This window comes from Tahibacter harae, assembly GCF_024437735.1.
Lineage (GTDB): Bacteria > Pseudomonadota > Gammaproteobacteria > Xanthomonadales > Rhodanobacteraceae > Tahibacter > Tahibacter harae.
On record NZ_JANFQO010000005.1, the window covers coordinates 170,689 to 226,957 of the forward strand.

Sequence of the window (56,269 nt, forward strand, 5' to 3'; positions counted from 1 at the left end):
TCGAGCTGTGCTCGCTGGCCGTCTCGGCCATCAACGGCTGCGGCATGTGCATGGACTCCCACGAGAAGACCCTGCGCAAGCACGAACTCACTGCCCAGGCCGTGCAGAGCGCGGTACGCATCGCCGCGGTGGTGCACGCGGCCGCGGTGACGCTGGAACAGCGCGGCTGAGGCCGCGGCGCGGCCGGTAGCGGCTGCGTTGCTTGTATGGTGCGGACGGGCGGCTTTAGGGCCGCCCGTCTTGCTGTGTGGAATCTGTCGTGTGGGTTTGCGCGGCATGCTGGCTTCGCACGGGTGCGCAGCCGCCGGCTGCGGTGCCGGATCCCGGCGGCGCGCCGGCGCGTGAACGCTAGCGCCGTTTCGGCCTTGCCGTCCCATCGGTGCGCGAACTGCCGGGCTTGCTCGTCAGGACGCCGGGTTGCGTCGTACCGGCGCGACGCACGGGACTGCTTCCGCCCACCGGTTTGCGGCGGGGAGCAATGCCGCCACCGCGTGGATCGCTGGCTTCGCCCGCCGGCTTCCCGCGCGGCACGATGCCGCCCCTGCGTGGATCGTTGGCCCCGCTCGCCGGTTTTCTGCGCGCCGCGGCGATTCCACTGTGCAGATCGCCGCTTTTGTCCGCCGGCTTGCCGTGCACGGCGATACCGCCACGATCGCCGCTCCCGCTCGCGGCTTTCCTGAGCGACCCAGCCGCGCCGCTGCGCGGCTTGCCGGCTCCGCCCGCGGCCTCGCGCCGCGCTGCGCCGACGCCCGTCCGCGAATCCCCAATCCCGGCTCCCGCATCCCAGCCTTTCTGCGCCACCCACACCCTGTGCCGCGCCCCCTTGTTGCCATGCGCGCGCACGGTCACTTCCTCGACCGCGTAGCCGTGGCTGCGCAGCCGTACGGAGAACTGCCGGTCCGGCCCGGCCGACCACACCGTGAGCACGCCGCCGGGGCGCAGCGCCGTGTGGATCGCGCGCAGGCCGGCGGGCGAGTACAGCCATTCGTTGCCGGCATGGGTGAGACCGTCGGGGCCGTTGTCCACGTCCAGCATCACTGCGTCATAGGCGGCGCGGGCGCCGCGCAGCAGCTGGGCCACATCGACCGCCTGCACCACGGCGCGCGGGTCGCGCAGCGGATGGCCGGCGTGGGCGCCGAGCACGTCGCGGTTCCAGGCGACCACGCCGGGCACGAGTTCGGCCACCACCACTTCGGCGTGCGGTCCCAGGTGGCGCAGCGCCGCGGCCAGGGTGAAGCCCAGGCCCAGGCCGCCGATCAGCACGCGCGGCGCCGGCCGCGCGGCGATACGGCGGCAGGCCAGCTCGGCCAGGGCGTCCTCGGAGCCGTGCATGCGCGTGGACATAAGATCGCCGCTGCCGGCGATCTTGATGGAAAAATGCGCACCCTCCTGGAACAGGCGCAGTTCGCCGCCGCCGGGAATCGCGGCCGTGTCGAGCAGGGTCAGGCGCTTGGCATTCATGGGCGTGCGGCGGCGGGGCGGGCGGCGGATGATACGCGCAGCGGCGCGCGCTGGCCCGGCCGGGCCGCGCTGCGCCGTTGCGCGATCCGCTTAAACCCTGTGCGGCCGGGCTGCATCCGATTCCCCGCACGCCGTATCTGTGCGTAGTCCCTGACCCTGCGAGCCCACCATGACCCGTACCCTGTTGGCATCCCTGTTCCTTCTCGCCGCCGGCGGCGCCCTGGCCGAAGACTGCAGCCACACCGCCCAGCGCAACCTGGACCTGCCCGCCGACGGCCTCAGCGAACTCAAGCTGCAGACCCGTGCCGGCGACCTGCGCATCACCGGCGTCGCCGGCCTCAAGCAGCTGGAATTCCGCGGCCGCGCCTGCGCCAGCACGGCCGAGGCGCTGGAAAAGCTGACCCTGCAGCAATCCCGCAGCGGCAGCACCCAAAGCGTGCTGACCACCGCGCCGGAGCAGATCGACGGCTCCCTGTTCGGTTCCAGCTACGCCTATATCGACCTGGAGGTGCGCGTGCCCCAGGGGCTGGCGCTGGATCTGGACGATTCCTCCGGCGATATCGAAATCGACGACGCCGGCGCAGTGCAACTGCGCGACAGCTCCGGCGACATCCGCATCAGCCGCGCCCGCGGCGACCTGCGCATCGCCGACAGTTCCGGCGACATCGAGGTCGACCAGGCCGAGGGTGCAGTCACCGTGAGCAGCGACAGCTCCGGCGATATCGAGATCGACGGCGCCCGCCGCGACGTGCTGATCGACGACGACAGCTCGGGCGACATCCGCATCTCCAATGTCAGCGGCAATGCGCGCGTGGACCGCGACAGCTCCGGCGATATCCGCTTCCGCCGCATTACCGGCAATGCCGAAGTCGGCTCCGACAGCAGCGGCACCATCCGCGCCGAGGGCATCACGGGCGACTTCACCGTGAAGCAGAAATCCGGCGGCGCCAGCACCATCCAGCACTCCGACGTGGGCGGCAAGGTCAGCCTGCCCGAGAACGACTGAGGGCGGCGCTTTCTCTCCACCGCCGCCGGTGCTGCGCCCGTGCGCAGCGCCGGCGCGGCCTTTTGAGCCGGACGGCCTGATGCTAGCCTCGGGCGGTTTGCCGCCGGAGGGGAAGCCATGGCCATGCTGCGTTGCCTGTGGTGTCTGCTGCTGGGCTGGGCCTGCGCCGTCCAGGCCGGGCCGGTTCCGCTGGGCCGCTTGCCGGATACGGCCAGGCCGCTGCAGTACACGCTGAATTTCCGCCTGGATCCGGCCGCGGCCGGGTTCAGCGCCAGCGCAGCGATCCGCGTGGAATTGCGCGAACCCGCCGATCACCTGTGGCTGCACGCGCTGGAGCTGGAGGTGACCAAGGTCGAGCTGCGCGACGCGGCCGGCAAGCGCCATCCGGCCCGTTTCAGCGCCCAGGGCGACAGCGGCGTCGCGCGTGTCGATCTCGGCGCCATCTTGCCGGCGCAGACGCTGACGCTGAGCTTCGATTACCGCGCGCGCTACAACTCGCAGCTGGAAGGCATCTACCGCACCGTGCGCGCGGGCAAGCCCTACGTGGTCACGCAGATGGAGCCGATCAGTGCGCGGCGCGCCTTCCCCGGCTTCGACGAGCCGCGCTTCAAGGCGGTCTTCGACGTGAGCCTCGACATTCCGGCCGGCCAGCAGGCGGTGACCAATACCGCCCAGAGCGGCGAGGAAAAGCTTGCCGACGGCTGGCGCCGGCTGCGCTTCCGCAGCACGCCGAAACTGCCGACGTACCTGATCGCACTGGCCGTGGGGCCGTGGGATATCGTCGAAGGCGAAACCATCGCCGCGACCCGCTGGCGCAGCGAGCCCGTACCGCTGCGCGCGCTGGCGCCGCAGGGCGAAGGACCGCGACTGAAGGAAGCGCTGGCCGCCACGCCGGCGATCGTGCGCGCGCTGGAGGACTACTTCGGCTATCCCTACGCCTTCGGCAAGCTGGATCTGCTGGCGGCGCCGGATTTCAGCGCCGGCGCGATGGAAAACCCGGGGTTGGTCGTCTTCCGCGAAGCGCTGTTGCTGCTGGATGCGAATTCGCCCACCGACCTGCGCCACAGTTCCTTCGAGGTCAATGCGCACGAACTCGCCCACCAGTGGTTCGGCGATACCGTGACCATGCCTTGGTGGGACGATCTGTGGCTCAACGAGGCCTTCGCCACTTGGATGGAAGGTCGCATCACCGGCCAGCTGCGCCCGGCCCAGCGCGCCGACCTGCAGCGTATCGCCGCGGCCCAGCACGCCATGGCCGCTGACAGCCTGGCCAGCGCGCGCCGCGTGCGCCAGCCCATCGGCGACAACGGCGATATCGAAGGCGCCTTCGACAGCCTGACCTATGGCAAGGGCGCCGCGGTGCTGGGCATGTTCGAGGCCTGGCTGGGCGAGAACGTGTTCCGCGACGGCATGCGCGCCTACATGAAGAAACACGCCTTCGCCAATGCGACCTCGGACGATTTGATCGACGCGCTGGCTGAAGCCGGCGACAAGGACGCCCGCTTCGGCAAGGCCATGCGCAGTTTCCTCGACCAGCCCGGCGTGCCGCTGGTCAGCAGCCGGCTGCAGTGCAGCGGCGGCAAGGCGGTGCTGCAGCTGCACCAGCAGCGCTATTTCCCGGCCGGCTCGCAGGGGTCCGGCGAGCAGCGCTGGGGCATCCCGTTCTGCGTGCGCACGGGCAAGGACGGCAGGCAGGCTACGCAATGCCAGCTGCTGGATCAGGCTTCCGCCACGATGGCGCTAGACGGCGGCTGTCCCGACTGGTACCTGCCCAATGCCCAGGGCCGCGGCTACTACCGCGTCGCGCTGCTGCCGGAGGAACTGCAGCACCTGACCGCGGCTGCCGCCACGCTGGACGACCGCGACCAGCTCGCCTTCGCCGACGCGATCAAGGCCGGTTTCGGGCGCGGCGATGTCGATGCCGCGGCCGTGCTGGCCGCGGCCGGCCGCCTGGCGGACGCCAGGCCGCGCGAAGTCGCGCTGGCCCTGCAGAACGAGCTGGTCTGGCTGCGCCGCAACCTGGCCGACGCGCAGACCCGGCCGCCGCTCGATGCCTACGTGAGCCAGCTCTACCTGCCGCGCCTGCGCGCGCTGGGCTATGTGCGCCGCGCCGGCGAAAATCCCGACGACGCCCTGCTGCGCGCCGACCTGGCCGAGCTGCTGGGGCGCAAAGTGGAAAATGCCGAAGTGCGCGCGGCCCTACTGCAGCAGGGCAAGGCCGTGCTGCAGCCTGACGCCGCCGGCCGCCTGCGCTTCGGCGCGGCCAATTACGATCTGCTGGGCACCGTGCTGGCGGTGACGGTGCAGGAACTGGGCGCGCCGGCGGTGGAAGCGCTGATCGTCGAGCTGGCGCAGAACAACGACGCCAGCCTGCGCCTGAGCATGGCCATGGCCCTGGGCACGACCACGGATCCCGCCCTGGGCGAGCGCGTGCGCGAGTTCGCCGTCAGCGACGCGGCCAAGATCAGCGAGACCGCGCGCATTCTGGCCACGCACCAGTACGAGCCGCGCAACCGCACCGCGCTGTGGCAATGGCTGCAGCGGCGCTACGCCCAGGTGGTTGCGCGTACGCCGGTATTCGTCCACGGCAATCTGCCGGAACTGCTCAGCGAGGGCTGGTGCGAAACCCGCCAGGCGGCGGCAGTGGCGGAGTTCTTCGGCAAGAACCCGCTCCAGGTCAGCGGCGTTGCCCAGGGCCTGCGCCGCGCGCAGGAGGCGATCACGCTCTGCGCCGCCCGGCGCGAGCGCCAGGGCACGGCCAGCCTGGCTGCCTGGGCCCGGGGCCAGGCCGGAAAATAGTCCGCACGGTGGTGTGCCGGCGCGCGCTTCCGCCGCGCCGGCCAGCGATTATGATGCGCCAAACCGCCGGAGGAGGGCTGCGGCATGAGCGACAGCGAGACCAGGCGCAGCGTCTTCGCCCAGGTGCCCGAGCGCAATACCTCGGACAATATCCTGCGCACGGCGCAGCAGCATCATGTGCAGCTGTCGGCCATGGCCGACACCAAGGCCAATATCATCATCACGGTGTCGTCCATCGTGCTGACCTTGTCGCTGGGCCGGCTGGCCGAGCCCGACCTGCGCGTGGCCGTGCTGATCCTGATTGGCTTCACCCTGCTTGCGCTGCTGCTGGCCATACTGGCTGTGCTGCCCAAGTACCGGCCGCTGCGCCTGCAGAGTGAAGAACTGCCGCCGTTTTTCAATCTGCTGTTCTTCGGCCATTTCTCCGAACTGAGCCGCGAGCGCTTCCTGGCCGAGATGGCGCGCACCATGCAGGCCGACGGCAGCGTCTACGAGGCCCAGGCCAAGGATCTGTATTCGCTGGGCCTGTACCTGGCGCGGCACAAATACCGCTATCTGCGCCTGAGCTATCTGTTCTTTCTGGCCGGCTTCGTATTCGCCTGCGGCGAGCAGGCGTTGCGGATGCTGTTCGGCAGGTGAGTCCGGAGCGGGCCGGGCCTGGGGCGTATGTGGTTCAGTCGCCCGCGGCCTGGGCGCGCCGGGCCGGCGAAACCCACATCGTGATATCCGCGTCGAATACCACGTCGCCGGCGCTGTCGCGCACTTCGACCTTGGCGTGCAGGTCCTGGCCGCTGGCCGGATCGGCGACCGGCGGCACCAGCGCGGTCGCCGTCATCGGCCCGTTGGCCTTTTTCAGATAGCGCACGCTCATGCCCTTGGGAATCCAGCGCATGCCGGCGGGAATGGTCGCATCGGTGGCCAGGCCGCCGGCCATCTCGGCCATGTTGCACAGGGCGATCGCATGCACCGTGCCGATATGGTTCTGCACCCGGCGCCGGTGCGCGATGCGCACCACGCAGCGGCCGCTCTCCAGCACGTCCACTCGCGGCGCGATGCTGCCGAAGTAGGGCGCGCGCCAGCAGATCAGGCGCGAATACAGCCAGCGGCCAGGAGCGGAGCTGCCGAGTTTGCGGAACAGGCTGAGGGCTGCGGATGCCATGGGATTCTCCGGGTGATGGGCGTGCTACGGTTGGCGGGGTGTGCCGCAATCGTGAACATGCTGCCGATGGATGTGTTGCCGATGGCTGTGCCAGGTCGGCTTGCGCTGCCTCGGCCGGCTGCTTCTGCTCCTCTCCACAGCTTGCTCGGGGGAGAGGCTGGGAGAGGGGGCAACGTCAAATGCGCGGCAACGCGGAGGTTTTCGCGAAGACCCTGAGTGCAGCTACGGCGCGGCGAAAGCTGCTGCGTCGGTGCAGATCTGATGTCGCCCCCTCACCCCGGTCCTCTCCCCCGAGCGGGCTCGGGGGAGAGGGAGCAAGAGGATCCTGGGCTTGTCTGATACCGCGTGTGCTTCACGCAGACCGCTGGCACCTTGCGGTGCCGCATGAAATCCGATCGCAGCTCCAGCCTCGGTTGCGCCAAGCCTCCACTACTGCCTTGAAATCCAGTAGCGGATTCCAACACAGCGGCGCAAGGCTCCGCACCGGCCTCACGCCACCGACCGCAGCACCGTCTTGCCGTGCTTCACTGCCGCCTCCAGCTCGCGCGGATCGAAGTCGTCCACGCTGATGAATTCAAAGGTCGCGGTGCGCACGCGCTCCAGCAGCTTGCGTTCCTCGCTGGTGATGCCGCCGGCGGCTTCGACTTCGGCCAGCTGGCCGTTGTAGTCATAGGCCTTGGCGCCCAGGGTCTTGGCTGCCTTGAGGAACTTGCGTTCCACCGGCTCGGCCGCGATCACGTCGGCGAGCAGCGCATTCATGCGGCCGATGGGGTTGTTCGCGTTCGGCGTGAGGTAGACATCGCCGGCCAGGCGGTCGCGGGTTTCATTCGGCGCGCACAGGATCGCGGCGACGCGGCGGCCCAGGCGGTCCGACGGCGGCACTTCGCGCCGACCCAGCGGGAAGATCAGCGCGCGCAGCAGCCACGCGACCGGGCGCAGCGGGAAATTGCGCAGCACACCGTCCAGCGCCATCTGCATGCGCCAGACGCAGTCGTGGAAGGCCCAGGCCAGCATGGGCTGGTCGGCCACCGGGCGGCCCTGGTCCTCGTAGCGCTTGAGCATGGCCGAGGCGATGTACAGGTTGGACAGCACGTCGCCGAGGCGGGCGGAGATCTTTTCCTTGAACTTGAGCTTGCCGCCCAGCACCAGCATCGAGGTATCCGCGGTCAGCGCCAGCGCGGCGGCGTAGCGATTGAGCTTGCGGTAGAAGCGGCGTGTGTACTTGTCGCCGGGGGCCGAACCGATCTTGGCGTGGGTCAGGCCCAGCACGAAGCTGCGTGCAGCGTTGGAGATGGCGAAGCCGATATGGCCGAACAGGGCCTTGTCGAACGCGGCGACGCGCTCGGAATAGTCGCTGAGCCGGGCCGCCTGCATTTCCTTGAGCACGAACGGATGGCAGCGGATCGCGCCCTGGCCGAAGATCATCATGCTGCGGGTGAGGATGTTGGCGCCTTCCACCGTGATCGCGATGGGCGCGCCCTGCCAGGCGCGGCCGGCGTAGTTGCGCGGGCCTAGGATCACGCCCTTGCCGCCGTGGATGTCCATGACGTCCTTGGCGATCTCGCGGCCGAGTTCGGTCGCGTGGTATTTGCCGATGGCCGAGGGCACCGACGGCTTTTCGCCGCGGTCCACGGCAGCGGCCGTCGCGCGCGACAGCGCGCTGATCGCATAGGTGTAGCCGCCGATGCGCGCCAGCGCTTCCTCGACGCCTTCGAAGCGGCCGATGGCCATGCCGAACTGCTTGCGGATGCGGGCATAGGCGCCGGTGGCGATGGAGCCGATGCGCGCGGCGCCCGTGGCATTGGACGGCAGCGAGATGGCGCGGCCCACCGACAGGCATTCCACCAGCATGCGCCAGCCTTCGCCGGCCATCTCCGGGCCGCCGATCAGCTGCGACAGCGGCACGAATACATCCTTGCCGCGCACCGGGCCGTTCTGGAACGGAATGTTCAGCGGCATGTGGCGGCGGCCGATTTCCAGTCCCTTGGTCTCGCGCGGGACCAGGGCCAGGGTGATGCCCAGGTCTTCCGTGTCGCCCAGCAGTTTCTCCGGGTCGTACATGCGGAAGGCCAGGCCGACCACGGTCGCGACCGGGGCCAGGGTGATGTAGCGCTTATCGAAGGTCAGGCGCACGCCGAGCACATTGGCGCCGTTCCATTCGCCCTTGCAGACGATGCCGTAGTCCGGGATCGAGGTGGCGTCGGAGCCGGCGTAGGGGCCGGTCAGGGCGAAGCAGGGAATTTCGCGGCCGTCGGCGAGGCGCGGCAGGTAGAAGTCCTTCTGTTCCTTGGTGCCGTAATGCAGCAGCAGTTCGGCCGGACCCAGCGAATTGGGCACCGCGACCGTGGAGCCCACCGTGGTGGAGATGCTGGCCAGCTTCTGCAGCACCACCGAATGGGCCAGGGCGGAGAACTGCAGGCCGCCGTACTCGCGCGGGATGATCATGCCGAAGAATTTGTTCTTCTTCAGGAACTCCCATACCGGCGGCGGCAGGTCGGCCAGTTCGTGGGTGATTTCCCAGTCGTTGACCATGCGGCAGAGTTCTTCCACCGGGCCGTCGAGGAAGGCGCGCTCGTCGGCGGAAAGCGTGGGCACGGGTTCGCGCAGCAGGCGGTTCCAGTTCGGCTTGCCGCTGAACAGCTCGCCTTCAAAGCCGACCGTGCCGGCCTCCAGCGCGATCTTTTCCGTCGGCGACAGCTGCGGCGTGATCTTCTGGTAGATGGCCAGCAGCGGCGCGCTCAGGCGGCTGCGGCGGAAGCCGGCCAGGTTCAGCGGCACGGCGATCAGGCCGAACGCGAGCAGGGTACCCGCGGTCGCGGCCCAGTGCGCGCCAGCCAGGTAGCCGGCGACGAGGATGGCCAGGCCGGTGGCGATGCTCCAGGTGCGCAGGCCGACCCGGCGGTAGGAGCAGGCCAGCGATACCAGGAGCGCAGCCAGCAAGGGGATCCAGTGTTGCATGGGGAACTCCTCGTAGATCAAACCCGGCCCGGAGGCAGGGTACGGACAAAGGAAAGCACAGCGTCGGTGAACAGGTCATTGCGGTCCCCTGCGACCATGTGGGTCGCACGCGGCACCACGACATGGCGGGCCTGGGGTACCAGCTGCAGGAATTCGGCGATGGTCGACTGCGAAACCACATCGCTGTCGCTGCCTGAAAGCAGCAGCACCGGCACGCGGATCTGCCGCGCGGCCTCGATCAGGACGGCCTGGTGGCGCTCGCTGTTCTCGGCCACGCGGTCGAGCAGGGCCGGATCCCAATGCCAGCGGTAGCGGCCGTCTTCGCGCTGCACCAGCAGGGATTGCAGGCGCTGCGGCGAGCGGGTCTCGCGCCGGTGCGGCAGGTAGGAGGCAATGCTCGCGGCCGCCTGCTCCAGCGATGCGAAGCCGTCCGGATGCGCGCGCATGAAGCTGAGGATGCGTTCGACTCCGGCCGTCTCCCAGCGCGGGGTGATGTCGACCAGTACCAGGGCGCGGAACAGTTGGGGCTGGCTGGCCTGGGCCAGCAGACCGATCAGCCCGCCGAAGGAGGCGCCGACCAGCACGGCTGAGGGACCGGCGTAGCGGGCCAGGCTTGCCTGGTCGGCGATGAAGTGATCGAGGGCGTAGTCGCCGCGGGGTTGCCAGCCGCTGCCGCCGTGGCCGCGGGCGTCGAAACAAAGACTGAGGAAACCTTGCGCGGCGAGCCGGGCCGCGCTGCCCTGCCAGGCCAGGCGGGTCTGCCCGAAGCCATGGGCGAACACCAGGGCCGGGTCGCCGGCATTGCCGTGCATATCGCAGGAAAGGACCAGTCCGTCATCGCTGAGCAGCGTGACGGGGACCTTTGGCGTCAAGGTGTTGGCAGGCATCTGGCGGGCTTCAAACATACGTTTGAGTATCAGGTCCGAAGTAGAGTAATCAATCCGGGGTTTTCTCGTTTTCAGATAAAAATTTTCTGAATAGAGGTATCCATACGCTCCGACCACCTAGGTTCGCAGGCGTACCGCCGTGGCGGCGGTCTTGCCGGAACCACAGTCATGGAACAAACCGTTGCTCAATTTGAAACACGCGGGCGCCTGTCGGCGGCCGACTGGGAACAGGCCGCCCTGGACGCGATCGCCGACCACGGCGTCAGCGGCGCAGCGGTGGAGCCGCTGGCGCGCCGCCTGGGCGTGACCAAGGGCAGCTTCTACTGGCATTTCCCCACCCGCGAGGCCCTGCTCAAGGCGGCGCTGGAACGCTGGGAGCGGGCCGACGAGGACGAATTCACCGGCGTGGAACCCATCCGCGACCCGCGTGAACGCCTGCGCGCCCTGTTCCGGCGCACCAGCCGGGAGATGCAGTCCCACGTGATTTACTCCGCCCTGCTGCGCGCACTGGACCATCCGGTGGTGCAGCCGGTCATGTCGCGGGTGTCGCAGCGGCGCATCGATTTCCTCACCCTGGCCTACCGCCAGCTCGGCCTGGAAAAGGTCGCCGCCTCCTACCGCGCGCGCCTGGCCTATGCGGCCTATGCGGGTTTCCTGCAGCTGTCGATGCAGCTGGGCCTGCCGCGGCTCTCGCACGCGGAGTTCGACGAGTACGTCGAGCACACCATCAATACGCTGATTCCGGCGTGATCCCGCGGTAACGACGCAAGCCATTGATCCAACTGAGGGCCGCCAGCGGATTTGTTGCAATGCTGGCGGCCCGCCGCTAACGTGGCCTGCCTTACTTTCAGGCAGGGCCCCGGTAGGCCCAGGATCTAGCAAATGGCCAGCAAGCTCGATGCGTTGAACCGGTGGGTGGATGAAGTCGCCCGTCTGACCCAGCCCGACCGCATCCACTGGTGCGACGGCTCAGAGGCGGAATACCAGGCCCTGGTCGAACTCATGCTCGATACCGGCGACCTGACCGAGCTGAATCCGTCCACGCATCCGAACTGCTACCTGCACCGCTCCAACCCCAGTGACGTGGCCCGGGTGGAGCACCTGACCTTCGTCTGCTCGCGCAATGCCGAGGACGCCGGCCCCAACAACCACTGGATGGCACCGGAAGAGGCCCACCAGAAGATCGACGCCCTGTTCGCCGGCTGCATGAAGGGCCGCACCCTGTACGTGATCCCGTACTGCATGGGGCCGATCGATTCGCCGCTGGCACGCTGCGGCGTGGAAATCACCGACAGCCCCTACGTCGTCGCCAACATGCGCATCATGACCCGCATGGGCGCGCCGGCGCTGAGCCGGATCGAGCGCGAGGGCAGCTTCGTCAAGGGCCTGCACTCCACCGGCGACCTGGATCCGGCCAAGCGTTTCATCATGCATTTCCCCGAGGAACTGACCATCAAGTCGATCGGTTCCGGCTACGGCGGCAATGCCCTGCTGGGCAAGAAATGCCATGCCCTGCGCATCGCCTCCTGGCAGGCGCGGCAGGAAGGCTGGCTGGCCGAGCACATGCTTATCCTGGGGCTGGAAAGCCCGCAGGGCGAGACCTTCTACGTGGCTGCGGCCTTCCCGTCGGCCTGCGGCAAGACCAACCTGGCCATGCTGATCCCGCCCGCGGCCTATCCCGGCTGGAAGGTGTGGACCATCGGCGACGACATCTGCTGGATGCAGCCGGGCGCCGACGGCCGCCTGTGGGCGATCAACCCGGAAGCCGGCTTCTTCGGCGTGGCGCCGGGCACCAGCCGCAACACCAACCCCAACGCGCTGGCCATGCTCGACCACGACGCGATTTTCACCAACGTGGCCGAGACCGCCGACCAGCAGCCCTGGTGGGAAGGCCTGCCCGAAGGCAAGCCGGCCAAGGACTGGCAGGGCCGCGACTACGATCCCGCCAACGGCCCGGCGGCGCATCCGAATTCGCGCTTCACCGTGAGCGCGCGCCAGTGTCCGAGCTGGTCGCCGCGGGCGGAAGATCCGCAGGGCGTGCCCATCTCCGCCATCATCTTCGGCGGCCGCCGCGAATCGCTGGTGCCGCTGGTGTTCGAATCGCGCGACTGGCGCCACGGCGTGCTGGTCGGCGCATCCATGGGTTCGGAGACCACCGCCGCGGCCACCGGCGCGGTCGGCGTGCTGCGCCGCGATTCCATGGCCATGAAGCCGTTCTGCGGCTACAACTTCGCCGATTACTTCGCCCACTGGCTGAGCCTGGACAAGGGCAACGCCAAGCTGCCGCGCATCTTCCACGTCAACTGGTTCCGCAAGGGCGCCAACGGCAAGTTCGTCTGGCCGGGCTTCGGCGACAACATGCGCGTGCTGGAGTGGATCGTGAACCGCTGCAAGGGCACGGCCGAGGCGGTGCAGACGCCGATCGGCAACCTGCCGCGGCGCGAGGACCTGAACCTGGCCGGCCTGAACCTGGCAGATGCGGACCTGGATCTGCTGCTCAGCGTCGACCGCGAAGGCTGGGCGCGCGAATACGCCGGCATCGGCGAGTACCTGGCTTCCTTCGGCGACCGCACTCCGGCCGCGCTGCAGCAGGAACACGCCCGCGTCAGCGCCGAGCTGGCCGCGGCCGCGCAGCCGCAGGCCAAGGTCGCCGTAGGCTGAGCGGGACCGGACAGCGCCGGCCCGGTTTGCCGGGACGGCGCGTTCCGCCCGCGCCATGCCCGCCGTGAAGGCGTTCTACTGCCACCACTTCGTACTGCCGCTGCCGCCGGAACACCGTTTCCCCATGGCCAAGTACGCGCTGCTGTACGAGCGCGTGCGCGCCGCTGCGGCGGAACTGGGCGTGGAACTGCGCGAACCGCAGCCGGCCGACGACACCGCCCTGTGCCGCGCGCATGAGCGCGGTTACGTCGAACGCGCCAGCCGCGGCGGGCTGGACGCGGCCGAGCAGCGCAAGATCGGGTTCCCCTGGTCGGCATTGATGATCGAGCGTTCGCGCCGTTCCGCCGGCGGCACCATGGCGGCGCTGCAGGCCGCGCTGGAAGGCGACGGCGTGGCCGTGAATCTCGCCGGCGGCACCCACCACGCCTTCGCCGGTCACGGCGCCGGCTATTGTGTGTTCAACGATTCCGTCGTTGCCGCGCGCCATGTGCAGGCGCTGGGGCTGGCGCGGCGCCTGCTCGTGGTCGATCTGGACGTGCACCAGGGCAACGGCACCGCGGCCATCGTGCGCGACGATCCCAGCATCTTCGCCTTCTCCATGCACGGGGCGCGCAACTACCCGGCGCTGAAGGAAGCCGGCGACCTCGACGTGGAATTGCCCGACGGCTGCGGCGATGCCGATTACCTGGATGCGCTGGCGCACCATCTGCCTGTGGCGCTGGAGCGGGCCGAGCCGGATGCGGTGATCTACCTCGCCGGCGCCGACCCGTATGCCCAGGACCGCCTCGGCCGCCTGGCCCTGAGCAAGCCCGGCCTGGCCGAACGCGACCGGATGGTGCTGGATGCCTGCCTGCGGCATGATCTGCCGCTCTCCATCAGCATGGCGGGCGGCTATGCGGCGGACGTCGCCGACATCGTGGACATCCACTTCGCCACCGTCCGCGCCGCCGCGGAACTGGCGCGCCGGCGCCATGCCCTCGCGCTTTAAACCCGCGGCTGGTTCGCCGCATCCAAGCTGGCACCATGAATACTGCCAGCCTGACCATGAGTTACGCGATGCCTGAGTCGGCTGCCGCCGGCAGCGACGACGGCGCCCTGGTGCAGCGCTCCATCGCCGGCGACCTGCGCGCCTTCGAACTGCTGTACCGCAAGCACGTCGGCCGCGTGCACGGCGCCATACTGCGCATCGTCGGCATGAACCACGCCCGCGCCGAGGAGCTGACCCAGGATGCCTTCGTGCGCGCCTGGCAGAAGCTCGGCGGCTTCCGCTTCGAAAGCGCCTTCTCCACCTGGCTGTACCGCCTGGGCGTCAACGTCGCCCTGATGGACCTGCGCGGCGCCGGCAACGAGCAGACGGTCGAGGACGACGTGCTTGAGTTCGCCGCCGGCGGCGATGTGCCATTCTGTGCCGGCGAGCGCGCCGACCTGGAACAGGCCGTCGCCAAGCTGCCGCCGCGCGCCCGCGCCGTGCTGGTGCTGCACGATGTGGAAGGGTGGAAACATGAAGAAATTGCAAAAGAGCTGGGTATGGCGGTGGGTTCGTCCAAGGCGCAGCTGCACCGGGCCCGCGGCCTGGTGCGCAAACTACTCGGAGCAGCGGCATGAACGAGCATGATTTCCAGTGGCGGCGCCAGATGCGCGACCTTTCCGGCCCGGTGCAGCCGCAGCGCGACCTGTGGCTGGACATCGCCGCGCGCATTCAGACCGAAGCCGCCGCTGCTCCCGCGCCGCGGCCCGCGTTCCGGCGCTGGGCGCTGCCCTTCGCCGCCGCCGCCAGCGTCGCGCTGGCCGTGCTGGTTGCCGCGCTTTCCCACAACCCGGCCGTGCCGCCGGCGCCGCAGCAGGCTTCGGTGAAGACCGATCCCGCCGCCGCGCTGGCGCAGCTGGACCAGCAGTTCAAGCAGGTGCGCACGCAGGATCCGCGCCTGGCCGCAGCGGCGGTGGAACTCGACGCCGCGGCGGATGAAATACGTCAGATGCTGCAACAACAGCCCGACGCAGTGTTCCTCGTCGGCCTGCTCAACCGCACCAACGAACGACGGCTGAAGCTTGCGCGCATGGGGCTCGCCTCAAGCTGATCTGTCCCGGAGATTACATGAACACCAAATTGCTGTTCCTCGGCATGCTGCTAGCCCCCGGCCTCGCACTGGCCGGTACGCCGATCAATGAAACCCGCAGCGTCGACGCCGGTGCGCGCATCGACATCAGCAACGTCAAAGGCTCGGTCACCGTCAGCGCCTGGGACAAGAACGAAGTCGGCATCACCGGCAGCCTGGGCGAAGGCGCCAAGCGCCTGGCCATCGAAGGCGGCGGCGGCTCCCTCAGCGTGCGGGTGGAAGGCCCGGACCGCAAAGGCATGTTGAGCTGGGGTTCGGATTCCTCCATGCAGGAAACCATACTCAATCTGAAAGTGCCGCGCGGCGCCTCGCTGGAAGTGGGCGTGGTCAGCGCCGAGGTCGCGGTGAGCGAGCTTTCCGGCGGCCAGGTGCAGGTCGATTCGGTATCCGGCCGCATCCGCGTCTCCGCCGTGAACAGCCCGCGCCTGCGCCTGGAAAGCGTCAGCGGCGACGTGGAGTTCGACGGCAAGGCCGAAGACAGCTCGATCGAGACCGTCAGCGGCGATGTCACCGCCCGCGGCGTCAGCGGCCGTACCCGCCTGGAAACCGTCTCCGGCAAGCTGCAGATCGTCGCCTCCGCGCCGCTGAAGCAGACCGAGGCCAGCTCGGTTTCCGGCGACATCGAGATCAGCGGCGGCCTGGACAAGGGCGGCCGCATCGAGATCGAAACCATGAGCGGCGACGTGCGCCTGGGGCTGCCGGGCAACCTGTCCGCCAGCATAGAAGCCGAAAGCTTCAGCGGAACCTTGCGTTCGGACTTCGGCACCGTGCAGAAGCCGGAGCACGGGCCGGGTTCCAGTCTGCGGGTGAAGGTGGGCGACGGGGACGGCGAGATTTCGCTGGACAGCTTCAGCGGGGATGTGACGATTCGGCGGGAGTGAATCGGGGTTGGGTTCGGGATTCGGGACTCGGACCTGCGCTGAGTGCACGGCGGGATCGGATTTTCCAGGCAACGGAATTGCCGGATTCCGCCAGCAAAAGCGAAAACCGCCCTCCCGCCCAAGCTTCGCTTGGAGGAGAGGGCTGGGTGGGGGAGACGATCAACGCGCCTCTTCTCCCTGGATTTCCGCCGGATTTTTCACCGCGCAAAGAGCTGGCGGAAACCGGAATTTTCACGAACTGACGCGCTGCCCCCTCACCACTCGTACCCCCACCGCTCCACCCAAGGCCCCAACACTTCCCGCACAGGTTCGAACCACTCCCGATACATCCGCCAGCGCTGCACCGCGCGGCTGTTCACCGGTTCGGCGACCTGGGCATAACTTGGCGTGGAGATGAAGCCGCGCGCGGCGGCATGGGTATGCGGCGCGAGCACGGCGTCATGCCAGGGCAGCTGCAGGAAATCGAGGATCTTGCGTGCCTGGCCGGGCAGGTCGCCGACCAGGTCTTCGTAGCGGGATTCCAGCACATGGCCGCCGAGTACGCCGTGCTGGTCGCGCCAGAAGTCCATCGCTTCGGCATAGCCGCGTGCGGTGGATTGCAGCGTGGCGCAGAGGGCGACGAAAACCGGCGAGCCGAAGTTCTGCATGTAATTGCTCAGCACCACGTCGGCCGGATGGCGCAGTGCGAGCAGGATGGGCGCCTGCGGATACAATCGCCGCAGCAGCGGCAGCTTGAGCAGGTTGAGCGGATTCTTGTCCACCAGGCGCACGCCGCCGCTCCAGTCCACATGGCGTGCGACGCGGTCGCGGTAGATCGCGCGCAGTGTGGCGCACTGCGCCGGCGACAGGCGGCCCAGGTCTTCCGGATAGCGCAGGCCGCGGGACTGCATGTGCTCGATCAGGTCCTGCAGATAGGCGCGTTCGTCCATGCAGGCCAGGCCCGGATGGGCGTCCAGCACGGTTTCCAGAAGCGTGGTGCCCGAGCGCGGGAAGCCGACGATGAATACCGGGCTGTCCTGCATGGCCGGAGCGTTTTCGTCCGGCGTCCAGGCGGCGTAGCCGGCCGCGTCCAGGCGGTAGCGCGTGATGGTGAACGGTGTCGCCGCGGCGAACAGCTGCGGCGAGCGGGGTTGCAGTCTGGCGACCTTGAGCGCATGCGCCGTTTCCAGCGCCTGCATCGCCGCCGGTGCATCGCCTTCGCGGTCGCACAGGCGCGCCAGGGAAAAATACAGACTGGGATTTTGCGCATTGTTGCCGCCGGCTTCGATCAGCCGCTGGTGCAGCCGGCGCGCTGCTGCGCCGTCCTTGCCGCGGCCGGCCAGGGCGGCGCGCAACAAGTCCAGGTCTTCGGCCAGGCCGCGCTGCAGCGGGCCCTGCGCTTCCAGTTGCGCCACCCGCCGCGCGGCGGCATCCAGGCGGTTGCAGCGTTCGTCGATGGCTGCGGCGCGCAGCAGCACGCGCGGCTGGGCGGGATCGGCCTGCAAGGCGCGGGCGAGCAGTGTCCCGGCTTCGGCCACTGCATCCAGGCGGAACAGCAGCCAGGCCGCTTCGGCCAGCAGCCCGGCCTCAGCCTGGGGCCAGTGCAGCGCGGGCTGCAGCAGTTCGCGCGCCTTGCCGGTGTCGCCGGCATCGAAGGCGGCCGCGGCGGCGTAGGTGCGGATTTCCTCGTCCTGGGGTTGCAATTGCAGGGCGCGGTCCAGCCAGCGCATGGCGGTGTCCGCATCGGCCTGGTCCAGCGCGTTCAGGCCCAGGTTGAGCAGGACGCCGGGCTGCTCGCCGCCCAGGGCCAGTGCACGCTGCAGGGCTTCCGCGGCGGCTGTGTGGCGGCCGCCTTCGCGCAGGCAGTTGCCCAGGTTGTTGGCCTGGGCCGCGCCGGCGCCGGGCGCGGCGGCCAGGCGCTGGAACAGGGCGATGGCTTCGTCGAAGCGCTGCTGCGCCTGCAGACTGACGGCGAGCAGGGTCGCGGCGCCGGCATCGTCGGCGTCCTGCAGCAGGAGCTGCAGGCAAGCTTGTTCGGCATCGCGGTAGCGGCCGCTTTCGATATGGGCGAGGGCGGTTCGGAGCATGGACAGGACGGATACGGGAACGCGGCCAGTATCCGTGCCGGCTTCCGCGCCTGGCAACGCGGCGCGCGGCCGCCGGCGCAACTGCGCAGTTACGGCAACGCGGCTTTCAGCCGCCGCGCGGGTCCGTTTCCTGGCCGAACGGCAGCGGCCGCGGTTTGCTGCGCCAGAACGCGACGCCGCCGGCAAGCAGGGCGGCCGCGATCAGGCTGGCGACTTCCAGCCGGTCCAGCCGTGCCCAGGCCACGGCCAGGGCCATGTCCGCGCCGATGCGGCCCAGCGTGTCGCTCAGGCGCATGCCCATCAGCATGGCGACGCGGGCGCTGGCGATCAGGCCCAGCGCATAGGCCGAGCCGGCCAGGCTGAAGACGACGGCGAAGACCGCGCCGACGCCGCGCCAGGCGCCGCAGTGGCGTTGCAGTACGCGGCCTATCAGTACGCCCAGGGGCAGGGCCAGCAGGCACAGGTCGCCGTTGCGCCACAGCGCGGCCAGCGCCCACACGGCTGCGCCGGCCAGCGCGACCATCAGCGCCGTGGCCAGGCCCAGCAGCGGCGTGAACGAACCTGGCTTAGCGGCCATGGGACGGAGCAATGGCAAGGAGCATGGGAACGACCGGCGGCAAAGAGGCCGCGCATCATAAGCCGCACCGCCGCCGCCGTCCGCAAAGCAGTTGTTAGGCGCCGCGCCGTGTTGGCGGCCGCTCAGCCGGACAGCGGCGCGTCGCTGTCCAGCAGCCAGGCCTGCGGGTGATGGCTGAAGCCGATGTGCGGGTAGTAGTCCACCGCCGCCGGCGCGGCCAGCAGCACGATCTTGGCCTGGGGCGCGGCGCGCCGGGTGCGGCGGATCAGCTCCACGCCGATGCCGCGGCGCTGGTAGGCGTCGCGCACTGCCAGATCGGCCAGATACGTGGTCCAGCCGAAGTCGCTGAGGCTGCGCGCGATGCCGACCAGCACAGCGCCATCCCAGGCGGTGATGGTCAGATTGGCATTGGCCAGCATGGCGCCGAAGCGCGCGTCGTCGGCGATAGGCCGGCGCGCGCCCAGCGAGCAGTCGGCATACAGCGCGCGCGCCGTGGCCAGATCGGGAATCACATCGTCGCGGTAGTCGATCACGGCTGCGCTCCGCCGAGCAGGCGCTGCACTGAAGGCGGCGGCGGCAGGTCGCAGTCCTCGGCCGGAATCGCGGCGCCGAAGCGCACTTCCTGCGGTACCACACCGGCCCACAGCGGCAGGCCGCGGTCGGCGGGATCGTCGCGCGGACCGCCGCTGCGGACCTTGGCGCTGGCGTCTTCGATGCGGAACCGCAGCAGCAGGGTCGCGGCCAGTTCGTTGCGGTCGGATTCGCGCGACTCGGCCGCGCGGCCGGGCAGGATGGCGTCGACGAAGCGGGCCAGGGCCTGGGCTTTCTGCACCGGATCGTCAACCGTCACCGCGGTGCCGAAGCAGACCACGGAGCGGTAGTTCACCGAATGGTGGAAGTGCGAGCGCGCCAGCACCAGGCCGTCCACATGGCTGACGCTGATGCAGGCCGGCACGCCTTCGGCCAGGTTGCGCATCAGCCGGCTGGCGATGGAGCCGTGCAGCAGCAGATCATTGCCTTCGCGCGCATACAGCATGGGGATGACGAAGGGCTGGCCGTCGACGCTGAAGCCGACATGGGCGAGGAAGCCGGCGTCGAGCACGGCGTGGACCGCGGCGGCTTCGTACTGGGCTCTTTCCTTGGTGCGGCGGACCTGATGGCGGGAATTGGCTGGCATGGGGCGGCTCCGGCTCTTGACGTGGCCAGTATCTGGCTCAGAATTGGACCCACCAAGAACCGCAATCGCTTTGCGCGAAAGGGCCAATCGTGTATCTCGAACTGGACGGCAACGGCGCGCTGTACGCGCAACTCACCCGGGCCCTGAAGGCGGCCATCCTGGCCGGCCGCGTCGCCGCCGGCGCGCGCCTGCCGGCGACGCGGGTACTTTCGCGCGAAATGAATTTATCCAGGAATACCGTATTGGCGGCCTACGAGCAGCTGCATGCGGAGGGCTTCCTGGTCGGCAAGGTCGGCTCCGGCAGCTACGTGGCGGAGATCGAGGCCGCGCGCAAGCCGCATCCGGCGCCGCGGGTGGTGCCCAACAGCCCGGTCGCGCGCTACGCCAAGCGCGCGCGCGAGGTGTTCGACGACATCATCCCCGGCCGCCAGTACAAGGGCCTGCGCTACAACCTGCAGTACGGCCTGCCGCTGACCAATCCCACCCTGACCAGCGCCTGGCGCCGCGCCCTGGCCCAGGCCTCGGCGCATGCGGAGATGGACTATCCCGACCCGCAGGGCCTCAGCATCCTGCGCGAGCAGATCTGCGACTACCTTGCGCGCCGCCGCGGCATCGTCTGCGCGCCGGACGACCTGCTCGTGGTATCGGGCACGCAGCAGGCCTTCTTCCTCGCCGCGACCGTGCTGGTGGAGGCCGGCGACGGCGTGATCCTGGAGGATCCGCACTACCGCGGCGCGCGCCAGGTGTTCCAGGCGCACGGCGCGCGGGTGGAAGCCGTGCCGGTGGATGCCGACGGCCTGCGCACCGAGGAACTGCCCGAGCGCGGCGCGCGCCTGATCGTGGTCACGCCTTCGCACCAGTTCCCGGCCGGCGCGGTAATGTCGCTGGCGCGGCGGCTGGAGCTGATCGAATACGCCGCGCGTCAGCGCGCCTGGGTGATCGAGGACGACTACGACGGCGAATTCCGCTACGACGCCCATCCGCTCGCGGCCATGCAGTCGCTGGACCGGCACGGCCGGGTCATCTACATCGGCAGCTTCTCCAAGACCCTGTTCCCCTCGCTGCGCCTGGGCTACATGGTGCTGCCGCCGGGGCTGAAGAAATCCTTCATCGCCGCGAAATGGTTCTGCGACCGCGGCTGTCCGGCGATAGAGCAGGGCGCGCTGGCCCGCTTCATGGCCGACGGCAGCTTCGAGCGGCACCTGCGCGACGCCGCCAAGACCTTGAAACAGCGCCGCAACGCCATGCTCGGCGGGCTGCGCCGCTACGCGCCGGCGGTCGAGGTCGCCGACACCCACGCCGGCATGCACCTGGTGGCCTGGCTGCCCGGCGTCAGCCGCGGCCAGATGGACCGGCTGATCGCGCTGGCGGCCGAGCGCGGGCTTGGACTTTATCCGATCGAACCCTATTTCCTGGGCCAGCCCTCGCGCAACGGCCTGCTGCTGGGCTATGCCAGCCTGCCGCCGGCCGATATCGAAGCCGCCATGAAACTGTTCGGCGCCTGCCTGGCCGAGCTGGGCCTGGGCCGGCGCCAGGCCGCATAATCGCCGTTTTCCCCCGGCCTGGCCGGAAGGATCAGAACCCGCCAATGTCCGGTTACAGCCACACTTCCGAACCCATCAAACTGGAACGCGACTGCGCCGCGGTCATGGTGCCCCAGGGCGAGAGCGTCACCCTGCCGGCCGGCCAGATCGGCTACATCACCCAGGCCCTGGGCGGCAGCTTCACCGTCTATGTCGAAGGCAACCTGTTCCGCATCCGCGGCGAGGACGCCGATGCGATCGGCAAGGAACCGCCCGAAGCCATCGTTCTGGACGAGGGCGCCAGCGATGCCGAGGTGGAGAAACTGGTGTGGCAGCAGCTGCGCACCTGCTTCGATCCGGAAATCCCGGTGAATATCGTCGACCTGGGCCTGGTCTACGAATGCGACCTGGTGCGCGGCGAATCCGGTGAGCGCGAAGTGCGCGTGCGCATGACCCTGACCGCGCCGGGCTGCGGCATGGGCGACATCCTCGTCGACGACGTGCGCGCCAAGGTCGAGGCGATACCGACCATCGCCGCGGCCGACGTGGAACTCACCTTCGATCCGCCCTGGACCCACGCCATGATGTCGGATGTGGCCAAGCTGGAAACCGGCATGCTCTGAGGGCATTGCGCAGCGCGCTGTCGTCCATGTCCGCATGGCGCAAAGCATCAACCACTTCGATACTGTGCTCGTCGTAGGTCATCAGACGTACGCCGACAGTGGCGGCCGCTGCGGTCCGTCGTCAAACCTTGCCCACTGGATGGCGCAGATCGCCTCCCGCCGCCGCTGCCGTGGAATCGCCGACAAAGCTGCAACTGCACAGGTCGCGTTGCCGGCGGACGGGCGCTGAACGCTGCGCCCGTGCGCCTGCCTGCTCACCACAACGGCCGCGAGAAATCGAATTCCGGCGTGCCCGAGGCGCGGGCGAAGGCCGGTCCCAGGCCGTAGTCCACGCCCAGGCGCAGCAGCAGGTGGGCGCGGTTGATGGAATCGACCTCGGGCGCGATCACGGCGCAGCCGGCGGCGTGGGCCTTGCGGATCAGGGCGAGCAAGGTGTCGCTCATCGACTTGGCCGTGCCCAGTTCCGATACCAGCCCGGCGGACAGGCGCACGAAGTCGATGGTCAGGTTCTTCAGCGCATGTACCGCGGCCCAGTCGCGGCCGAAATCGACCAGGCACACGCGCACGCCGCTCTGGTGCAGGAACTTCAGCCGCTCGGCCGCGCGTGCACCGGCGTCGATCAGCTGGGAGCAGGGCAGTTCCAGAGTCAGGCCGGTGCCCGACAGATGGCGTTCCTTGAGTTCGCGCGCCAGCCAGTACGGAATATCCGGATCGAGCAGGGTGGACACCGACTGCGGCACGAACAGGCGCAGCTGGCGGCCGCGCTTGAGTTGTTCCTCGCGCACGCTGAGCGAGCGCTCCAGCAGCCAGCGGTCCAGCGTGGTGAGCTGGTTGCATTCCGCCGCCACCGGGGCGAGATCGGCATAGGCCACGGCGACGCCGGCTTCCTGCGTGCTCTTGACCTTGAAGCTGAGTTCGAACTGGCCGCTGAGCTTGCCCGCCAGCGCGACGATGGGCTGGAACTCGAACTGGGTCTGCTCCGGCGTCAGCGGCCGGCTCAGCACCGCGCGCACGGCCAGCAGCGGATCCGACGGCAGCAGCGCGGCTTCCTTGGCCTCGAACCACAGCACGCGGTTGCCGCCCAGGTGCGCCGCGGCGATCTGCGCCGCTTCCGCATTGGTCACCACTTCGTCCACGCTGCTGTGTTCGCCGCCGAGCAGGGCCATGCCGATGCTGGCGGTGAGGGCGTGGCTCTGGCCCTGGTAGATGAAGGGCTGGGTCGCCAGGGCGAAGCGCAGGCGCTCGGCCATGTCGGTGATATCGCTGCGTGAGCGGCGGTGCAGCAGGACGAAATAGTGGAAATCGGTGTATTGCGCCGGCAGGTCCAGCTCATCGAGCTGGGTGCGCATGAGGTTGCCGACGTGGGCGTCGATGGCGGCCAGGCCGGTCAGGCCGATCTTCTCGCGCAGCTCGCCGGCGCGGTCCAGGGTCACGGTCAGCAGCGCCGCGGAGCGGTCGCCCAGCGCTGCGGTGAGTTTCTCGATCAGCACATTGCGCGAGTACAGCCCGGTGCGCGAGTCGCGCCCGTCGGGATTGCCTATGACCTCGCGCAGCCAGTGTGCGCGGCGCACGCGCGAAGTCACCGCGCTGAGCAGGTGGCGGGTCTTGAGCGGCTTGACCAGGAATTCGTCGCCGCCGGCGGCGATGGCATCGAAGCGCAGGTTCAGCGAAGCCGCGTCGGCGGCCAGGATGATGGGGACGGCGGCGTATTCGGGCTGCTGCCGGATCATCTGGGTGAGTTCTATGCCGCCCACGTCCGGCAGATTGCAGTCGAGCACGACCACGTCCGGACGGAATTCCGCCAGCGCTGCCAGGGTGCCCTGGCCGTTGCCGACGATGCGCGCGGTCATGCCGCGTTCGGCCAGCGCGCGCGCGGCGTCGATGGCGTTGTGGCGGTCCGGCGCGACCAGCAGCACGCGCCAGGCGGGTGCCGCGGTATGGGCCAGCAGTTCATCCAGCTTGGCCAGCACGCGCAGGCTGTCCACCGGCGCCTGGAAGAAGCCGGCGGCGCCGGCGCGCATGGCAAGCAGGCGGTGGCCGAGGTCGGTATCCGGCGACAGCACGACCAGGCTGGGCAGGGCCTCGCCCTCGGCGGCCAGCTTGTCGTAGATGGCGCGCACCCGGCCGTAGATGCGCAGCTTGCGCGCATCGAGGATCAGCGCGCCGGGTACGGCGTTTTCGAGGAAATCCAGCAGTTCGTAGGTTTCGGTGGAGATGCGGGTGTCGAAACCACGCTCGCGCAGCGCGCTGATCAGCCCCGGTGCTATGTTGTCGTCGATGCCGTGCAGGGCGATCGCGCGCGGCAGGCGCATCAGGCTGTCGCCGCTGGTCAGCGACTGGGGGCTTTCGGCCGTGTCGGCAGCTTGTTGCTCGGCGATGCGCGCTTCGAGAATGGCGGCGGCCGGTGACAGCCCGGTCGTATCCGCCGCCGTCTGCTGCGTGCCGACGTGCAGCGCTGCCGGTGGCGGAGCGAACGAAGCCGGCAGCGGCGCTTGCGGCTGGGGCGCGTGCGCCGGCGGCGCAGCCTGCATTGCCGGATCCGGCGGCGGTGCAGCGGGCCGGCCGGTGCCGCTCTGTGCGGCGGGGTTCTGCGCACCGGCCTGCGACGGCGCCGGCGAAGGTGCGGACGGCGCCGGACTGCGCAGCGGCGTTTCCTGCGCCGTGCCGCCGGGCCTGACTACCGGAATTTCCGCGCTGACGCGCGCGCTGGGCAGGGTATGCACGGCGGCCTTGGTCGTGGCCGACAGGTCGGTCAGGTCGGCACCCAGGGCCTGCACCATTTCCGCCAGGCGCGCGAGATCGCGCGTGTTGGGCACCAGGGCGTCGTCGATGAAAGAACAGAGGTAGGCGGCCAGTTCCAGCGCATCGCTGTTGAGCGCATCCAGGCCCAGGCGTTCGCTGGTATCGGCGATCTGGTCGATCTCGTCGCCGAGCTGGCGCGCGGCGTTGCGGTCCCAGCCGCCCTGGGCCAGCGGCTGCCAGCGCCGCACCAGCGACAGGCAGCGCTCGCGCAGCTCGTCGCGCGCGGCGGCATCGGTGCGTATGCTGCCCTGGTTGCTCATGCGGGTGACATCCCGGTGCGGCGCGGCGGCCTCGCTGGCCTGCCAATCGCCGCAGCGTTCGCTTCGATGACCCGTTTAGCCATCCGTTTGCCCTGTGCCGTTCCTGGACGCGCGGGCCGGCCCGCGTGCTGGCGGCCAGCATGCGCCGTGGCGTAGCGGTCTTGCGTGCGTGCAATCACAGTTTGGTCCATGCAGTGGGACGGCGGGCGTGTCCATTCAGACGCAATAACGGCCCGGGAACCCTCAATCGGCCCCGGCGGCGCAGCGGCGGCCGGGGATGTGGAGATGTCGACAAAGCTAAAGTGAGTGCGCTGCAGGCGGCGTGCCGCTCTGATAAAAGCTGCGTTTTTGCAATCGCCGCGCGACACGGAAGCCGGCTTGGAAGCGGCGTCAGCCGGCGATCCGCAACGGCCGGAAATCGCTGCCGACGGCCGCGGAAAATCCGCCGCGGCACAGCCTTTTTCGCCGGCAACAGCGTACGGCAGGGACAAGCGCCCTTCCGACCGACGGCTATGCCACGAGCACGCTGACACCCTGAACTTCATCTGCAGCGAATCCCTGAATTCGCACCGGCGGCCGGCTCCGCCAAGCATGTTCGCATTGCCGGTACTGCGTGTAGATGAGGGTTCCGGCCTGGCCGCAACGCGGGCCGGGAACTGCTGTCGCGAGCGCTGGCGAGCCCAACACGACGGATCGCCCTGCCAGTGCATTGCCCGTGCCGCAGGGCCGGGCCGGATGGCGGATTCTCCCGGTACCTCGCGGCGGAGGTGCCGGCCGGCCTCGATTTGTTGCGCCAGTTCTCGTTTCCGGCGGAGTTTTTCGCAAAACGGCTTGCGCAGCTCGCAATCCTGCCGTCGAGCCCGCCTGGCTAGCCGGCCGGGGTCGCGTCGTTTTGTGACAAATCCGGTCACTCTTTGGCAGCCGTGCCAAAGCCCCATGCGGCCAGCAATGGCGCGGCCTGGAGCGCCTCCGAACAATTTCGTAGTTTACTTAATTTGTCCGGACATAATTGTTGCAGAGCAATATAAATCGTGATGGATCAATCACTTAGCGGTCGGATTTGGTTGACGGACGGTTGCAGGCGCTGCTAGCTTGCGCCGCGTTTTCGGAACCGGGGGGTTTCGGATGCACGCTCGCAGGAACCGGTGACCGGCCCAGATCGGGCCGCGGTTCAACAGCACAGACGGCAGAACCGCGGCGCCCGGTTCCGGGAGCCCTCGCGGTGGGGAAGTGCGTTGCGGGCGAAACGGGAGCGACTCATCTGGCCGCCGGGTGGCGGCCGGTTCATTCCTAATCCGGTGGGGGGTTGATCGTGAAAGTAGTTTCGCAACGCAGCATGCGCCGTAGTGCGCTGGCACTGGCTCTGTTCGGTGCAGCCGTTTCGGCGCAGGCCGCGGGCATCAGTGCAGCCGAGCGTTCGGCGTTCGCCGACCGCGTCAATTTCGCCGTCGCCGCTCCGGGTGAGCAGGTCGACAGCTTCATCGTCTACTACAACGGCCAGGAAACCCAGCTCTCGCGCAGCGAATCCGCCTCGCGCGAAGCGCAGGCGCTGGCGGCGCAGGACGTGGAGCGCGTGGCCAAGGCGATGGGTGTGGGCCTCGCCATCGAACGCGAGCTGGCCACCGGCGGCATCCTCGTGCGCGCCCAGGCCCTGGCCGGCGACCGCGCTTCCCAGCGCGCCGCGTTCGACTACGAGCGCGCGATGGTCGAATTCGCCAAGAATCCCGGCGTGTCCAAGGTGGAGCCGAACAAGCGCGTGCGCGCCTTCCTGGTGCCCAACGACACGCGCTACAGTGAACAATGGGATATGTTCAATTCCGTCGGCGGCATGAACGTGCAGTCGGCCTGGGACGTGTCCACCGGCAGCGGCGTGGTCGTGGCGGTGATCGACACCGGCATCACCCCGCATTCCGACCTGGCCGGCCAGACGGTTGCCGGCTATGACTTCATTTCCAGCTCCACCACGGCGCGCGACGGCAACGGCCGCGACTCCAACCCCAACGACGAAGGCGACTGGTTCGCCGCCAACGAGTGCGGCGTGTCGTATTCCTCGGGCTCCAGCTGGCACGGCACCCACGTGGCCGGCACGGTCGCGGCCATCGCCAACAACAGCAAGGGCGTGGCCGGCGTGGCGTTCAACGCCAAGGTGCAGCCGGTGCGCGTGCTGGGCAAGTGCGGCGGCTCCATCGCCGACATTGCCGACGCCATCATCTGGTCCTCCGGCGGCACGGTTTCCGGCGTGCCGGCCAATGCCACTCCTGCCCGGGTGATCAACCTCAGCCTGGGCGGCCAGGGCGCCTGCTCCTCGACCGAGCAGAATGCGATCAACTCGGCCCGTTCCCGCGGCACCGTGCTGGCCATCGCCGCCGGCAACGACAACGCCAACGTGTCCGGCTTCGATCCCGGCAACTGCAACGGCGTCATCTCCATCGCCGCCACCACCAAGGCCGGCAGCCGCGCCAGCTATTCCAACTACGGCGCGCTGATCGACGTCTCCGCTCCGGGCGGCGACGGCAGCGGCGGCGCCGGCGACATCCTCTCCACGCTCAACTCCGGCAGCAGCACGCAGAGCACCGAGAGCTACGCCTTCTACGCCGGCACCTCGATGGCTTCGCCGCACGTGGCCGGCCTGGCCGCGCTGATGCTGGCCAAGAACCCGTCGCTGACGCCGGACCAGATCGAGACCCTCATCAAGAACAACGCCAAGCCGCTGCCGGGCAGCTGCTCCGGCGGCTGCGGCACCGGCATCATCGACGCGGCCAAGACCCTGGCGGCGGTGACGGGCGGCGGCGGCAATGTCGCGCCGGTGGCGAACTTCAGCGTCTCCACCAGCGGCCTGACGGCGAACTTCACCGATAGCTCCAGCGACAGCGACGGCAGCATCGCCTCGCGCTCCTGGAACTTCGGCGACGGCAGCACCTCGACCGCGACCAGCCCGAGCAAGACCTACGCCGCGGCCGGCACCTACACCGTCACCCTGACCGTCACCGACAATGGCGGCGCGACCAACACCAAGACCTCGTCGGTCACGGTGTCCTCGGGCGGCGGCGGCAACGTGCTGACCAACGGCGTGGCCGTGACCGGCCTGTCCGGCGCCGCCAACGGCGAGCTGACCTACACCCTGGCCGTTCCGGCCGGCGCCACCGGCCTCAAGTTCGAGCAGTCCGGCGGCACGGGCGATGCGGACCTGTACGTCAAGTTCGGTTCCGCGCCGACCACCAGCAGCTATGACTGCCGTCCTTACCTCAGCGGCAACACCGAGACCTGCAACATCACCACGGCGCAGGCGGGCACCTATTACGTCAAGGTGCGCGGCTACTCGGCTTTCTCCGGTGTCAGCCTCAAGGGCAGCTATACCACCGGCGGCGGCGGCAGCGGTCCGTTCACCAATACGACGGACTACAACATCCCGGATTCCAGCTCAGTTTCCAGCCCGATCACGATAAGCGGCCAGAGCGGCAACGGTTCCACCGCCACGCAGGTGTCGGTCAACATCGTCCACACCTACCGCGGCGATCTGCAGATCGACCTGATCGCGCCCAACGGCACCAGCACCCGTCTGAAGAACTCCAGCTCCAGCGACGGCGCCGCCAACGTGATCGCGACCTACCCGGTCAACACCTCGGGCTCGCCGCGCAACGGTACCTGGCAGCTCAAGGTCACCGACGTCTACTCGGGCGACACGGGCTATATCAACCAGTGGTCGATCCAGTTCTGAGCGCAATTACGAGTAATAGCTTGCGGCGGCGGACAGGAGTCCGCCGCCAGACCGCCACACGGACACGGCGGTAGCGCAGGGAGGCGCACGGGACTTGCCGGTTCCGCGGCTCAGCCGCGGAACCGGACCCGGTCAAGCCGGCCGCAGACGCGGCCGCGACCCAGATTCCGGCGCGACGGCCGCAGGCCGCCCGCCTACCCATCGCGGAAGCCGGCCCTGCCGCTTGCCGCAACCATCCTCGGAGGGGAGGAGCCCGGTACCCGCGCAGTCCGCTGCGTGGTGTTTCCGGACTGGCGTGGCGTTCGTTACGGCCATTGCCTTCAAGCCGCCGGCGCACGGGCCGGCGGCAGTAACGGGAGAACCCCTGGCCGCCCGCGGCGGGCAGGGGTTTCTTCAAGAATTTCCCGGCTGGCCGCGCGCCCGCAGCCCGAATCGCCGCCGTCACCGCCGCCCGGCCCGCAGCGCCTGCGCCGCCGCTTCCGTACGGCGGCATTTGCGCTGGGCCTGCTTTCATATCTATGGTTCGGTCTTTTGCAGCGCGGCAAATGCGAAGGCAGCGCCGCGTCGGCCAGGAGCTGGACAGATGGATTCCCACCCCGTTGGCGCTGTCACAGCGCGAGACGACGCCCTGCCGGGCCGCGCGGGCCGGCGTTTTGCCTCGCGCCGGCTCGCCCTGCTGGCTATGCTGCTGGTCGTTACCGTGGTCGGCCTGGCGCGCCTGTCGCTGATCGCCGATTACGGCACCAGCGTGCCGTACTGGGACCAGTGGGGCGCCGAAGGCGGTGCGCTGTATCTGCCTATGGTGGACGGCAACTACGACTGGCGCCAGCTGTGGACGGCGCACAACGAGCACCGCATCGCCGCGAGCCGGCTGCTGGCGATGGGCCTTTTCCGGCTGAACGACGGCCAGTGGGACGGCCGGGTGGAAAGTAATGCAAATGTCATCATTTATCTTTTTTCGATAGGCCTGCTGGCCTGGCTGCTGGTGCGCCGCACGCCGTGGCCGCTGGCTGCCGCCCTGTGCCTGCTGCTGGTGCTGATCGGCGTGCTGCCGTATGGCTGGGAGAACACCCTGGCCGGTTTCCAGAGCGGCTTCCATTTCCTGTATCTGTTCACGCTGCTGAGTCTGTGGATCGCCGCGGTCAGGCCGGCCGGTGCCGTCACCGCCGGGCTGCTCCTGGTGCTGTCGGTGTGCGCGCAGTTCAGCATCGCCGCCGGTCTGCTGACGCCGTTCGTCGCGCTGTTCGTGCTGGGCCTGCGCTGGCTGGCCGGTCAGGACAGCCTCAAGCGCCTGGCCCTGCCGGCCGGCGCGCTGCTGCTGGTGGCCGCCGCCGCCGTCGCCGCCTATCCGGGCCAGTCGGCGTCGTGGCTGAAAGCGCAGAACCTGGGCGAATACTTCCACGCCCTCGGCATATTCGCCAGCTGGCCGTCGTCCGTTCCGGTGGCGCTGCTGGCGCTGGTACCGTTCCTGTTCCTGCTGGCGCAGATGTGGCGCCGGCGCAGCTACGACCCGCTCGATGCGTTCTTCGCCGGCATCTACGTCTGGGCCCTGGCGACGGCTGCGGCCAGCGCCTACAGCCGCGGCCATGGGCTGGAACTGGTCACCGCGCGCTATACCGAAGTGCTGGCGCTGGGGGCGCTCGCCGCCGCGTATTTCGCGCTGACCCTGGTGCGGCGCGCTCCCGGACGCTGGCGTGCCCTGTGCCTGGTTCCGCTCGCCGTGGTGCTGCCGGCCGTCGGCATAGGCCTGGTGCAGCAGACCCGGCTGCAATGGCGCCCGCTGCAGGAACATTTCTTCAGCACGCGCATAGGCGCGGGCTATGTGCGTTCGTTCCTGGACGGTGCCGAGCGCATCCTGCTGGGCAAGCACGGACCGTATGTGCTCAACCCGGATCCGCCCAGCCTGGGCCGTTCGCTCAGCGACGCGAAGGTGCGCAGTCTGTTGCCGCTGTCGCTGCGTCCGGCGGACGAGCCGCTGCCCTGGGGCAATCCGACCCGCTGCCGCTGGCAGCTCAGCGATGCCTCCACGGTCCCGGCGCGCGGCGGCCTGGTCTGCAACACGCCGGCGGCGGGTATCGCGGTGGGACCGTTGAGCCGCTACGCCTATGCAGTCTGGGATCTGCTGCGCAGTCCGCCGGCGGCCCTGCAGCCGGCGGCGCCGCCGCCGGTCGATCCCGCCGCGCGGTGCGCGCTGGATCGCGTCAACCTGGCCGAGCTGGATCAGAGCCGGCAGGTCGACATGCCCTTCATGCCGGCCGTGCGCCTCACCGGCTGGAGCGTGCGGCCCGGTTTCGCTCCGGCGGACCCGCTAATCGTGAGCCTGGTGCCGGAGCAGGGCCCCGCTTTCGCGCTGCAGATCGACGATCGCCAGGTCCGTCCGGAACTCGCGGCGATATTCAAGGATGCGATGCAGCAGGATGCCGGCTTCGACGGCTATGTCGGCACCGCCACGCTGCCGCCGGCACGCTACCGCGTGCTGCTGGGGCGTTCCGGCCATACCTGCGACAGCGGCGCGGTGCTGGCCGTGGGCAAGGCCAGCGACGAACGCATGCTGTACTGAGCGGCGCTCAGGCTTCCGCATCGAGCGGGCGAAGGAATTGCGCCGGCACCGCTGCGGTGAGCCACACGCCGTTGTCCGCCTGGAAAAAGCGGCAGCCCGCCGCCTCCATCGCGGCGGCATCCACGCCCAGGACGACGGCGCGGCCGTGGCGGCTGCCCACGTCCAGTGCGGTTGCGATATCTGTGGACAGATGTACATGTTGCCGCGCCTGCGGCTTCAGGCCCTCGGCCAGGATGGCGTCGAGAAAGCGCGTCGCCGTGCCGTGGTAGAGCCGCTGCGGCGGCGTGCGCGCGGGCAGGTCCAGCTGCACCGGCGTGGAATGGCCCTGCGCGGCGCGCAGGCGCAGGCCGTCGGCTGAGAGCGTGAAGCGTTTCTTGTCGTTGTCGGCGATGACCTGGTCCAGGTCTTCGCGCTCGATAGGCCGGCCGGCGGCGGCGGCCTTGTGCAGCAGCTCGGCGATGTCGGCCCAGCCCTGGGCGTCCAGCGTCAGGCCTATGGTTTCGGGCTGGTGGCGCAGGATCAGGCTGAGAAATTTGCTCAGCTTCACCAGGCGCGGCGGCAGTGGTTCGCTCATGGCTTGCGTATCTTCCTTGCCGTGTTGTCTTGTCCGTGCCCCACTGGCCGCCGGCGGCCAGCCTGCGCCGCGGCGGCCTGTTTCTCAGTGGCGCGGCTTGCGCCGGTAGCCGCGGGCGCTCCAGCCCAGTGCGCCGATCAGTACCAGGCACAGGACGATTTCCACCAGCGCCGGCCCGCGCGCGCGCGGTTCGCCCCAGGCGGCGATGACGCCGTGGCAAAAGTAGAACAATCCCAGAATTCCCACCCACAGCAGCGCCCGCGCCAAGCTGCGGCGCAGGGCCAGCAGCGGCAGCAGCAGCGGTCCCGCGGTGAGGGCGATGGCCAGGCCCGACGAGCCGTTCTGCGGCGGCGCCAGCCAGCCGTGCCAGGCCAGATGCAGCAGGATCAGCCCGGCCCAGGCGGCCAGGGCCAGCTTGCGCGGATTCATGCGGTGGCTCCCAGGCGGCGGGCGATATCGGCTACGCGCCGGCCCAGGGCGCGGGCCAGTTCGCGTTCTACCTCGCTGACCGGCTCGGTGCCGCTGACGCCGGCGACATGGCTGGCGCCGTAGGGCGTGCCGCCGCTGCGCGTGCTGTTGAGGCCGCGCTCGGTGAAGGGAATGCCGACGATGAGCATGCCGTGATGCAGCAGCGGCAGCTGCATGGAGAGCAGGGTGGATTCCTGTCCGCCGTGCTGGGTGCCGGTGGAGGTGAACGCGGCGGCGGGCTTGCCGGCAAGGCTGCCGCTGGCCCATTCGGCGCCGGTGGAATCGATGAAGTGCTTCAGCGGCGCGGCCATGTTGCCGAAGCGGGTGGGGCTGCCCAGGATCAGGCCGGCGCATTCGCGCAGGTCGTCGCGGCTGGCATAGGGCGCGCCCTCGTCCGGTTCCGGCGGCGCCGCGATCTCGGTCACCGGCGCCACCGGCGGCACCTGGCGCAGGCGCGCGCGCATGCCGTCGACCTCTTCCACGCCGCGGGCAACGTGGCGGGCCAGCTGGGCCGTGGCGCCGTGGCGGCTGTAGTACACAATCAGGATCTCGCTCATTGCACCGTTTGACACGCGGAAAACCCCGCGGAGGTTATCATCGCGCCCGCCCGGCCAGAGTGCGCTGCAAGGAATCCGCCCCGCGAATGAGGATAGACCGCGACCAATTGCAGGCTTTCGCCGTTTTCCTCTGGCAGCGTTTCCGCGACGACCGTTGCCCGCAATCGGCGGGTGCGCTGGCCTTCACCACGCTGATCTCGCTGGTGCCGGTGACCGCGGCCATCCTCGGCGTGCTGTCCTCGTTCCCGGTGTTCGCGCGCTGGCAGGCCGATCTCACCACCTTCGTATTCAACAATTTCGTCCCCGCCGCGGGCAGCACGGTGCAGAGCTATCTGACCGAGTTCGCCAACAACGCCAGCCAGGCCACGGCCATCGGCGTGGTCGTGCTGCTGGTCAGCGCCATCTCGCTGATGACCAGCATCGAGGATGCCTTCAACCGCATCTGGCGCGTGGCCACGGCGCGCAGCGCCGCCTCGCGCTTCCTGATGTACTGGACCGCGCTGTCGTTCGGCCCGCTGCTGCTGGTCGCCGCGCTGGCGCTGAGTTCCTATCTGTTCGCGCTGCCGCTGGTAGCCGGCTACGAGGCGCAGCTGGGCCTGAAATCGCGCGTACTCAACCTGCTGCCGTTCCTGATCGTCTGGGTGGCGCTGTTCGCCAGCTATCTGATCATTCCCAACCGCAATATCCGCGCCCGCGACGCGGCGGTCGGTGCGCTGCTCGCGGCGCTGCTGTTCGAGGCGGCCAAGCGCGGCTTCGCCTTCTACCTCGGCCAGGTGACCTCCTACGAGCAGGTCTACGGCGCGCTCGCGGTGATCCCGGTCTTCATGCTGTGGATCTATCTTTCCTGGCTGGTGGTGCTGCTCGGCGCTTCCGTGTGCGCGGCGATCAGCGCGTTTGAATACCGCGGCCTGCACGAGCGCCTGGCGCCGGGACACGAGTTCACCGGCCTGCTCTGCGTGGTGAACCATTTCGTCGATGCCCAGCGCGCCGGCCAGGGCCTGCGCACCGAGGATCTGCGCCAGCGCGAGCGCTTCCTCACCGACGACCTGCTGCAGCGCTATCTTTCCGACCTGCATCTGGCCGGCATGGTGCGGCGCACGGATTTCGGCGAATGGGTGCTGGCGCGCAGCCTGGACAGCGTGACCTTGTTCGATCTCTACGCCAGCGGCCTGTACCGCCTGCCGCTGACCGAGGCGCCGGAGCAAAGCGCGAACTGCCGCCTGCCCGAACCGCTGCGCCGCGTCATCGCCGATGTGGCCAACGATCTGCATACGGCGCTGGACGTGCCGCTGATCGAAATATTTCCTGCCCCGGGCCGGTCCGCTGCGGCAGGCCCCGTTCTTCCGGAGAACCCATGAAACGCCTGCTCGCTGCTTTGTTCATCGCCGCGTCCGCCGCCGCGCCGCTGTCCGCCGCTGAAACCGCCGCGGCCAGGCCGGAGCTGAGCATCAAGACCCTGGACGGCAAGACCTTCAACCTGGCTGACCACAAAGGCAATTGGGTAATCCTGAATTTCTGGGCGACCTGGTGCTCGCCCTGCATCAAGGAACTGCCGGAGCTGTCCAACTTCGTCAAGGCGCACAAGAACGTGCGTGCCATCGGCCTGGCCTACGAAGATACCGACGTGGCCGAGATCAAGGCCTTCCTGGAAAAGCATCCGGTGGTCTTCCCCATCGCCCAGGTCGATACCTTCGACCCGCCCAAGTCGCTGGAAACCCCGCGCGGCCTGCCGACCACCTACCTGATCGCCCCCGACGGCAGCATCGCCAAGAAATTCACCGGCCCCGTCGACGAAGCCGCGCTGCGCGCCGCCACCGGGCTGAAATGAGCACGACAGCCGCGCGCTTCCTCGTCAGCGGCCGCGTCCAGGGCGTGTTCTTCCGCGCCTCCACGCGCACCGAGGCGCTGCGCCTGGGCCTGAGCGGCTACGCGCGCAACCTGCCGGACGGACGGGTGGAAGTGCATGCGCAAGGCGATGCCGCGGCAATCGCCGCATTGGAGCAATGGCTGCGCAAAGGGCCGCCGATGGCGCGGGTCGACAGTCTGCAGCGGGAAGCGATTGCGGTGGAAGATCGGCAAGGGTTTGTTACGGGCTGAGATGCGGGATTCGGGATTCGGGATTGCGGGATTCAGGATTGTGCGATTCGGAAATGTCGAAGCGGCGCCGTGAAAGTCCTGTCCCCCAAGCGCGGAACGCGCTTGGGGGACAGGGAGTTCGCAGCTTCGTTGGCCGGAGCATGAATACCCTGGGCCGGGTTTCGCATCCCTGAAAGCGCTGGCCTCCGCTACCGAATCCCGTGCCCGAGTCTCGAATCCCGGACCCGGGTCTAGAATCCCGTACCCCTACCACCGCGCCTTGATCCAGCGCCCCTCATCCGCCACGTTCTCCCGCCCCGGCTTGCCTTTCAGCTTGGGCAATTTGAGCGGCTTTTCCGGCTCCTGGTGATCGGGCAGCCAGTCCAGCAGATGGCGGATCAGGTTCAGGCGGCCGCGGCGCTGGTCGTTGAAATCGGCCAGGAACCAGGGCGCGTTGGCCGTGTGCGTGGCGGCGATCATGGCATCGCGGGCCTTGCCGTATTCGGCGTATTTTTCGCGCGCGGCAATGTCGATGGGGGAGATCTTCCAGCGCTTGAACGGATCGGCGGCGCGTTCGGCGAAGCGTTCTTCCTGCAGGGCCTGATCCACCGTCAGCCAGTATTTCAGCAGCAGCGTGCCGGAATCGGTCAGCAGTTTCTCGAACACGGGGCACTGCTGCAGGAACTGCCGGTACTGCGCATCGCTGCAGAAGCCCATCACCTGTTCCACGCCGGCGCGGTTGTACCAGCTGCGGTCGAACAGCACGATCTCGCCGGCGCTGGGCAGATGGCTGATATAGCGCTGGAAATACCACTGTCCCTGCTCGGCCTCGCTGGGCTTGGACAGGGCGACGATGCGGAAGCCGCGCGTATTCAGCACCTGGGTGATGGCCTTGATCACGCCGCCCTTGCCGGCAGCGTCGCGGCCTTCAAATATCACGACCAGACGCTTGCCTTCCTCCATCAGCCAGCGCTGCGCGTCCAGCAATTCGCGCTGCAGCGGTTCCAGCGCGGCTTCGTAGTCCTTGCGCTTCATATCGCTCATTCGAGCACCTTTGCGTCGGGGGAGCATGGTAGTGCGCGCCGTTCGCGGCAGCCGGGCGTGCGTGCGCTGCGGCCTGTGATTTCGCCGCGGCCTGAGTGTGGCATAGACCGGGCTGTCCACGCCCGTTGCCATGCAAGCACGCCCACACCGTATCGCCGGCGAACGATGCGGGCGTGACGTAGTGAATGCGTGCATACGCCGCTGGCCGAAGCGTGGAAGCATCGGGAAGTTTCCCGCGCCGCCGCCGGACTCGTGCCGGAGGCGGGTTCGTCAATTTTACGGACGCGCCGGGAAGCGCTGTTGCCCAGTCTAGGCGCACCGCCGGCCGCACTCCCTCCAACCTCGCGTGTGGCGGCTACCGCGTCCGTCTGCGCAGCGGATTCGCCGCGGCAGCCGGACGCCCCGCATCCGGCGGTCTCCCTTTTTCTTTCGGAGTCGCTGCGATGAGAGCTGTTTACTCTGGCCGTCCACTGCGGTCAGCCCGTGTGCTATCTGCCGTCTTTGCCGTATTGATGCACTGCTCCGCCGCGGCGGGCGCGGACGATTCGCTGCCGGGCGGCACCGCCCATACCGGTTTGCCGAATCCGGAGCGCGCGGCCGCCTGCGCAAGCACGCGCCTGGTCACCCACTTGTTCACGCAGGCGTCCGCTCCCGGGCCGGATGTCTTCTTCGATCCCCGATGGCAGCAGCGCAACTACGGCGCCGCCTGTCCCGCACCGCAGGAAATGTTGCGCTTTGAAGACGCTGCCTGCGTGGACGAAAGCGATCCGATCCACCCGTTCCGCCATCGCTGCAGCGCCGCCGCCTGCTGCGGTGCGCCCCCTCCGGAACCGCCCTGCGATCAGGGCGCCGAGCAGGGCTTGCCGGCGGAAGCCATCGATGTGGAAGCGGCCACGGAAGTCGCCGAAACACGCGGCCTGCTGTCGCAGCTTTACCCGGACAAGGACACGCGCACCGGCGATTTCCGCGACAGCCAGCCGTGCACGCCGTCGATAGGCGAAGAACCGCTGCCCGCCGAAGTGGACGCACCGCCGTCGGACCGCGACCTGGCCGCCGTGGAAACCCTGGAACGCTACGAGCAGGGCCGGGGCGCCGCGCTCGCTGCCGCACAGAACTCCAGGATGCCGTTCCAGTTCCCTGCGATTTCCATTCCCGACGACATCTGCTGGCGCCGCTTCGACAGCGGCAGCTGGGACATCGCCAGTTGCGCGCAGCAGTTGCGCGGGGACCAGCCGTTCGACGGCCGCGATGTCATTTACGTACACGGGCTGGCTACCGATCACCTGAAGAACTACATCGGCAACTACGCGCCGGCGAAGCTCCGCTGGCCGCAGGATGCGCACGAGTTCACCGATTCGTCCGGTTATTTCCGCCAGTACGCGGAGCGCTACTGGCGCGACCATATCCGTGAACACCTGTCGGTTCCCGGCCCGACGCCCGATCCGCTCACCGGTTGGCAGTGGTGGGCTTCCAGCGGCGATCCGGGGCCGCTCTACCGGCCCAAGTACAACCGCTATCTGATCGTCGCCTGGTCGAGCAACCAGCGCCTGGTCTATGCGCAGCACGCTTTCCTGCAGCAGGTTGCAGAGGCGATTGCCTACAACAAGAACGTCGTGACACCGCCCAATTTTCCGGCAAACGAGCGACGACCGTTCTGTGCCAACGGCTGCGTCGTCATTTCCCATTCGACCGGAGGCCTGCTGGTCAGCTCGGCGTTCGGCGCGGTCCAGCGCGGCGACTATGGCTCGCGCATGAAGGACCTGCTCAAGCACATTCGCGTGCACGTGGCATTCAGCGGAGCAATATCCGGCAGCCGCCTCGCCACGGCGGCGCTGGCAGTCTCCCGCGCGCTGATGCCTTCCGATGGCGGCACGCACTTGTGCAGGCTCGTCAGCGAAGTGTTCGCCACCCCGGCGCTGTGCGCCGTTACGCGGGAAGCGGCAGGCGCAGAGACGGCGCCTGCGGCCAGGCCCGGCGAGAACGTGGCGGACTTCCTGGAGCGCTCGATCCTGACCGACCTGATGCCGGTGGTCGCCCAACGGGTGTGGGGGCCGGTGCTGAGCGGTTCTCCGGTCATCACGCTCACCGTCGCCGGCGGCCATCCGACCGGCAACTACACCACGTTGACGAAACTGCTGCTGCCGGGCATCGACGATGGCGTGGTCTCGGCCAACTCGGCCTGCGGCAATCCTCTGCCGGTGGCGCCGGACGGCGGTTTCGCTCCCAGCGGCGTCATCGTCGGATCCTTGCTCAAGAGCTTCGATCTTGGCGACAACCGCTGGCGCGCCGCCAAGCTTCTTATCAGCCAGAAGCACCTGATGCGCGGCCAGCATCCGGGCGGGCTGTCTTACCTCGCCGGCATGTGCACGCCGTATCTGTCGGCCACGGGCATGGTGCTGCCGGTCGCGAATACGCTTTCGGGCACACCCTGGGATACGCGGGCGCGCTATCCGAATCACTATTCGCTGCTGCAGTCGGTCGCCGATCATTCCTACGACGGCGGCGGAGTTGCGGCCAATCCGTGGCCCAGCGCGTTCGCGGAAGGGGCCGGTGTCCAGCGCCGCTACCTGAGCCGCGAATGGAACAACATCGAGGAATCGAGCGCCGTCACCGATGCCGGCATTTTCCAGCAGTTCCCCGACGGCACTTATCTGGTCAAGCCGGCTTTCGCGCAAAGCGTGGAGATCGTGCGTGGCAAGAAGATCAAGTTCCGCCTGTTCCGGCGCACCCGCTATCTCTGGTTCTGGAAGCGCACCTACGAGCGGCTCGCCGGCTGGGAAAACAAGCAGAGCAGCCACTACGTCTATGAGTTCGTCGCGCGCCGCTAGCGCAGGCCGATCGCACGGATGTTCCTGGCGCGCCCGACGCCCGCCGCAACCCGGCGGGCGTCAGGGCATTGGATAGGCCCGGCCCGCCGCAGCCACTGCCGCGGCAGCGCCGGCCGCCGGATCATTCGCGCAGCCGCGGCATCAGCCCGGCGAGATTGCACGGGCGCGTGCGCGCATCCAGCTGCGGCTGGATCAGTTTTTCCCAGGCGGTGCGGCAGGCCGAGGTGGAGCCGGGCAGGCAGAACACGAAGGAATTGTTGGCCAGTCCGGCGAAGGCGCGCGATTGCAGGCTGGAGGTGCCGATTTCCTCGAAGCTGACGGCGCGGAACAGTTCGCCGAAACCGGGCATGAGCTTGTCCAGCAGCGGTTCCACCGCTTCGGGCGTGGTGTCGCGGCCGGTGAAACCGGTGCCGCCGCTGACCAGGATGCCGTGCACGGCCTCGTCGGCTATCCACTCGGCGACGACGGCGCGGATGCGGTACTTGTCGTCCTTGATCACGCGGCGCTGGTGCAGGCGGTGGCCGGCCGCGGCCAGGGCCTGGGCCAGGTAATCGCCGGAGCTGTCGGTTTCCAGCGTGCGGGTATCGGAGACGGTGAGCAGGCACAGGCTCAGTGGACGGAATTCGGTCTGGGCGGTCATCGGTGGGCGCGGCGCTCGGTCGGGTAATGCCGTTGAGGAAATTTTGCAGGGCTCCGGCACGCAGCGGGAATCCATGACGGCGCGGCGGCAAGGGAACGCGGCGCTGCGCGGCGACGGAAGACGGCGCAGCGCCCGGCGGTCCTGTTGGCGCCGGACACTAGCTCAGGCTGGGCGCATTGGCCAGTGTGACGGAGTGCGAGTTTCCGCCACCGCTTTTCGTCTCTTTAACAAACGCCGGTGCAGCCGCCGGCCCTGTGTTCCCCAGCCGAGAAAACAATTCCAGCCATGACTGCATCTGCTCATGCCTTGCGCCGCTTTCTGCTGGCTTTCGTCGCCCTGGCCAGCGCCGCCGCCGCGGCCGAGCCGGCGACGCCGGAAGCGGCGGTGAGCGCGCTCTGGCGCGCCCTGTCCCACGGTCCCGGCGAAGGCGCCGACAAGGCCGCGCTGGAGGCCCTGTTCGATCCTTCGGCCCAGGTCTACGGCGTGGCCGAGAAGGACGGCCGTCTGGTGCTGGTGCGGCGCAGTGCGGCGGAATTCATCGCGCGCCAGGCCCAGCCCAGCCCGCGGCCGTTCCTGGAGCGCGAGGTGCATCGGGAGACGCGCCGCTACGGCGCCTTCGCCGAAGTGTTCGCCACGGTGGAATCGCGCACCGCCGACCCGGACGGCGCGGCCGATTTCACCGGCATCAACAGCGTGCACCTGTACCAACAGGAAGGGCGCTGGCGCATCGTCGGGCTGTACTACCACCTGGAGCGCGCCGGCCAGCCGATTCCGGCGCAATGGCGCGGTGCGGCGGCGGCGGCCGATTCTTGATGTGGGCGGCGCCGGTTATTGAAGGTACGCGTCGGATTTCAGCGACGGCCAGGGCGCCGCTGGAGTTCGGGCGCCGCTGGACCGCGGCCGCTGCGGCGTAGCCTTCCGTCGATCGCTGCGTTTGCGCTCGCCGCCGCGTCAATCCGCGGCCGCGCCGAAGCGCTGCAGCACCTGCTGCCGCGTCGGCATGGCCGTCGCGGCGCCGGGCCGTTCCGTGCTCAGCGCCGCGGCGCGGCCGGCATGGCGCAGGATGCGGCGCAAGGGTTGCTGCGGGTTCAGCGCCAGCTCCGCCGCCAGCGCGCCGTTGAAGGCGTCGCCGGCGCCGGTGGTGTCGCGCACCTGCACCGTTTCGGCCGGCAGGCGGTAGCAGTCCTCGCTGTCGCGGTGGCGCTCGCGCTGCGCGTGGGAGACGAAGCAGCCGCGCGCGCCCAGGGTGACGATCACGCTGGCCCGGCCCAGGCGCCGGCACAGCGCGTGCAGTTCCGCGTCGCTGCAGCCGGCGATGGCGTCGGCGGCCAGTTCCACGCCGGCGAAGCGCGCCAGCAGCTCGGCGAATTCGGTTTCGTTCGGTGTGATGAGGTCGGCGGCGGCGAGCAGGGGCGCGTCCAGCCGCGCGTGCACCGGGGCGGGGTTGAGCAGGCGCAGGCACTGCGCCGGGGCGGCCTGCAGGGCCGCATGTATCGGTTCCAGGCCGGTTTCCAGCTGCACCAGCAGCACGGCCGCCGCGGCGAAGGCGTCGGCCTGCGCCTGCACGTGGCCGGCTTCCAGGCACTCGTTTGCGGCCAGGTAGAGCACGATCTGGTTCTGCGCCTGCGCATCGACCAGGATGGCGCAGGAGCCGGTAGGCGTGCCGGCCACGGTTTGCCAGCGCGCATCCAGGCCCTCGGCCGATGCCAGCGCGCGCGCGACCCGGGCCAGGTCGTCGTCTCCCAGGGCGCCTATGAACACCGTGTCGGCGCCCTGGCGCGCCGCGGCCACGGCCTGGTTGAAGCCTTTGCCGCCGGGGCCGGTGGCGAAGGCCTGGCCGCGGCGGGTTTCGCCCGGCTGCGGGAAGCGGTCCACGCTCCAGACGTGATCCTGGTTGTAGGAACCGACGACGACGACGCGCGACATGGGTAAATCCCTGGCGAGGCGGCAGGGCCGCGTGGTTAGTCCCGTTCCGCCGCCGCCGCGGCCAGTCGCCCGGCGCGGCGGTTCCAGCAGAGGAACAGGGTGAAGCGCAGCGCGAGATAGAACACCGCGAGGCAGGCCGCGGCGACGGCCGCGCCGGCATCCGGCGGCAGCTCGCCCAGCACCAGGTACACAAGCAGCAGCCCGGCCAGGGCGCAGAAACCGCCGAACAGCAGGGCGATCAGCAGCAGGCGCGCCTCGCTGATCGCCTGTGTGCGCGGCGGCCGCAGCGTCAGCAGCGGCCACCAGGCCCAGTCCTGGTCGGACAGGGCGTTGATGCGGTCTTCAAAGCGGCGCTGCGCCATGTCCTCAGAGCTGGTTGAGCACGCCGGCGATGGTCGCGGTCATGAAGGTGGCCAGGGAGCCGCCCAGCACCGCGCGCAGGCCCAGCCGCGCCAGATCGCCGCGCCGGCCCGGGGCCAGGCCGCCTATGCCGCCGATCTGGATGGCGATGGAGGAGAAATTGGCGAAGCCGCACAGGGCGTAGGCGGCGACGACGCGGCTGTGCTCCTGCAGCAGGTGCATGTTCTTGGACAGGTCCACGTAGGCGACGAATTCGTTGAGCACGACTTTTTCGCCGATGAAGCTGCCGACCAGCACGGCGTCCTGCCACGGCACGCCGATCAGCCAGGCGATCGGCGACAGCACGTAGCCGAGGATGGTTTGCAGGCTGAGGCTCACCGGCACTGTCTTGCCCGCGGACAGCCAGTCGTTGATGGTGCCGCCGTTGGCCGCCACGGCCGCCGCCGTCAGCAGCAGGCTGCAGATGCCCAGCACGAACAGGCCCACGCCCAGACCGGAATAGCCGCCGGCCCGGGCCGCGCGATGGCGGCGGAACTGCATCATGCCGCCGGCGATCAGCAGCACGCCGCCGATGCCGGCCGCGGCCACGCCCCAGCGCGGCCATACGATGGTGCCCAGGTACTGCAGCGGTGCGTTGAGCGTGGCAATCAGTGCGATGAAGGCCAGCAGCATGGCGCCGACGTTGAGCGCCAGCTTGAGGCCGTCGCCGGCGCCGGTGGCGGCGGCATCGATCACGTTGGCGCTGTGGCGTTCCACCTCGATGCGGACGCTGCCGCGGGTCAGCGGCTCGCCGGTTTCCGGAATCAGGATCTTGGCCAGCACCAGCGTCGCCGGCGCGGCCATGATGCTGGCGGCGAGCAGGTGCTTGGCGTACTTGGCCATCTCCGCCGGATCGTTCTGGCCGAGCAGGCCGACATAGGCCGCCAGCACGCCGCCGGCGATATGCGCCATGCCGCCGATCATGACCGTCATCAGTTCCGACTCGGTCATCTTTTCCAGGTAGGGCTTGATCGTCAGCGGCGCCTCGGTCTGGCCGATGAACACGCTGGCGCAGACCGAGGTGGTTTCCGCGCCGGATACGTTCATGACCTTGGTGATGGCCCAGGACATGCCCTTCACGATCTGCTGCATCACGCCCAGGTGATACAGCACGCCCATCAGCGCGGCGAAGAAGATGATGGTCGGCAGCACCTGGAAGGCGAAGATGAAGCCGAAGGCATTGGCATCGAGCAGCTTGCCGAAGATGAATTCGGAGCCGACCCGGTTGAATTCGAGCAGGTGGACGAAGCCCTTGCCGAGTTTGTCGAAGATCAGCGCGCCCAGCGGCACTTTCAGCACGAAGGCGGCGAACAGGATCTGTAGCGAAATGCCGGTCAGCACCAGTTTCCAGTCCACCGCGCGGCGGTTGCTGGAAAAGGCGAACGCGATCATGACGAGTACGAACAGCCCGAAAAAGCCGAACAGAATTTGCCCAAGGGCATCCAGCATGATTTTCCCCAACCCGAGAAGGCGGTCAGGAGAAACCCCGCCGCATAAGTTGGCCGAGCGTAGTTCAAGCCCGAATGGCGAGGCAAGGCGGCCACGCCGTGACGGGCGCTGCCAAGTGCCTGCCGGCGCGGCGATTTGACGGGTTTCGCTGCAGCGCGGAACGCCGCCTGGCGGCCGCCGGCGGACGTGCGGATTGTTGACGCGAGGCCGCAGTACGGCCCGCGGCAGCTGGCCTATACTCGGGGACGGTCTGCCGTTCGGGGTGGCGGCGCAGGGGGAAGTGTGCTCACGATCAAGCGACGATTGCTGTTGAGCCACCTGGCAGTGATCCTGCTTGGCGCCGGCGCCCTGGGCGCCTACATGTACTGGGCGGTGTCCGGGCAGATGCTGGACGCGGTCGGCCAGCGCCTGCTGGACAATGCGCGGCTGCTGGAATCCTCGCTGGACATCGACGATATCCGCGCCTTCGGCGACCGCGCCGATTCGGCCGCGGGCGAGCGCCTCAGCCAGCGCCTGCGCCGCGCCGTGGCGATCAACCCCGATCTTTCCGGCGCCTACGTGGTGGAACCGCGCAGCGATTCCCTGCGCGTGCTGGCGACCAGCCAGCCATCGGCCGGCGCCGCCAGCAGCGATTACCTGACCATCGAGGAAAGCGAGTTGTTGCGCCGCGGCATAGAACGCGCGGTGATCAGCGACATCCGCGTGGCCGCCAGCGAGCGGGCCGACCTGACCGCGCTCAGCGCGATCGGCGCTGCGCCGCAGCGCTACGTCGTCGGTGTGCGTCTGAATGCGGAAAGCCTGCAGCGCAGCCTGCGCCTGCTGCGCCTGTCCACCCTGGGCGCGCTGCTGTTCGGCGTGCTGCTGGCACTGGTGCTGTCGCGCCTGCTGGCCGAGCGCCTGCAGCGGCGCATCCGTTCGCTGGGCGAGCGCTGCCAGGCCCTGGCCGCGGGCGAGCCGCTGCCGGTGGACCAGCTGCCGATAGGCGACGAATTCGACCGTGTCATCGCCGATTTCGACGCCACCGCCCAGCGCCTGCGCGAAGCCTCGGCCCAGCGCGAGGCCGCGCTGGCTGCGCTGACCCGGGCCAATGCCACGCTGGAGGGCCGGGTCGAGGAACGCACCCGGGCGATCGAGGAAGCCACGCACCAGCTCAAGGCCGAGATCGAGAACCGCCTGCAGGTCGAAGCCCTGCTGGCCGAGGCCGCGCTGACCGACGGCCTCACCGGCCTGCTCAACCGCCGCGCCATGCTGGAAATGCTGGTGCAGGCGGTAAAGGCCAGCCGCGGCCAGGGCGGTTTCAGCGTGATCCTGGCCGATATCGACCATTTCAAGCGCATCAACGATGCCCACGGCCATGGCGTCGGCGACCAGGTGCTGGCCGCCGCGGCGCAGGAACTGGAACAGCTGCAGGGCGACAACCGCCACGCCGCGCGCTGGGGCGGCGAGGAGTTCTTCGTACTGCTGCCGCACGTAGGCCTGATGGATGCCTGCCGCCGCGCCGAGGAACTGCGCGCGCGCATAGAACGCATGCCCACGCCGGTGCGCGGCCTGCGCGTCACCCTGAGCCTGGGCGTGGCCGAGATCCAGCCCGGCGAACCGCTGGAAGACTGCCTCAAGCGCTGCGATCAGGCGCTGTACCGCGCCAAGGACGCGGGCCGCAACGCCGTGGTGGCGGCCCGCGGGAATTCGTTCGCAACCATTTCCTGAGGGCTGCGGCGCGCCCTGTTGCTGCGCGCGGGGCGCTGGTACGTCGCCGTGCGGATTGTCAATGTGGATAAAGGCGAGCGGTGTTCGCGGCGGCTGAGCGTTGCTCCCGTCGCGCTCAGTCGCCGCTTGCGGAAGCTGAGGCCGTAGCGATCTCGTACAAACCGAGCACGTGCCCGTCGTGATCCAGCGTTTCGCGCCACTGCCAGCCGCCGCGGCGCAGCAGCGTATGCGCGCCGGCGGTGGCGCAGTAGAGCCGGGCATGGCCCAGGCGGTGCGCCTCCGCCACCAGCCCCGCGATCAGGCGCGCGCCTATGCCCTGGCCGCGCAGATCGGCGCGGACCAGTCCGGCCGCGGCCCAGGGTGTCAGCTGCCGCCGGCTGGAAATCGATTCCGCTTTCAACGCGGCGATGCCGCACAGCTCGCCGCCGCGCAGGGCGATCAGGGCCAGCGGCAGGCGTTCGCGTTGTGCGAACGCGGCCAGGTCCGCGGCAGCATCGCCAGGGCCTTGCGGGCCGTAGTAGTCCGCCCATTCGGTTTCAAACCAGCGGCACAGTTCGGGCTGGTACTGCGGGTGATCGGCGAGGTGGGCGAGGCGCAGTTGGAGAGGCAAGTTCGACATGCAGGCTTGAGTCCCGAAGCGGGCGTTCCGGCGCACAGGGATGACGCAACGTAGCATGCGGGCGGCGGACTGCTGCACCCGGTACGTCCGGCGCGGCGTTGGCTCCAGCTACTTTCCGTCCGTGGATTCCGCGGCTTGCACAGCGGCGGCCGGTTCGCCCAGCTCGCCTTCCCGCAGTGCGCGCAGTGTCTGCGCCAGCCGCGCCGCCTTTTCTTCGCCTTCCCGGATCAGCTCCGGCGGCAACTGCACATCGCGGGCGCGCTGCAGGTCGCGCTGCATTTCGCCCAGGGCGATGACGGCCTGCTGTTCATAGGCGCGGTAGCGGTTTTCCTGGCGCCGGTGCTCGTAGCGGCGGTAGGCAGCCGGGTCGGCCAATTCGGCTGGTGTCGGTGCTTCGGCTGGGCTTTCCTCGTGGGCAATCGGCGGGCTGCGCTCGTCGCCGTACCGCAAGGCCTGGGCCAGGCTGTGCGCGGCATCGGGCTGGACGCTGGCTGGCGCGTAGGCGGGGGCGGCCACGGCCGCGCTGGCGGAGGTATCGCGTGGAAGGCGCGCTGCCGGCGGCGCGCCGGGCAGGGCCGTTGCCGGGCCTGTGCGATGGGCGGACGACGTCGCCGCTTTCGCTGTCGCGGTCTCGCTGCGCGCGGTAGCTGCATTTCCTGAATCTTGACGGTTGTGGACAAATGCCGAATCCGGCGCGGATCCGCCAAACGCGATCCAGGCAAGGCCGCCCGATACAAGACAGGCCGCCGCCAGCCACCCGCGCACACGCCGCTTGCAGGGACTCATGGGCGGTCTCCCTTCGCCGCCACCGTGTTTGCCGCCAGGCGTACGCGCGCTTCGCGCCGCAGTCGCCGGCGCAGCGCTTCGTAGTCGGCGCGCGCCTGCTGCTCGGCCAGGGTCTGGGCGGCGAGGTAGCGCACGGTTTCCGAATCGCGCGGGAAATACCCGTGCGCCTGTTCTTCCACGCGCACGATTTCCCAGTGTGCGGCGGCATCGGCCGCCGCCGGCTCGCGCACGGCCAGGCCGTTCTGTCCCGGCGGCTGGGCAAAGACCAGTTCGGTGAACCAGTCGGCCTTGTCCTGGCGCGCGAGCCAGCCCAGCTTGCCGCCGCCGGCCGCATCCGGCGCGACTGAGTGGCGCCGCGCCAGGTCGGCGAAATTGCTGCCGTCCTTGTGCAGTTGCGCATTCACGCGCGCGGCCGCGGCTTCGTCGGCCAGGCGGATATGCCGGGCACGCACGCGGTCCAGGCGGCGGAACTGTTCCCTGTGCGTGTCGTACCAGCGCCCGACCTGGGCCTGGTCGATCCTGTTGCGCAGCGCGGCCTGGTAAGCGCTGGCGGCATGGATATCGCGGCTCAGACCATAGTATTCGGCCAGGGCACGGGCGTATTCGCGATCCAGCAGATTGCGGCGCAGCTCGGCTACGGCGGCGGCACCGGCCTGGCGCGCAGCCCAGTCCACCGCCAGCAATTCGGCCAGGCGCCGGTGGGCCTGTCCGGCCAGAAAGGCAGCGTCGAGCTGATGCAGGCTGATGCGTCCTTGCACGTTCTGGCGGGCGTAGATGTCCGCCAGGCTCAGACTGTCTTCGACACCGCCGGGCAGCCGATAGCGCAATACGGACAGGGTCGCGGCGGCCTGCTGCTGTTCCGGTGTCAGCGCGTACTCGACGCGCAGCCGCGCCGGATCGCCCAGCACGTCGCGCAGCTGCTGCGTTGTGAGCGGCGGCTGGGCGATGATGGCTTTTTCCATGTCCGCGCCGGCCTCGGCCGCCAGTTCCTCCGGCAAGCGCTCGCGATAGACCGTGCGCAGTACGCCGGCCAGTTTTTCCTCGGCGCTGACTTCCGGCGCAAAAGCCACGCGCTGATCGGCGAACAGTTCGGCGCGGGTGAAGCGTGCCGCCGCGTGGCGCGCGAGCAGGCGTTGTTCGATCACTTCGTCCAGCAACTGCGTCGCATCGGCGCCGCGCTGCGCCATGCGCTGGTAGCGCAGCAGCAGGGCCAGAGCATTGCTGCCCAGGCGTTCGCCGTCGATCTCGGCGACAGTCCTGTCTTCGTCCGTCGTGGGCAGCGGCGGCAAGGGCAGCGACGGTGCCGTTGCCGCAGGCGGCTGCGCGGGTGCTTCGGGAAGGCCATGGGCCTGCGCCGCAGCGGCGCAGGCCGCCGCGGCCAGCAGCTGGCCGAGCCGCACCGGCAGGCGCAGCGCGGAAGCGGTTGCAAAAACATCCATGCGTTTCAACGTGCCGCCACGCGCAGCGCGGCGCAGTCCAGTACCACGACGGCCATGGCGATCGCGTGCGGAATGGTCTGGCGCGCCACGCGCACCCGGTCCTCGTGTGCCTGCGACGAAAGCACCGCGCCGCCGACCCGGTAGGAATAGGCGCCGCCCTGGGTCAGCACGCCGCGAATATCGGCCGCCGGGCTGTCGCCGCACGTGCTGAAGGTGCCGTCGTTGAGCGCGGCGGTGACCAGGGCGGCATTGTTGAAGCCTTCGCTGTAGTAGTAGTCGTTGACCCAGCCTTCCCAGCCCGAGTGATTCCTGCCGCTGCTGGTCCAGGTGTGGTGGGGCTGCAGCAGATCGGTGGCGTGCAGCACATAGCCCACGCTCTGCGGTGTCGGGCTCTGCAGGAACTGGCTCCACCAGTATTGGCCCAGATTGTCGATGGGCTGGAACGGGAAGTTCTGGTAGTCCTGGTACATGGACGGCGACGAGGCCGAGCCCTGGCGGTAGCGCGCCTCGGTCACGCCGTAGGTGTTGTACTTCGTGCCGTCGGAGAACCAGCCCTTCATGCCGCCGGCGCCGTCGTCGAGATGGTCGTTCCACAGCCAGCCCGCGGCGAGTTCGTCCACGTCGCCGGCCTGGGTCAGCTGGCTGTAGTTGTAGCCGCCGAAATCGTTGCCGTGGGCGTCGCGGCCGCGGGTATGGTTCTGGAAATGCCAGAACGAGGTGTAGTGGGCCAGCGAATCCAGGCTGGACCACAGCGGCGCGCGCACGCAGTCGCCGCTGATGGCGCCGCAGATGTAGGTGTCCTGGAAATCGTCCACGTCATAGGCGGACTGGCCGATGATCTGGCCCAGCTGGTCCACGCTGATGCCGGCGCTCTGCGCCCAGGCGGCGAGGCGGGCGTACTGCGTGGTGGCTGGATTGTTCTTCATGTACTGCACCGCATCGACCACGATGCGCTTGTGCGTTTCCTGCGACCAGGCGCCAACCGGCCCGGCCATGGCCAGCGACAGCACGCCCACGCCTATCATTCCCATGCTGCGCATTGCATTTTCTCCCTGGTTGGACTTTGGACCCTGCCTGCGGCCGGCAAGCCTAGAGGAACGACATTGCATTACGGTTGCCGGTGCTCCGGCTTGCGCGACGCGCAAGCCCCGCCGCTGCGCCATGTGGAAACTTCTCCGCCATGACTTGCCTTCACAAAGCAAAAAGGTTTGCCGGCGCAGCCCGGCCGCGACCTGTCGGAGTGCGCCAGGCGTGTAGCGGGGTGATCTGTCGCCGCGTACGAATGCGCAGGGTGCAGGATGCCGGCTGCGCGGCAGGACTGGGCCCGGACATGGCCTGCGCCGCGCGCAGCGGGCGAATCGGCGCCGGGACGGATCCGCACGGTGCCGGCGGCGGAACGCGGCAATGTCCGCGGCGGGAACCGTACGCAGCGGCGCGGTGCATTTGCGCGAATCGCGGCCTGCCGGTGTGCAGCAGCGTGAAAATTATGTCGAGATACGGAATTCGCGGTGCGGAAATCCGGCGGCCCGGCATTGCATCGCGGCCCGCCCACGCCTGCGCGGCGGCCTATTTGCACCGCCGGATTATTTGCGTCGGGGTCGACAATTTTTACAATTTGTCCGTGCGATGGGTGTGCCGGTCGCTTGACCGTGCGCGCGCCGGCAGGCGAAATCGTTCGCCAGTCCGCAATTTGTGCGGCGGCGCGGCCAGCGGGAGCGAAGCAGAACTGCATCACGGAATTGCGCCTTGCCGAAACCAGGTCCGGTTTGTCCGGCGCGCTGTCCGGTTTGCTTCCGACCAAAGTCGATGACAGCTTTTTGTACGATTTTCCGATGTTCGGGGGCGTGGTTTCCAAAAAGCGCTTGCGGCTGTTGCAGTCCGTTCGCTTGCGGGTTTTTTTGATCGTTATCTGCCGTTGCGAAAATGCCGGCGCGGCGTTTCAAAAAAATGCCATCGCGCCAAATGCAAGACAATCACGCGCTTGCGCGTTTACTATCCACGTTTTCCACTTGCCAGCTACCCCAGCGAGAAAGCCATGCCCAATATTGCGACCGCGTTCAAGGAAGAGATTTCCCGACTTTGCCGCAAGGAAATGCGCAAGCATCTCGATCCCCTGCGCAAGGCCTCGATCGCGTACCGCAAGGAGATCTCCGCGCTCAAGCGCAAACTGCAGGAATCGGAAAAGCGCCTCGGCGCCATGGCCAAGCGCAGCAGCAAGATTTCCACCGCCGCTGCCGCCGAGACGGCAGCACCGGAACGGCAGACGCGCTTTGTGGCCAAGGGCCTCAAGACCCTGCGCGCGCGTCTGGGCCTGTCCGCGGCGGAGCTGGCCGCCCTGCTCGGCGTGACCGGCCAGTCCGTCTATAACTGGGAGCAGAAGAAATCCACGCCGCGTGCGGCCCAGCTGGTGCAGCTGGCGCAGTTGCGCAGCATGGGCAAGAAGGCCGTGCGCGCCCAGCTCGAAGGCACGGCGGTGGAAGCGGAAGGCGAAGCCAAGCTGCGCCGCGGCCGCAAGCCCCGCGCCGCGGCGGAAACCGGTGAAGCGGCCGCCAAGCCGCGTCGTGGCCGCAAGCCGCGGGTCGCGGCGGAAGGCGGCGAGGCCGTTGCCAAGCCGCGCCGTCAGCGCAAGGCGCGCGCGGCGGCGGAACAGTCGCCGGCTGCGGCACCCAAGCGGCGCGGCCGCAAGCCGCGCGTGGCGCGTGAAGCGGTCGAAGCCGAAGTCGCGGCCGCCTGAGGAAAATGCGCCGCGGCCGCTGACTGGCCGCGGCGCCGGCACTGCCCGCGGTACATCAGGCAGTATCCGGCAACGATCTGCCGGGCAGGCGCAACACGGACTCATTGCGTGCGAGCTGGCGCGATACCGGATGAATGAACTCAAGCCTGGCATGTTTGCCCGCGGGTGACTGCCGCTACGCTACAGGCGCTTCGTCCGCTGCCGGTTTCAGGGAAATGTGCAGGCGCGTACGGATTTCCGCGGACTGCCGGCGTGGTGCAATACCACGGCGGGGCAAGCCTTCACCGGCGCCGTCCGCGTCCGTTATTCGCGGCAGGGCGGCAGCACTTCCGAGGATTGCTCGTCCAGCAGGCGCAGAACTTCCTCGAAGCCGTAGCGCGGTCTCCAGGCCAGCATGCGCATGGCCAGCGCCGGTGAATACACCCGGTCTATGGCGCGCGGCAGGCGCCAGCCGCGCTGGCGGAAGGCTTCGACCAGGGCCGGTGCGCGCAGGGCGAGAACGGCCGGTGCATCGTGCAGCAGGGCTTCGGCGTCCTCCGGCTGGAACGGCGTGGCGCCGGAGATGATGTAGCGGCGCAGGCCGGGCAGTTCGTTCTGCAGCGCCAGGGCATGTGCCTCGGCCACATCGCGGGCGTCGATGCCACGGTGCAGGCGATAGCAGGCCATCAGCGGCGCCGGTTCGGGAAAGCAGCGCGACATGCGCAGCGCCGTCACCGACATGCCGGCGCGTGCGGCGGCGCTCAGGCTGGCCTCGGCCGCGAGCTTGCTGCGGTGGTAGATGCTCACCGGCCGGGGCGGCAGTTCCTCGTCCACCCAGGCCGCGCGCGTGGCCTGCTGGCTGGCCGCGCCATACAGGGCGGTGGTGCTGGTGAAGATGAAACGCCGCGCGCCGTAGCCGGCGGCCATGTTGGCCAGCAGTTCGGTGCCCTGTACGTTGATGCGTTCAAATTCGCTGTCGGCGCTGATGCCCACGTGCGGCGCATGCAGCGCAGCGGTGTGGATCACCGCATCGACCTCGCGCAGGGCGCGGCGCAGCAGCAGCGGATCGCTCAGGTCGCCGACCAGCTGTACGGTGGACGCCGGCGTGCGGTCCAGCCCTATGACTTCATGCTCCGGCAGCAGGCGTATGCAAATGGCCCGGCCTATGCGGCCCGCGGCGCCGGTGACCAGCACTTTCATGGCGATGTTCCTGGGGAGCTGCGGCGTGCGGCGACGGCGGGTATCTGCACGGTGATCGGCCCGGGCTTCGGGTTGGGCAAGCGGTGCCGGGCCGGCCGGCAGTCGCGGTATACAAGCGCACAGGTGAAATCAGGTCTGGGCGGACGTCAACGGAATGTGATGCTCCGCCGTCCCGGTGCTGGACGCATCGGCTTCCGCCGCCAGATCTTTCCCCTGTGCCGGCTGCGGCGATGGTAGTTGCCCGGTCGCGTCCTGACGACGCAGCGGCCGGCCTGGCCGACGAACGGCAGGTGCGCCGGCGCCGGACAGCGGGTGCGGCGTGACCTACCGTGAATCCCGCAGGCGATTGCGTGATTCGCGGTGAGACTGTGCAAGCCTCGTCGCCCTGGCCCGGCGCACAGAAGCCGCCCTTGCGGTGGCGCCGCTAGCGTTCGCCGTCCGCCTGCAGCGCGTGCTGCAGCAGCGCGTCGTGCGGTGCCAGCCCGGCGAGCAGGGCGTCGATCTGCGCCGCGGGCAACCAGCGCCCGTGGACGAACACGCCGGCCACGCGCGAGACGTTGCGGATATCCGCCAGCGGATCGGCCTCCAGCAACACCAGATCGGCGCGCCGGCCGGGGCGTACGGGCCCTTCGCCGCTGCCTGGCGCGAACAGGCGATGGGCGTTGAGCGAAGCCGCCCGCAGCACTTCCCGCGGGCTGAGGCCGATCTCGCGCAGCTCGAACATTTCCTGCTGCACCGATACGCCGAAGGCCAGGCCAGGCAGGGCGGCGTCGGTGCCCACGGTCAACGGTACGCCGCGGCGCCAGAGCTGGCGCGTGAGCAGGCGGGCGAAGTCGTAGCCGATGGAAAACGTGTCTGCGCCTTCCTGGGCGCGGAAGGCTTCGCTGAGATAGCGGTTGGCCGGCGGCGCCCAGTCCCGCCGCGTCACCGGATCGACCAGCGCCAGCCAGCCCGGCGGCACGGCCGGCACTTCGCGCTGGGTGTACATATGCACAATGGTTTTCAGCGTGATCAGGGTCGGGGTGACGCCGATGCCGCGCGCGGCGACCTCGTCGGCGAGCGCGTCGATGTCCCGCGGTGCGAAATCGCTGCTGCGGGCGTAGCGCGCGAGTTCCTCCGCATGGGCGATATTGTCCAGCGGATGGGCGAAGGCGGATTCGCGGTCGGCGCAGCGCGCGCAGCCCAGTTCCGGCAGATGGCCGGTGCTGGGCAGGCGCAGGCGGCGCGCTTCCCCGACCACGGCTTCGTAGGTCTCGCGGTTGAGGTACTGATAGGGCTTGATGAAATCGTAGCCGCGCTGCTGCGCCGCGCGCACCGCGGCGGCACCGTCGTCGGCGGTGCGCGGCGATTCCGGCCGCGACGGCGGTGCCTCGCCGCTGCCGGCCACCACATCGGCGCGCGGGCCGTTGATGCGCTTGCCCACGTACAGGCGCGGCCCGGCGATGCGCCCGGCGGCGATCTCCGTGCGCAGCCAGAGCAGGTCCTCGTCGCTGCGCGCGCTGCCGCCGAGATTGGCCGCGCCGGTCACGCCGGCCTTGAGAAAACCCAGCAGCACCCGGCGGTCGTAGGCATGGTCCTCGCCCAGCGGCAGCGCGGCGATGCGCGCATCCTTGCTGTCGCGGATCGCGCCTTCGGTGGCGATATGCACATGGGCGTCGACCAGTCCCGGAATGAGGAACTTGCCGCGTCCGTCGATCACCGTAGCGCCGCGCACGCGCAATTTTTCCGCCGCCGGCGTGAGGGACGCGATGCGGCCCTGGCGGATCAGCACGTCCTGGTCCTGCAGCACTTCGTCGGTGTCCAGCGGGATCACGCTGACATGGGTGAGCAGCCAGGTTCCTTCCGGTGCCGGCTTTCCGGCGGAAACGGCGCCTGCGGCAGCCAGCAACAGGACGGCGAGGATTCTGCTCAGCATGCGAAGACTTCCGTAGGGGGCCGCGATGGGATGCGGCGGCGGTGCGCAGGGTTGCAGCGCCGCGCCGACGCGGCCATCGCCGCAGGATGCCGCAACGGCCGCGGCGCGGACAGTTCCGCAGCGCCGCCGTCCTCAATCCAGCCGTTTGCTCACCCGCGTCACCGCGATGCCGAGCACGACCACGCTGAAGGCGGCGAGCGCGGCCATTTCCTGCCACAGATCGGCGAGGTTCGCGCCGCGCAGGGCGATGCCGCGGATCAGGCGCAGGAAGTGGGTCATGGGCAGGATCTCGGCCAGCCATTGCGCTGCGCGCGGCATGCCGGCGTAGGGAAACATGAAGCCCGACAGCAGGATCTGCGGCAGGAAGGTGAAGAAGGCCAGCTGCATGGCCTGGAACTGGCTGCGCGCCAGCGTGGAAAGAAACACGCCCAGCGACAGGCTGGCCAGGATAAACAGCAGTGCAGCGGCGTAGATCTCCAGCAGGCTGCCGCGTATGGGCACGGCGAAGATCAGCTGGCCCAGGACCAGCACCAGGCTGACCTGGACCAGGCCGATCAAGGTGAAGGGCAGCACCTTGCCCACCGTCAGTTCCCAGGGCGACACCGGCGTGGCGATCAGCATTTCCAGATTGCCGCGCTCACGCTCGCGTACCAGCGCCATGGCGGTGAACATCACCATGGTCATGGTCAGGATCACGCCGACGAGGCCCGGCACGGTGTTCACCGGCGCGCGCCGTTCCGGATTGTAGAAATTCACTATTTCCACACCGGCCGGAACGGCCGCGGCGGGATCGCGCAGGCGCGCCAGCGGATAGGCGGCGAGCTGGCGCGCAGCCTGTTGCACCACCTGGTCCGAGCCGTCCACCACCAGTTGCAGCGGCGGTCGGTCGCCGCGTTCCAGGCGGTTGTCGAAATCCGCGGGGATGACGATGCCGACGCCGGCCCTGCCTTCGCGCATCAGATCGTCCAGCTGCTGCGGCGCGGACAGCTGGTAGCGCAGGGTGATGACCTGCGAGGCGGCGAGTTCGGCGACCAGCTCGCGCGAGCGCGCGGTATTGGCCTGGTCCAGCACGGCCGCGTCGAGGTGGCGTATGTCCAGGTTGATGGCGAAGCCGAACAGCAGCAGCTGCATGGTCGGTATGCCGACGATCATGGCGAAAGTCAGCCGGTCGCGGCGCAGCTGGCGCAGTTCCTTCAGCACGATCGAGAACAGGCGGCGCAGGCTCATGCGGCGGCTCCGGTGGCGGCCGGGCGCACCGGCTTCTGCGTGGCGGCGACGAATACGTCTTCCAGGTTGGCCTCGCCGCGGCGCACCGTGGCGGCGATGCCGCAGTCGCCCAGTCGGTGCTGCAGGCTGGCCGCGTCCCAGCCCTCGCGCGCGGCGAGCACGCGCAGCTCCGCGCCGATCTGGGCCAGGGCGACGATGCCCGGCTGATCCTGCAAGGCCTGCTGCGCACGCCGCGGCGCGGCGCAATCCACCAGCCAGACCGCATAGGGCAGGGCGGCGCAGAGTTCGCGCGGCGCGCCGTCGGCGACAAGGCGGCCCTGGTCCAGGATCGCCAGGCGGTGGCAGCGTTCGGCCTCGTCCATGTAGTGGGTGGAGACGAGGATGGTGGTGCCGGCGTCGGCCAGCTGGAACAGCGAATCCCAGAATTCGCGCCGCGACTGCGGATCTACCGCGCTGGTCGGTTCGTCCAGGAACAGCAGCTCCGGTTCGTGCAGCACCGCGCCGGCCAGGGCCAGGCGCTGCTTCTGCCCGCCCGACAGGGTGCCGGCGAGCTGGTTGCGCCGCTCGGTCAGCCAGTAGCGCTGCAGCAACCCGGCGATGCGCGTGCGTGCCCGGGCGCGCGGCAGGTCGTGCACGGCGGCGAGGAATTCCAGGTTCTCCTGCACGCTGAGGTCTTCGTAGAGGGAGAATTTCTGCGTCATGTAGCCGATGCGGCGCTTGAGCTGCTCGGCCTGCTGCGGTACCTGCAGGCCCAGTACCTCGATCGCGCCGGCGCTGGGCGAGAGCAGGCCGCAAAGCATGCGTATCGTGGTCGATTTCCCGCTGCCGTTGGGGCCGAGGAAACCGTAGACCTGGGCGCGGCCTACGGTGAGATCGACATTGTCCACGGCGAGCAGGTTGCCGAAGCGGCGGCTCAGGCCGCGCGCCTGGATCGCGATTTCAGCGGCCATGGCCGGCGCTCGCGGCGGTCAGCGGCAGGCCGGCGGGCAGATCCTGCGGCCGCGGGGCGTTGGCGCAGTCCTGGGCATCGCAGGCATCCAGCTGCAATTCGACGCGGTAGGAAAGCCGGTTGGCGTCATCGCCGCTGAGCGCGTAGTAGGGCGTGAACGACGCCTCCGAGCGCAGCGCGCGTACCTGCGCCGCATACGGCTGCGCGATGCCGGCCACCTGTACCGTGAAACGCTGGCCCGGCTGCAGCGTTGCGCGCCGCGGTGCCGGCACGAACAGGCGCGCATACGGCGCCGGGCCGGCGAGCAGCGAGATCACGCTGGCGCCGCGCGGCGGCTGGTCGCCCAGCTTGTACGGGATCGCATCGACGCGGCCGGGCTGGCTCGCGCGCACGTCCAGGCGTTCGCGCGCGATGCGCAGTTCGTCCACCCGGGCCTGCGCGGCGGCGACGGCGGCGTCGGCCTGGTCCAGCTGTTCCGGCCGCGTGCCGTTGCTGAGTTCCAGCACCTTGGCCTGGGC

Annotated in this window: 46 protein-coding genes and 2 pseudogenes (2 of these 48 running past the window's edge); 21 read left to right on the forward strand and 27 right to left on the reverse strand. The window is 69.1% G+C overall.

Features of this window, described 5'->3' with window-relative positions; genetic code table 11:
- Positions 1–170: the 3' end of an alkylhydroperoxidase, AhpD family gene (gene ahpD, locus NM961_RS07170; protein WP_255913235.1), read on the forward strand. Its footprint begins 361 nt before the window's first position; the window shows 170 of its 531 coding nt (coding positions 362–531); its start codon lies beyond the left edge, outside the window; it ends in the stop codon at positions 168–170.
- A 178-nt stretch (positions 171–348) separates the two neighbouring features.
- On the opposite strand, the gene NM961_RS24365 is transcribed toward ahpD, so the two are convergent.
- On the reverse strand, positions 349–1,461 hold the full coding sequence (locus tag NM961_RS24365) for a spermidine synthase (protein ID WP_255913236.1): 1,113 nt from the start codon (positions 1,459–1,461) through the stop codon (positions 349–351).
- Positions 1,462–1,630: 169 nt separating this feature from the next.
- On the opposite strand from NM961_RS24365, the gene NM961_RS07180 reads away from it, so the two are divergent.
- The 3 genes from NM961_RS07180 (at position 1,631) to NM961_RS07190 (ending at position 5,905) form a co-directional block, all read left to right on the forward strand.
- Positions 1,631–2,467, forward strand: a complete 837-nt coding sequence (locus NM961_RS07180; protein ID WP_255913237.1) for a DUF4097 family beta strand repeat-containing protein — start codon at positions 1,631–1,633, stop codon at positions 2,465–2,467.
- A 117-nt stretch (positions 2,468–2,584) separates the two neighbouring features.
- Complete coding sequence (locus NM961_RS07185; RefSeq protein ID WP_255913238.1) at positions 2,585–5,266, forward strand: M1 family metallopeptidase; 2,682 nt, start codon at positions 2,585–2,587, stop codon at positions 5,264–5,266.
- 84 nt (positions 5,267–5,350) lie between these two features.
- Entirely contained in the window at positions 5,351–5,905 is a 555-nt protein-coding gene (locus tag NM961_RS07190) for a Pycsar system effector family protein (RefSeq protein WP_255913239.1), read from the forward strand.
- Positions 5,906–5,939: 34 nt separating this feature from the next.
- On the opposite strand, the gene NM961_RS07195 is transcribed toward NM961_RS07190, so the two are convergent.
- The 3 genes from NM961_RS07195 to NM961_RS07205 form a co-directional block, all read right to left on the reverse strand.
- Complete coding sequence (locus tag NM961_RS07195) at positions 5,940–6,425, reverse strand: hotdog fold domain-containing protein (protein ID WP_255913240.1); 486 nt, start codon at positions 6,423–6,425, stop codon at positions 5,940–5,942.
- A gap of 489 nt (positions 6,426–6,914) precedes the next feature.
- The gene (locus NM961_RS07200) at positions 6,915–9,383 is read right to left on the reverse strand and encodes an acyl-CoA dehydrogenase (protein WP_255913241.1); all 2,469 of its coding nucleotides are present in this window, start codon (positions 9,381–9,383) and stop codon (positions 6,915–6,917) included.
- Positions 9,384–9,400: 17 nt separating this feature from the next.
- Complete coding sequence (locus NM961_RS07205; protein ID WP_255913242.1) at positions 9,401–10,270, reverse strand: alpha/beta fold hydrolase; 870 nt, start codon at positions 10,268–10,270, stop codon at positions 9,401–9,403.
- A gap of 168 nt (positions 10,271–10,438) precedes the next feature.
- On the opposite strand from NM961_RS07205, the gene NM961_RS07210 reads away from it, so the two are divergent.
- The 6 genes from NM961_RS07210 (at position 10,439) to NM961_RS07235 (ending at position 15,929) form a co-directional block, all read left to right on the forward strand.
- Positions 10,439–11,020 carry a TetR/AcrR family transcriptional regulator gene (locus NM961_RS07210; RefSeq protein ID WP_255913243.1) on the forward strand — a complete coding sequence of 194 codons (582 nt, stop codon included), beginning with the start codon at positions 10,439–10,441 and terminating at the stop codon, positions 11,018–11,020.
- A gap of 132 nt (positions 11,021–11,152) precedes the next feature.
- Complete coding sequence (locus tag NM961_RS07215) at positions 11,153–12,931, forward strand: phosphoenolpyruvate carboxykinase (GTP) (protein ID WP_255913246.1); 1,779 nt, start codon at positions 11,153–11,155, stop codon at positions 12,929–12,931.
- A gap of 55 nt (positions 12,932–12,986) precedes the next feature.
- On the forward strand, positions 12,987–13,919 hold the full coding sequence (locus NM961_RS07220; RefSeq protein WP_255913250.1) for a histone deacetylase family protein: 933 nt from the start codon (positions 12,987–12,989) through the stop codon (positions 13,917–13,919).
- Positions 13,920–13,954: 35 nt separating this feature from the next.
- Positions 13,955–14,536: an RNA polymerase sigma factor gene (locus NM961_RS07225; protein ID WP_255913254.1), complete on the forward strand. Its 582-nt coding sequence runs from the start codon at positions 13,955–13,957 to the stop codon at positions 14,534–14,536.
- The gene (locus tag NM961_RS07230) at positions 14,533–15,009 is read left to right on the forward strand and encodes a hypothetical protein (RefSeq protein ID WP_255913255.1); all 477 of its coding nucleotides are present in this window, start codon (positions 14,533–14,535) and stop codon (positions 15,007–15,009) included. The genes NM961_RS07225 and NM961_RS07230 overlap by 4 nt, the downstream gene beginning before the upstream one ends.
- Positions 15,010–15,026: 17 nt before the next feature.
- On the forward strand, positions 15,027–15,929 hold the full coding sequence (locus tag NM961_RS07235; RefSeq protein ID WP_255913257.1) for a DUF4097 family beta strand repeat-containing protein: 903 nt from the start codon (positions 15,027–15,029) through the stop codon (positions 15,927–15,929).
- A 254-nt stretch (positions 15,930–16,183) separates the two neighbouring features.
- Here the strand turns inward: NM961_RS07235 and NM961_RS07240 are convergent, their stop codons facing one another.
- From NM961_RS07240 to NM961_RS07255, 4 genes are all read right to left on the reverse strand, one after another.
- A complete protein-coding gene (locus tag NM961_RS07240; protein ID WP_255913260.1) occupies positions 16,184–17,995 on the reverse strand; it encodes a tetratricopeptide repeat-containing sulfotransferase family protein in 1,812 nt (603 codons plus the stop codon).
- Between the two features lie 106 nt (positions 17,996–18,101).
- Complete coding sequence (locus NM961_RS07245) at positions 18,102–18,572, reverse strand: hypothetical protein (RefSeq protein WP_255913262.1); 471 nt, start codon at positions 18,570–18,572, stop codon at positions 18,102–18,104.
- 122 nt (positions 18,573–18,694) lie between these two features.
- Positions 18,695–19,105, reverse strand: coding sequence for a GNAT family N-acetyltransferase (locus NM961_RS07250; RefSeq protein ID WP_255913264.1), 411 nt, complete (start codon positions 19,103–19,105; stop codon positions 18,695–18,697).
- Positions 19,102–19,749, reverse strand: a complete 648-nt coding sequence (locus tag NM961_RS07255; protein WP_255913265.1) for a pyridoxamine 5'-phosphate oxidase family protein — start codon at positions 19,747–19,749, stop codon at positions 19,102–19,104. Before NM961_RS07255 ends, NM961_RS07250 begins: the two co-directional genes overlap by 4 nt.
- Positions 19,750–19,838: 89 nt before the next feature.
- Between NM961_RS07255 and pdxR the strand changes: the two genes are divergently transcribed.
- On the forward strand, positions 19,839–21,293 hold the full coding sequence (gene pdxR / locus NM961_RS07260; RefSeq protein WP_255913272.1) for a MocR-like pyridoxine biosynthesis transcription factor PdxR: 1,455 nt from the start codon (positions 19,839–19,841) through the stop codon (positions 21,291–21,293).
- Between the two features lie 44 nt (positions 21,294–21,337).
- A complete protein-coding gene (sufT, locus tag NM961_RS07265; RefSeq protein WP_255913274.1) occupies positions 21,338–21,895 on the forward strand; it encodes a putative Fe-S cluster assembly protein SufT in 558 nt (185 codons plus the stop codon).
- Between the two features lie 254 nt (positions 21,896–22,149).
- Here sufT and NM961_RS07270 read toward each other — a convergent pair whose 3' ends face one another.
- Positions 22,150–24,957 carry an EAL domain-containing protein gene (locus tag NM961_RS07270; protein ID WP_255913275.1) on the reverse strand — a complete coding sequence of 936 codons (2,808 nt, stop codon included), beginning with the start codon at positions 24,955–24,957 and terminating at the stop codon, positions 22,150–22,152.
- A gap of 1,336 nt (positions 24,958–26,293) precedes the next feature.
- Between NM961_RS07270 and NM961_RS07275 the strand changes: the two genes are divergently transcribed.
- Both NM961_RS07275 and NM961_RS07285 read left to right on the forward strand, forming a co-directional pair.
- Positions 26,294–28,675, forward strand: coding sequence for a S8 family serine peptidase (locus NM961_RS07275; RefSeq protein WP_305119069.1), 2,382 nt, complete (start codon positions 26,294–26,296; stop codon positions 28,673–28,675).
- A gap of 583 nt (positions 28,676–29,258) precedes the next feature.
- Complete coding sequence (locus tag NM961_RS07285) at positions 29,259–31,235, forward strand: hypothetical protein (RefSeq protein WP_255913276.1); 1,977 nt, start codon at positions 29,259–29,261, stop codon at positions 31,233–31,235.
- Between the two features lie 7 nt (positions 31,236–31,242).
- Here the strand turns inward: NM961_RS07285 and NM961_RS07290 are convergent, their stop codons facing one another.
- The 3 genes from NM961_RS07290 to wrbA all read right to left on the reverse strand — a co-directional run bounded on the left by NM961_RS07290 (position 31,243) and on the right by wrbA (position 32,834).
- Positions 31,243–31,809 (reverse strand): RNA 2'-phosphotransferase, encoded by a 567-nt coding sequence (locus NM961_RS07290; RefSeq protein ID WP_255913277.1) that lies wholly within the window; start codon positions 31,807–31,809, stop codon positions 31,243–31,245.
- Positions 31,810–31,893: 84 nt separating this feature from the next.
- Positions 31,894–32,238 (reverse strand): DUF2069 domain-containing protein, encoded by a 345-nt coding sequence (locus NM961_RS07295; protein ID WP_255913279.1) that lies wholly within the window; start codon positions 32,236–32,238, stop codon positions 31,894–31,896.
- Positions 32,235–32,834, reverse strand: a complete 600-nt coding sequence (gene wrbA, locus NM961_RS07300; RefSeq protein WP_255913280.1) for an NAD(P)H:quinone oxidoreductase — start codon at positions 32,832–32,834, stop codon at positions 32,235–32,237. The genes NM961_RS07295 and wrbA overlap by 4 nt, the downstream gene beginning before the upstream one ends.
- A gap of 86 nt (positions 32,835–32,920) precedes the next feature.
- Here wrbA and NM961_RS07305 point away from each other — a divergent pair, with 86 nt between their 5' ends.
- From NM961_RS07305 to NM961_RS07315, 3 genes are read left to right on the forward strand one after another with little or no spacing between them, the layout of a single operon-like run.
- A complete protein-coding gene (locus NM961_RS07305) occupies positions 32,921–34,192 on the forward strand; it encodes a YihY family inner membrane protein (protein ID WP_255913281.1) in 1,272 nt (423 codons plus the stop codon).
- Entirely contained in the window at positions 34,189–34,662 is a 474-nt protein-coding gene (locus tag NM961_RS07310; protein WP_255913285.1) for a TlpA family protein disulfide reductase, read from the forward strand. The genes NM961_RS07305 and NM961_RS07310 overlap by 4 nt, the downstream gene beginning before the upstream one ends.
- On the forward strand, positions 34,659–34,931 hold the full coding sequence (locus tag NM961_RS07315) for an acylphosphatase (RefSeq protein ID WP_255913287.1): 273 nt from the start codon (positions 34,659–34,661) through the stop codon (positions 34,929–34,931). The genes NM961_RS07310 and NM961_RS07315 overlap by 4 nt, the downstream gene beginning before the upstream one ends.
- Before the next feature lie 246 nt (positions 34,932–35,177).
- Here the strand turns inward: NM961_RS07315 and ppk2 are convergent, their stop codons facing one another.
- Positions 35,178–35,954 carry a polyphosphate kinase 2 gene (gene ppk2 / locus NM961_RS07320; protein ID WP_255913288.1) on the reverse strand — a complete coding sequence of 259 codons (777 nt, stop codon included), beginning with the start codon at positions 35,952–35,954 and terminating at the stop codon, positions 35,178–35,180.
- A 185-nt stretch (positions 35,955–36,139) separates the two neighbouring features.
- On the opposite strand from ppk2, the gene NM961_RS07325 reads away from it, so the two are divergent.
- Complete coding sequence (locus tag NM961_RS07325) at positions 36,140–38,782, forward strand: hypothetical protein (protein WP_255913289.1); 2,643 nt, start codon at positions 36,140–36,142, stop codon at positions 38,780–38,782.
- Positions 38,783–38,903: 121 nt separating this feature from the next.
- Here NM961_RS07325 and moaB read toward each other — a convergent pair whose 3' ends face one another.
- Positions 38,904–39,422: a molybdenum cofactor biosynthesis protein B gene (moaB, locus tag NM961_RS07330; protein WP_255913291.1), complete on the reverse strand. Its 519-nt coding sequence runs from the start codon at positions 39,420–39,422 to the stop codon at positions 38,904–38,906.
- 285 nt (positions 39,423–39,707) lie between these two features.
- Here moaB and NM961_RS07335 point away from each other — a divergent pair, with 285 nt between their 5' ends.
- The gene (locus NM961_RS07335; protein WP_255913292.1) at positions 39,708–40,235 is read left to right on the forward strand and encodes a hypothetical protein; all 528 of its coding nucleotides are present in this window, start codon (positions 39,708–39,710) and stop codon (positions 40,233–40,235) included.
- A gap of 138 nt (positions 40,236–40,373) precedes the next feature.
- Here the strand turns inward: NM961_RS07335 and NM961_RS07340 are convergent, their stop codons facing one another.
- The 4 genes and pseudogenes from NM961_RS07340 to NM961_RS24375 all read right to left on the reverse strand — a co-directional run.
- Entirely contained in the window at positions 40,374–41,348 is a 975-nt protein-coding gene (locus tag NM961_RS07340) for a ribokinase (protein WP_255913293.1), read from the reverse strand.
- Between the two features lie 35 nt (positions 41,349–41,383).
- The gene (locus NM961_RS07345; RefSeq protein WP_255913295.1) at positions 41,384–41,710 is read right to left on the reverse strand and encodes a hypothetical protein; all 327 of its coding nucleotides are present in this window, start codon (positions 41,708–41,710) and stop codon (positions 41,384–41,386) included.
- A gap of 4 nt (positions 41,711–41,714) precedes the next feature.
- Positions 41,715–42,155 (reverse strand): annotated as a pseudogene (locus tag NM961_RS24370) (nucleoside transporter C-terminal domain-containing protein); the annotation flags it as partial.
- 171 nt (positions 42,156–42,326) lie between these two features.
- Positions 42,327–43,196 (reverse strand): annotated as a pseudogene (locus NM961_RS24375) (NupC/NupG family nucleoside CNT transporter); the annotation flags it as partial.
- A 309-nt stretch (positions 43,197–43,505) separates the two neighbouring features.
- On the opposite strand from NM961_RS24375, the gene NM961_RS07355 reads away from it, so the two are divergent.
- The gene (locus tag NM961_RS07355) at positions 43,506–44,903 is read left to right on the forward strand and encodes a GGDEF domain-containing protein (RefSeq protein WP_255913304.1); all 1,398 of its coding nucleotides are present in this window, start codon (positions 43,506–43,508) and stop codon (positions 44,901–44,903) included.
- Between the two features lie 115 nt (positions 44,904–45,018).
- On the opposite strand, the gene NM961_RS07360 is transcribed toward NM961_RS07355, so the two are convergent.
- The 4 genes from NM961_RS07360 to NM961_RS07375 form a co-directional block, all read right to left on the reverse strand.
- Positions 45,019–45,522 carry a GNAT family N-acetyltransferase gene (locus tag NM961_RS07360; RefSeq protein ID WP_255913305.1) on the reverse strand — a complete coding sequence of 168 codons (504 nt, stop codon included), beginning with the start codon at positions 45,520–45,522 and terminating at the stop codon, positions 45,019–45,021.
- Between the two features lie 108 nt (positions 45,523–45,630).
- The gene (locus tag NM961_RS07365; protein WP_255913306.1) at positions 45,631–46,038 is read right to left on the reverse strand and encodes a hypothetical protein; all 408 of its coding nucleotides are present in this window, start codon (positions 46,036–46,038) and stop codon (positions 45,631–45,633) included.
- Between the two features lie 266 nt (positions 46,039–46,304).
- Positions 46,305–47,747 (reverse strand): peptidylprolyl isomerase, encoded by a 1,443-nt coding sequence (locus tag NM961_RS07370; RefSeq protein WP_255913308.1) that lies wholly within the window; start codon positions 47,745–47,747, stop codon positions 46,305–46,307.
- 5 nt (positions 47,748–47,752) lie between these two features.
- On the reverse strand, positions 47,753–48,787 hold the full coding sequence (locus NM961_RS07375; protein WP_255913311.1) for a phospholipase C/P1 nuclease family protein: 1,035 nt from the start codon (positions 48,785–48,787) through the stop codon (positions 47,753–47,755).
- A gap of 995 nt (positions 48,788–49,782) precedes the next feature.
- Here NM961_RS07375 and NM961_RS07380 point away from each other — a divergent pair.
- Positions 49,783–50,481: a helix-turn-helix domain-containing protein gene (locus tag NM961_RS07380; RefSeq protein WP_255913313.1), complete on the forward strand. Its 699-nt coding sequence runs from the start codon at positions 49,783–49,785 to the stop codon at positions 50,479–50,481.
- Positions 50,482–50,784: 303 nt separating this feature from the next.
- Here NM961_RS07380 and NM961_RS07385 read toward each other — a convergent pair whose 3' ends face one another.
- The 5 genes from NM961_RS07385 to NM961_RS07405 form a co-directional block, all read right to left on the reverse strand.
- Positions 50,785–51,660: an NAD-dependent epimerase/dehydratase family protein gene (locus tag NM961_RS07385; protein ID WP_255913315.1), complete on the reverse strand. Its 876-nt coding sequence runs from the start codon at positions 51,658–51,660 to the stop codon at positions 50,785–50,787.
- Between the two features lie 424 nt (positions 51,661–52,084).
- A complete protein-coding gene (locus tag NM961_RS07390) occupies positions 52,085–53,575 on the reverse strand; it encodes an amidohydrolase family protein (RefSeq protein WP_255913317.1) in 1,491 nt (496 codons plus the stop codon).
- 132 nt (positions 53,576–53,707) lie between these two features.
- A complete protein-coding gene (locus tag NM961_RS07395; RefSeq protein ID WP_255913318.1) occupies positions 53,708–54,802 on the reverse strand; it encodes an ABC transporter permease in 1,095 nt (364 codons plus the stop codon).
- Positions 54,799–55,734 carry an ABC transporter ATP-binding protein gene (locus NM961_RS07400; RefSeq protein WP_255913462.1) on the reverse strand — a complete coding sequence of 312 codons (936 nt, stop codon included), beginning with the start codon at positions 55,732–55,734 and terminating at the stop codon, positions 54,799–54,801. The genes NM961_RS07395 and NM961_RS07400 overlap by 4 nt, the downstream gene beginning before the upstream one ends.
- Positions 55,735–55,741: 7 nt before the next feature.
- Positions 55,742–56,269: the 3' portion of an HlyD family secretion protein gene (locus tag NM961_RS07405; protein ID WP_255913319.1), read on the reverse strand. 465 nt of this gene lie beyond the right edge of the window; the window shows 528 of its 993 coding nt (coding positions 466–993); its start codon lies off the right edge, out of view; the stop codon is at positions 55,742–55,744.

Excerpts from the sequence above, each read along its gene's own strand:
- NM961_RS07195 (WP_255913240.1), bottom strand. The coding sequence starts at position 6,425 with ATGGCATCCGCAGCCCTCAGCCTGTTCCGCAAACTCGGCAGCTCCGCT.
- NM961_RS07305 (WP_255913281.1), top strand. The coding sequence starts at position 32,921 with ATGAGGATAGACCGCGACCAATTGCAGGCTTTCGCCGTTTTCCTCTGG.
- NM961_RS07340 (WP_255913293.1), bottom strand. The coding sequence starts at position 41,348 with ATGTCGCGCGTCGTCGTCGTCGGTTCCTACAACCAGGATCACGTCTGG.
- NM961_RS07225 (WP_255913254.1), top strand. The coding sequence starts at position 13,955 with ATGAATACTGCCAGCCTGACCATGAGTTACGCGATGCCTGAGTCGGCT.
- NM961_RS07310 (WP_255913285.1), top strand. The coding sequence starts at position 34,189 with ATGAAACGCCTGCTCGCTGCTTTGTTCATCGCCGCGTCCGCCGCCGCG.
- NM961_RS07295 (WP_255913279.1), bottom strand. The coding sequence starts at position 32,238 with ATGAATCCGCGCAAGCTGGCCCTGGCCGCCTGGGCCGGGCTGATCCTG.
- NM961_RS07345 (WP_255913295.1), bottom strand. The coding sequence starts at position 41,710 with ATGGCGCAGCGCCGCTTTGAAGACCGCATCAACGCCCTGTCCGACCAG.
- NM961_RS07210 (WP_255913243.1), top strand. The coding sequence starts at position 10,439 with ATGGAACAAACCGTTGCTCAATTTGAAACACGCGGGCGCCTGTCGGCG.
- ppk2 (WP_255913288.1), bottom strand. The coding sequence starts at position 35,954 with ATGAGCGATATGAAGCGCAAGGACTACGAAGCCGCGCTGGAACCGCTG.
- NM961_RS07335 (WP_255913292.1), top strand. The coding sequence starts at position 39,708 with ATGACTGCATCTGCTCATGCCTTGCGCCGCTTTCTGCTGGCTTTCGTC.
- NM961_RS07240 (WP_255913260.1), bottom strand. The coding sequence starts at position 17,995 with ATGCTCCGAACCGCCCTCGCCCATATCGAAAGCGGCCGCTACCGCGAT.
- wrbA (WP_255913280.1), bottom strand. The coding sequence starts at position 32,834 with ATGAGCGAGATCCTGATTGTGTACTACAGCCGCCACGGCGCCACGGCC.
- NM961_RS07275 (WP_305119069.1), top strand. The coding sequence starts at position 26,294 with ATGCGCCGTAGTGCGCTGGCACTGGCTCTGTTCGGTGCAGCCGTTTCG.
- NM961_RS07315 (WP_255913287.1), top strand. The coding sequence starts at position 34,659 with ATGAGCACGACAGCCGCGCGCTTCCTCGTCAGCGGCCGCGTCCAGGGC.
- NM961_RS07215 (WP_255913246.1), top strand. The coding sequence starts at position 11,153 with ATGGCCAGCAAGCTCGATGCGTTGAACCGGTGGGTGGATGAAGTCGCC.
- NM961_RS07200 (WP_255913241.1), bottom strand. The coding sequence starts at position 9,383 with ATGCAACACTGGATCCCCTTGCTGGCTGCGCTCCTGGTATCGCTGGCC.
- NM961_RS07290 (WP_255913277.1), bottom strand. The coding sequence starts at position 31,809 with ATGAGCGAACCACTGCCGCCGCGCCTGGTGAAGCTGAGCAAATTTCTC.
- moaB (WP_255913291.1), bottom strand. The coding sequence starts at position 39,422 with ATGACCGCCCAGACCGAATTCCGTCCACTGAGCCTGTGCCTGCTCACC.
- NM961_RS07360 (WP_255913305.1), bottom strand. The coding sequence starts at position 45,522 with ATGTCGAACTTGCCTCTCCAACTGCGCCTCGCCCACCTCGCCGATCAC.
- NM961_RS07370 (WP_255913308.1), bottom strand. The coding sequence starts at position 47,747 with ATGGATGTTTTTGCAACCGCTTCCGCGCTGCGCCTGCCGGTGCGGCTC.
- NM961_RS24365 (WP_255913236.1), bottom strand. The coding sequence starts at position 1,461 with ATGAATGCCAAGCGCCTGACCCTGCTCGACACGGCCGCGATTCCCGGC.
- NM961_RS07375 (WP_255913311.1), bottom strand. The coding sequence starts at position 48,787 with ATGCGCAGCATGGGAATGATAGGCGTGGGCGTGCTGTCGCTGGCCATG.
- NM961_RS07395 (WP_255913318.1), bottom strand. The coding sequence starts at position 54,802 with ATGAGCCTGCGCCGCCTGTTCTCGATCGTGCTGAAGGAACTGCGCCAG.
- NM961_RS07205 (WP_255913242.1), bottom strand. The coding sequence starts at position 10,270 with ATGCCTGCCAACACCTTGACGCCAAAGGTCCCCGTCACGCTGCTCAGC.
- sufT (WP_255913274.1), top strand. The coding sequence starts at position 21,338 with ATGTCCGGTTACAGCCACACTTCCGAACCCATCAAACTGGAACGCGAC.
- NM961_RS07235 (WP_255913257.1), top strand. The coding sequence starts at position 15,027 with ATGAACACCAAATTGCTGTTCCTCGGCATGCTGCTAGCCCCCGGCCTC.
- NM961_RS07255 (WP_255913265.1), bottom strand. The coding sequence starts at position 19,749 with ATGCCAGCCAATTCCCGCCATCAGGTCCGCCGCACCAAGGAAAGAGCC.
- NM961_RS07230 (WP_255913255.1), top strand. The coding sequence starts at position 14,533 with ATGAACGAGCATGATTTCCAGTGGCGGCGCCAGATGCGCGACCTTTCC.
- NM961_RS07380 (WP_255913313.1), top strand. The coding sequence starts at position 49,783 with ATGCCCAATATTGCGACCGCGTTCAAGGAAGAGATTTCCCGACTTTGC.
- NM961_RS07285 (WP_255913276.1), top strand. The coding sequence starts at position 29,259 with ATGGATTCCCACCCCGTTGGCGCTGTCACAGCGCGAGACGACGCCCTG.
- NM961_RS07325 (WP_255913289.1), top strand. The coding sequence starts at position 36,140 with ATGCGTGCATACGCCGCTGGCCGAAGCGTGGAAGCATCGGGAAGTTTC.
- NM961_RS07385 (WP_255913315.1), bottom strand. The coding sequence starts at position 51,660 with ATGAAAGTGCTGGTCACCGGCGCCGCGGGCCGCATAGGCCGGGCCATT.
- NM961_RS07270 (WP_255913275.1), bottom strand. The coding sequence starts at position 24,957 with ATGAGCAACCAGGGCAGCATACGCACCGATGCCGCCGCGCGCGACGAG.
- NM961_RS07190 (WP_255913239.1), top strand. The coding sequence starts at position 5,351 with ATGAGCGACAGCGAGACCAGGCGCAGCGTCTTCGCCCAGGTGCCCGAG.
- NM961_RS07185 (WP_255913238.1), top strand. The coding sequence starts at position 2,585 with ATGGCCATGCTGCGTTGCCTGTGGTGTCTGCTGCTGGGCTGGGCCTGC.
- NM961_RS07220 (WP_255913250.1), top strand. The coding sequence starts at position 12,987 with ATGCCCGCCGTGAAGGCGTTCTACTGCCACCACTTCGTACTGCCGCTG.
- NM961_RS07180 (WP_255913237.1), top strand. The coding sequence starts at position 1,631 with ATGACCCGTACCCTGTTGGCATCCCTGTTCCTTCTCGCCGCCGGCGGC.
- NM961_RS07245 (WP_255913262.1), bottom strand. The coding sequence starts at position 18,572 with ATGGCCGCTAAGCCAGGTTCGTTCACGCCGCTGCTGGGCCTGGCCACG.
- NM961_RS07390 (WP_255913317.1), bottom strand. The coding sequence starts at position 53,575 with ATGCTGAGCAGAATCCTCGCCGTCCTGTTGCTGGCTGCCGCAGGCGCC.